Source organism: Sphingomonas sp. DMC8, from assembly GCF_056314185.1.
The window spans coordinates 55,007-110,036 of sequence record NZ_JBQUYV010000001.1; the positions used below are offsets into that span (position 1 = coordinate 55,007).

Consider the following 55,030-nt stretch of genomic DNA (forward strand, 5'->3'; position numbering starts at 1 on the left):
GACCCGATCTACGGACCAATCTCGCGGCGCTTCTACGAGAACCCCGATCAGTTCGCCCATGCCTTTGCCGAGGCCTGGTACAAGCTGACCCACCGCGACATGGGGCCGCATGCCCGGTTGAAGGGACCGGAAGTGCCGGCCGAGCCGCGGCTGTGGCAGGATCCGGTGCCGCTGGTCGATCACCCGCTGATCGACGCGGAGGATGCTGCTGTGCTGAAGGCGGAAGTCCTCGCCTCGGGTCTGTCGATCGCCCGGCTGGTGAAGACCGCCTGGGCCTCGGCGAGCACCTATCGCGGCACCGATCGGCGCGGCGGCGCCAATGGCGCGCGCATCCGGCTCGCGCCGCAAAAGGACTGGGCCGTGAACGAGCCCGCCGAGCTGGCCAAGGCGCTGTCCGTGCTGGACGGCATCCAGGCGAAGTTCAACGCGGCGCAGACCGGCGGCAAGAAAGTGTCGCTTGCCGACCTGATCGTGCTCGCTGGCGACGGGGCGGTGGAAGCGGCGGCGAAGCAGGCGGGCCATAGCCTGGCGCTGCCCTTCACGCCCGGCCGGACCGACGCCAGCGCCGAGCAGACCGATGCGCACAGCTTCGCACCGCTGGAACCGGTGATCGACGGGTTCCGCAATTATGCGGGCCGGACGAGCAGCTATTCGGCCGAGGAACTGCTGGTCGACCGCGCGGCGCTGCTGACGCTGACTGCGCCGGAAATGACCGTGCTGGTGGGCGGGCTGCGTGTGCTGGGCGCCAATCATGGCGACAGCAAGCACGGCGTGTTCACCGATCGTCCGGGCGTGTTGACCAACGACTTCTTCCGCAACCTGCTCGCCACCAGCTTCACGGCGAAATGGGAAGCGCAAGGGGACGGCAGCTTCGTCGCGAAGGACCGTGCGAGCGGCGAGGCCAAGTGGACCGGTACCCGCGTCGACCTGATCTTCGGCGCCAATTCGCAACTGCGCGCACTGGCCGAAGCCTATGCCACCGACGATGCCGAAGCGGCCTTCGTCGCGGCGTTCGGCAAGGCGTGGAGCAAGGTGATGCACGCCGATCTGGTGCGGTAAGTGCTCAGACCGTCACCCTCGCCCTCCTATCGCCCGAAGCGGTGGGACGGGCGAAGGTGATCGTCCTTGCAGCGAATCCGCATTGGCTTCGCTTCGCCCTCGCCCTATCGGTGGCACCATGCTCAAGCGTATTCTGATCGCCCTCGGCATTCTCGTCGTCGCCGGCGCTGCCACCCTCTATTATCTCAGCCGGCCCGATGTGGCGCAGCTCAGCGAAGGAGCCGTCACCGGCCGCGACCCGCAACTGAGCGATCCCCGCTATCAGAGCGTGCCGACCATCGGCGTCGCCAAGGCGGTGGGCTGGCAGAATGGTGCAAAACCGAAGCCCGCCGCCGGGCTCCAGGTCGCCGCCTTCGCCGACAAGCTCGATCATCCGCGCTGGCTCTATCAGTTGCCCAACGGCGACATTCTCGTGGCCGAAACAAACTCGCCGCCCCGCCAGGTGGGTGGGATCACCGGCTGGGTGATGGGGATGCTGATGGACAAGGCCGGCGCCGGCGTCCCTTCGGCAAACCGCATCACGCTGCTGCGGGACAGCGACGGCGACGGCGTGGCGGATGTGCGCAGCACCTTCCTCACCGGCCTCAACTCTCCCTATGGCATGGCGCTGGCGGGCGGCTGGCTCTATGTCGCCAATACCGACGCGCTGGTCCGCTATCCGTACAAGGAAGGCGAGACCAAGATCGCTGCCAAGCCCGAAAAGATTCTGTCGCTCCCCGGTGGCGGCAATCACTGGGCGCGCAATGTCGTGGTCGGGAATGACGGCAAGACGCTCTATGTCAGCATCGGTTCTTCGTCGAACATCGCCGAAGACGGGCTCGAGGCCGAAGGCCCGATCTACAGCGCGGAAACACCCGGGCAGATGGCCGCTGCCGCGCAGCAGACCGGCAATCGCGCGGTCATTCTGGAAGTGAACCCGGATACCAAGCGCAGCCGCGTCTTCGCCTGGGGTATTCGCAATGCCAATGGCATGGCGTTCGAACCCAGCACCGGCGCATTGTGGGCCGTCGTCAACGAACGCGACATGCTCGGCTCCGACATGCCGCCCGACTATCTCAGCCGCGTCGATCTGGGCGCCTTCTTCGGCTGGCCCTGGCAATATTGGGGCGGCTATGAAGACAAGCGCGTCGAACCCGGCCGGCCGGATCTGCGCGAATATGTCCGTCGGCCCGATTTCGCGCTGGGAGCGCATACGGCGCCGCTGGGCCTGACCTTTGCCGATGGTGCCCGTCTTGGCCCGGCCTATGCCAAGGGTGCCTTTATCGGCGAGCACGGCTCGTGGAACCGCCAGCCGCTTTCGGGCTACAAGGTCGTCTTCGTCCCGTTCGGCGACAATGGCTTTCCGAAGCGTGATGCCAAGCCGGTCGACGTGCTGACCGGCTTCCTCGACGCCAAGGGCAATGCGCAGGGGCGCCCGGTCGGCGTCATCACCGGCGCCGGCGGCGCGCTGCTGGTGGCGGACGATGTCGGCAATGTGATCTGGCGGGTCAGCGCCAGTCGCTAACTACCGGTCCTGGGCCTGGGCGAGCAGCCTGGGCCCGTCCTGTTCCAGCTTGCTGCGCAGCATGCCCGCGAACAGCCCCAGCATGCCGGGCAGCGCGACTTCGACATGGACATGCGCCTCGGCGACATCGATCCGCCCGGTAACGGTCTGCCCCATCGCGGTCACGACGAGGTGCAGGCTGTCGCCTTCCCAGCGATGCTCGACTGCGCCCCCGCCGGGGATCTTCTCCGCGAGCCGGCCGATCTTGCCCTCGATCCGCGCGCGCGCCCCGGCACGACCGAGCTGGTGAGGAATGTCGACGCTGACGGGCATGCCGCTCATTTCGCGAACAACATGGAGTCGTCGGCGAAGGCCTTGAACTCCAGCGCATTGCCGCTGGGGTCGCGGAAGAACATCGTCGCCTGTTCGCCCACCTGCCCCTGGAAGCGGATGTGCGGCGCGATGCCGAACGCGATTCCGGCAGCGGCCACCCGGTCGGCCAGCGCCTGCCAGTCGGCCATGGTCAGCACCACGCCGAAATGCGGCACCGGCACGTCGTGCCCGTCGACGGCATTCTCCACCACGACCGGCTTCGCCGCAGGATCGAGATGCGCGACGATCTGATGGCCGAACAGGTCGAAGTCGATCCACTGATCGGACGAACGCCCCTCGGGGCAGCCGAGCACGTCGCCATAAAAGGCGCGCGCCGCCGCAAGGTCATGGACCGGAAAGGCGAGGTGAAAGGGGCGAAGCATGGGCAAGGGCTTAGCCAAGCCGACGCGCCCCGGCAACGCGGCTCAGTCCTCGATCGACTTCCACCGCCGCACGCTGCGCGTGCGGGCAAGGATGCGCGCCGAACGCTGCAGCAGGCGGAGCAGACCATCCGCCAGCCACCGCCCCGGCGCCCGCAGCGGGCGGCGGAACTGGACCACCAGCACGACGCGATGATGGCTGCTGTCGTTCCACAATTCGTGCGGATAGCTGTCGTCGAACAGCAGCGTTTCACCCTCCGCCCAGCGCACCGTCCGGCGATCGATGCGCATCCGCACATCGCCGTCGCGCGGCACGATCAGCCCCAGATGGCAGGTAATCAGCCCTTTGGTGACGCCGCGATGCACCGGCACATGCGTGCCCGGCGCCAGCACCGCAAAACAGGCGCTGTTGAGGCCGGGAATCTGTTCCACCAGCCGGCTGGTTTCGGGGCAACGCGCGCAATGTGCGTCGATACGGTGGCCATAGCCCCACAGGAAGAAGCTGCGCCAGCGGCTGTCAGGTGCCAGGGCGCGCGGATCGGGCGACGTGCCCGGCCGGCTTTGCAGCGCGACGGCGATCGCCTCTTCGCGGACAGCACGCCATTGGTCGCGTAGCGTTGCGGTCCAGGCGAAATCGCGCACGTCCAGCACCGGTGCGGTGGAGACGCACGATGCCGCGGCAATCGGTCGGTCGAAGAAGCGCGCCAGCAGCCGTGCGAAGCGGATCGTCCGCGAGTCGCCACGGACAGGTTGTGCGCCCCCGTCCGGAGCAGCGGCGGCAGCAATCACGGCCAGCGCGGGCGCAGGCGCGGCGCGCGCGGCCAGTGCCGCTACGCCATCTTTGCCTGTCTCGCCCCGTCTCGACCTGGACTGCACGCCGAATCACCTCAGAAACTTCCTGTCACGACGCTTGCGGTGCTGCGACGCAACATCTCCCCGCGCCCGGTTTATTCCCCCACTTGGGTCCAAAACATGGCACTGCCGCGGTAAGTTATGGCGTACAGCCGGCAGAAAGGTTCGCGGTGGCAAGCAACGCAACTCCCCTCTAGAAAGGGCTTCATGCTGTCTTTCCTGCGCGCGCCGCGCTTCGCTCCGCTCTTCCTCGCGCTGCTCGTCCCGACGCTGCCCGCGCCGGCACAGGCCCAGACCCAGCCCGGGGTTGTCCAGACCGCCGACGACCCCTGGCTCTACAAGGGCAGCGACCTTGTCCATGACGACAAGTGGAAGTTCGGGCGGCTGTCGAACGGGCTGCGTTATGCAGTGCGCAAAAACGGCGTGCCCCCGGGGCAGGTGTCGATCCGCGTGCGGATCGATGCCGGCTCGCTGATGGAACAGGATTCGGAGCGCGGCTTCGCCCATCTGCTCGAACACCTGACCTTCCGCGGATCGGTGCACGTGCCCGACGGCGAATCGAAGCGGGTGTGGCAGCGGCTGGGCGTGACCTTCGGGTCGGACAGCAATGCCAGCACGACTTTCATCAGCACGACCTACAAGCTCGACTTGCCCAATGCGACGCCGGCCGGGCTGGACGAAAGCTTCAAGATCCTGGCGGGCATGATGTCCGGCCCGCTGATCAACGCACAGTCGCTGGGGGCGGAGCGTCCGGTGGTGCTGGCCGAAGGACGCGAACAGCCCGCCCCGCAGAAGCGGATGCAGGATGCGCTCTATGACCTGATCTTCGCCGGCCAGCCGCTTGCTGACCGCGAGCCGATTGGCACCGTGGCGACGCTCAATGCTGCCACGCCGGCAATGGTTCAGGCCTTTCATGACCGCTGGTATCGCCCCGAGCGCGCCACGGTCATCGCGATCGGCGATGTCGATCCTGCGATGCTGGAGGCGCTGATCCAGCGCTATTTCTCCGACTGGAAGGGCGTCGGCCCGGCGCCGCAGACGCCAGATTTCGGCAAGCCCATGCCCAACCACCCGGTTGCCGCCAGCATCGTCGAGCCGGCGGTGCAGCCGATGGCGCTGATGGCGATCGTGCGGCCCTGGACCGTCTATGCCGACACGGTGATCTTCAACCAGAAGCGCATGGTCGATCTGGTCGCGATTCGCGTGCTCAACCGGCGGCTGGAATCAAAGGCGCGGGCAGGCGCCTCGTTCATCGCCGCCGGCGCCGACCTCGACGACATCGCCCGCTCCGCCAATGTGACGACGCTGTCGGTGCTGCCGGCAACCGACGACTGGCAGGCGGCGCTGCGCGACGTGCGGGCGATGGTAGCGGCGGCGGCGGCCGCACCGCCGACCCAGGCCGAAATCGACCGCGAGCTGGCCGAGATCGATGCCGTGATGCGCAACCGCATCTCGACCGCGCCGGTGGAGGCCGCCGCTTCGATCGCCGACGATCTGGTCCAGGCCGTCGACATCAACGAAACGGTGACGACGCCCGAGGCGTCCTACGCCATCTTCAAGGGCGCGGTGGCGCAGAAGATGTTCACGCCCGCCGCCGTGCAGGCATCGGCCAAGAAAGTGTTCGAGGGCGTGGCGGTACGGGCGCTGGTCAACACCCATGTGCCCGATCCCGATGTCACGTCGAAGGTCGCGGCGGCGCTGCAGGCCGATGTGAAGGCGGCCGTCACCAAGCGCCGGGCGCTCAATGTCCGCTTCGACCAATTGCCGAAGCTGGGTGCATCCGGGAAGGTGGCCAGCCGCACCCGGATCGACCCCGATCTCGAACTGGACGAAGTCGTGTTCGCCAATGGCGTGCGCCTGCTGATGCGTGAGGATTCCTCCGAAGTCGGCAAGGTCTGGGTGAATGTCCGCTTCGGCGGCGGCCTGCGCGCGATGCCGACCGACCACCGTACCCCGGCCTGGGCCGGCGGCACGGCGCTGATGGCGAGCGGCATCGGCAAGTTCGGGCAGGAAGAACTCGATGCGCTGACCGGCAGCCGCCAGATCGGGCTTGGCTTCGACATTGGCGACGATGCCTTCACCTTCCAGGCGCAGACCAACAAGGAAGACCTGGCCGATCAGCTGCGCCTGTTCGCCACCAAGCTGGCGGCGCCGGGCTGGGATCCGCAGCCGGTGCTGCGCGCCAAGGCGGCGACGCTGGCGGCCTATGCCGGCCTGTCCGCGTCGCCCGATGCGGTGTTGGGGCGCGATCTCGACGCGCTGCTTCACAATGGCGATCCGCGCTGGGGCCTGCCCAGCCGCGAGGAAGTGGCGGCGCTGACGCCGGCCGCCTTCCGCGCCTTTTGGGAGCCGATACTCAAGACCGGGCCGATCGAAGTGGAAGTGTTCGGCGACATGAAGGCCGACGCGACCGTGAAGGCGGTTGCCGAAAGCTTCGGCGCGCTGACGGCGCGGGCGCCGGTGATCCTGAACGCTGCCCCCGCGCGTTTCCCGGCGCATGACGACAAGCCGGTGGTGCGCACCCATACCGGCGCCGCCGATCAGGCTGCGGCGGTGATTGCCTGGCCGACCGGCGGCGGCAGCGCGGGCATTGCCGAAGGGCGCAAGCTCGACGTGCTGGCAGCCGTGTTCCGCGACCGGCTGATCGACCAGCTGCGCAGCCAGGCGGGGGTCAGCTATTCGCCCAATGTGATGAGCGACTGGCCGGTGGGCATGCCCGGCGGCGGCAAGTTCATGGCACTGGGCATGGTGCCGCCGGACAAGACCGGCTTCTTCTTCCAGCTGGCACGCAGCATCGCGGCCGATCTGGTCGCCAAGCCGATCGACGCCGACGAGCTCAATCGCTCGCTCACGCCGCTGAAACAGATGCTGCTGCGCCAGTCGAGCGGCAACCGCTTCTGGATGGGGTTGGTGGAAGGCGGCAGCCAGGATCGTGCCCGCATTGCCGCGATGCGCGATCTGGGTCGCGACTATGGCAGCGTGACGCCCGAGGAACTGCAGGCGCTGGCGACCAAATATCTGCGGCCGGAAAAGGACTGGTCGATGGTGGTGCTGCCCGAAAAGGCGGACGGGGCGAAATAAGCCCCGTTACACCATGAAGCTTTCGCCGCAGCCGCAAGTGCCCTTGGCATTGGGATTGGTGAAGACGAAGCCGGCGGTGAAATCATCCTCCACCCAGTCCATCGTCGAGCCGATCAGGTAGAGCACCGAAGCACCATCGACGAAGAAGGTGCCGCCGGGCGTTTCGATCTTCTCGTCGAGCGGCTTGGCCTCGGTGACGTAATCGACCGAATAGGCGAGGCCAGAACAGCCCCGGCGCGGGGTGGAAAGCTTCACGCCCACCGTGCCTTCGGGCGCTTTCGCCATCAGCGCGGCAATGCGCGCCTCGGCGGCGGGAGTAAGGTGCAGCGCAGCGGGCCGCTGGCGGGGGGTGGTCGTGGTGGTCATCGCTTCTTCCTGCCTCGCCCTCCCGGTCTGGGCTCCCCTCCCGCTTGCGGGAGGGGTCGGGGGAGGGGCTGATCTTAAATGGGGTTGGTCGGTGCTATCGTCAGCCCCTCCCCAAACCCCTCCCGCAAGCGGGAGGGGCTTTAGAGCATCCCCAGTTCCAGTTTCGCCTCATCGCTCATCTTCTGCGGATCCCAGGGCGGATCCCATACCAGATTCACATCGACCGTGCTGATCCCCGGCACCGCGCTCACCCGCAGCTCGACTTCGCCGGGCATCGATTCCGCCACCGGGCAATGCGGCGTGGTCAGCGTCATGGTGATCGCGGCATGGCCGTTGGCGGTGATGTCGACGCCGTAGATCAGCCCCAGATCGTACAGGTTCACCGGGATTTCGGGATCGTAGATTTCCTTGAGCGCGTCGATCACCGCCTCGTACAGCGGGCCGCCCGGTTCGCCGGCCGGCTGAGCCTCGGGTTTCTGCGCGAGGAAACCGGAAAGATAGTCGCGCTTGCGTTCGGCGGCGGGCGCGGCTGCGTCCTCGACGCGCGCCTTGGGGGGTGCCTCGACGGCTTCCACCTCTTCCACCACGATCCTGCGTTCTTCGTTCATCCGAAGATCCTCGTCACCCGTTCGATACCCTTGACCAGCGCGGCGACATCGGCCGGCCCGTTATACACGCCAAAGCTCGCCCGCGCGGTGGCGGGAACCTCCAGCAGATCCATCAGCGGCTGGGCGCAGTGGTGCCCGGCGCGGATCGCGACATTGCCCTCGTCAAGGATCGTCGCGACATCGTGCGGGTGGACGCCTTCGACTGCAAAGCTGACAATGCCGGCACTGTCGGCCGGGCCGAACAGCCGCACGCTGTTGATGCCGCCAAGCGCCGCGCGCGTCTCGGTGACCAGCGCGGTTTCGTGCGCGTGGATGCGGTCCAGCCCGATGCTGTCCACATACTCAATGGCCGCATGCAGCCCGACCACGCCGACGATATGCGGGGTGCCTGCCTCGAAGCGGCCCGGCGGGGGCGCATAGGTCGTCTTGGCGAAGCTGACCCGATCGATCATCGAACCGCCGCCCTGATACGGGGGCATCGCGTCTAGCAGCTCGTAGCGGCCCCAAAGCACGCCGATGCCAGTCGGGCCGTAGAGCTTGTGGCCGGAGAAGACGTAGAAGTCGCAGCCCAGCTGGGCGACGTTCACCGGCAGCCGGGCAACCGCCTGGCAACCGTCGATCAGGATGCGGGCCCCGGCAGCATGCGCCAGTTCGGTCGCGCGGCGGACGTCGAGGACCGAGCCAAGCACGTTGGAGACATGGGCGAGCGCGACCAGCTTGTGCCGGTCGGTCAGCATTGCGGCCATGGCGTCCAGGTCGATGCGGTGGTCCGCCGTCAGCGGTACCACGTCGATCTCGGCGCCGATCTTCTCGGCCGCCATCTGCCACGGCACGATGTTGGAATGATGCTCGAGCGCGGAGAGCAGGATGCGGTCGCCGGCCTTGAGCCGGGTGGCGGCGTAACATTGCGCGACGAGGTTGATCCCCTCGGTCGCGCCGCGCACGAACACCACTTCTTCCGCCCGTCCGCCGATGAACCGTGCGACACGGGCGCGCGCCGCCTCGAACGCCAGCGTCATGTCGGCGGAGCGCTGGTACACGCCGCGATGCACGGTGGCATAGGTCTCGCCATAGCCGCGCGCGATCGCGTCGAGCACCGGGCGCGGCTTTTGCGAGGTGGCGGCGGTGTCGAGATAGGCCCAGCCCGCGGGGATGGCGGGGAAGTCTGCGAGCAGGTCGAGCGGGGCTGCATTCCCTCTCCTATTGGGAGAGGGAGGGAGCGGCGCAGCCGCGGAAGGGTGAGGGTGAGCAGCCATCATTCGCCCTCACCCTTCCCACTCGGCTGCGCCGAGCGGGCCCCCTCCCTCTCCCGCTGGGAGAGGGAGGTTTCGAGCCACTTCGCCGCATCGGCCGCAAACGCCTCACGCACCGGCTCCTCGCCGATCCGCGCGAGCGCATCCGCCACGAACGCATGGGTCAGCAGCGCCTTGGCCTGTGCTTCCTCGATACCCCGGCTCTGCAGATAGAAGAGCGCGTTGCGGTCGAGCTCGCCGACGGTCGCGCCATGCGCGCACTTCACATCGTCGGCGAAGATTTCGAGTTCGGGCTTCAGGTTCACCGTCGCGCTGCGCTGGAGCAGCAGGCCGCGCAGCGACTGCTCGCCATCGGTCTGCTGCGCGCCGCGTGCGACTTCCACCCGTGCGGCGAGGCTCGCCGCCGACTGATCGGCCGCGACCGCGCGCCAGAGCTGGCGCGATGTACCTTCGACCTGCTCGTGCCGCACCGCGACGGCAGCCTCCTGCCGCTGCATGCCGCTGGTAAGCAGCGCCCCGCCCATTTCGGCAAAGGCACCCTTACCGGTCAGCGTCAGCGCGCCGTCGATGCGGCTACCCATGCTGCCCGCGCCTAGGAAGATCGATACCAGGCTCGCCGCCTCGCCTATTTCCGCCTCGTCGCGGATCGAGACGAAGCCGCCGGTCTGCACCAGCCGCACCGAACGCATCAGCCGCGCGCCCTTGCCAAGCGCGATGGCGGTCAGCCGGTTGGCCCAGCCGGTTCCGGCAAAGGTCTCGACGATGGTTGCGACGGCGTCGTCGGCCAGCAGGATGCGGGCAGGCACATGGTTCTCGCCACCGGTACCGATATGGACGATCTGGATGCAGGTCGCGGCATGTTCAGGCCCGAGATGCAGCGTCCAGCCTTCGCCGATCGCGAGGCTGCCGAGCGGATGATCGGTCGCCGGGATGTGACGGGTGACTTCCACCGGGCCGGGCCGGCTGTGTGCGGGTTCGAACACGCCATCGACGAAGCACAGACGCGGGCCGTCCATGTCGAGGAACAGGTCGGCCGGATCGACACCCGGCGCCGCCTGCTGGCTCTGGGCAGCAGCACGCAGCGTGTCCATGTCGGACCAGCGCCACGCCTCCTGCCGGGTTGAAGGAAGGTCGAGCACGGTCACGCCGCCAGCGCTCCGTATCCCTCGCGCTCCAGCTCGAGCGCGAGTTCCGGGCCGCCGGAACGGACGATGCGACCGCCAGCCAGCACATGGACGAAGTCTGGCTGCACATAATCCAGCAGGCGCTGGTAATGGGTGATCAGCAGCACCGCCTTGTCCGGCGCGCGCATGATGCGGTTGATGCCTTCGCCCACCGCTTTCAGCGCGTCGATGTCGAGGCCGCTGTCGGTTTCGTCGAGAATGGCAAGCTTGGGGTTCAAAATCCCCATCTGCACCATCTCGTTGCGCTTCTTTTCGCCGCCCGAAAAGCCGACATTCACCGGCCGCTTGAGCATCTCCGCATCCATGCCGAGTGCTGCCGCCTGGGCGCGCGCCAGCTTCAGGAACTCGGCGCCGGAAAGTTGTGCCTCGCCCCGGTTGCGGCGCTGGGCATTGGCCGCCTCGCGCAGGAACTGCACGTTCGACACGCCGGGAATCTCGACCGGATACTGAAAGCCGAGGAACAGGCCCGCCGCCGCGCGCTCATGCGGTTCGAGTTCAAGCAGATCCTGCCCGTCGAAGGTCACGCTGCCAGCGGTGGCTTCATAACCGCCGCGGCCGCCGAGCACATAGCCCAAGGTCGACTTGCCGGCGCCGTTCGGCCCCATGATCGCGTGCACTTCGCCCGCGTTCACGGAAAGGCTCAGGCCTTTCAGGATTTCCTTGCCGTCCACTTCGGCGTGCAGGTTCTGGATGTTCAGCATGGATGTCAGATCGCCACGGTAAGGAGATGGAGGGTCTTGGGCTGCGCGCTCACTTCATAGGCATCGACGACCGAGCCGTCGGGCAGCTTCCACATGATCTTATATTGCTTGGGCGCAGTGACGCTGGCCTTGATGTCGGCCTGCACTGCGTCGAGCACCGGCACCAGCTTGCGCCATGCGCTCGGCTGATAGGGTTTGTCGTTGAGGAGGAGGCGGCCGGCCTGGAAGTCGGAATCGAGGAAGTCGCGGCACTGCTTGATCGCGGCATCGACCTTGGCCGAGCGCGCCCCCGCATCTGCCGGCGCGACGCCGATTGCGCGAACGATGCAGCGGGCATGGTTGGTCACCGCACCGAACTGCGCCGAATTGTCCACTGCGACGCCGCCGGACTGGAAGGCGAAGGCGGCAACGATAAGGGCGTTCAACATCATGAAACCTCCTGCGGGCCTGAAACGCGGCCCTGGGCCATCGTTAAACCTGCGCGGATGACCACAGGCTGAGCGATCCGGAATTCATTCCCCTCCCGCTTGCGGGAGGGGCTAGGGGAGGGGAAGGCGTGGAAGGAGGCTGCGGCGCTTGGAGAAAAAACCGACACCTCAGTCCCTCCCCCGACCCCTCCCGCAAGCGGAAGGGGAGCGCTGGTTGCAGCGGTTTCGCAACGGCTGGGAGGCATGGAGAGCTGCATCACCCGACGGACCCCTCAAGCGAAATGCCGAGCAGCTTCTGCGCCTCGACCGCAAATTCCATCGGCAGTTGCTGCAGCACTTCGCGGGCGAAGCCGTTGACGATCAGCGCGACGGCGGCTTCCTGGTCCAGTCCGCGCTGAAGCGCATAGAACAGCTGGTCGTCGCTGATCTTGCTGGTGGTCGCCTCATGCTCGATCTGTGCGCTTGGGTTCTTCACCTCGATATAGGGCACGGTATGCGCCCCGCACTGGTCGCCGAGCAGCAGCGAGTCGCACTGGGTGAAATTGCGGACATTCTCCGCGCTCGCCGCCACGCGGACCAGCCCGCGATAGGTGTTGTCGCTGTGCCCGGCCGAAATCCCCTTCGACACGATGGTCGAGCGGCTGCCCTTGCCGAGATGGATCATCTTGGTGCCGGTATCGGCCTGCTGGCGGTTGTTGGTGACCGCCACCGAATAGAATTCGCCGACGCTGTTCTCGCCCGCCAGCACGCAGCTCGGGTATTTCCAGGTGATCGCCGAACCGGTTTCGACCTGGGTCCAGCTCACCTTCGAGTTGCGGCCCTGGCACAGCGCGCGCTTGGTGACGAAATTGTAGATGCCGCCCTTGCCGTTCTCGTCGCCCGGATACCAGTTCTGGACGGTCGAGTATTTGATCTCGGCATCGTCGAGCGCGACCAGTTCCACCACTGCGGCGTGCAGCTGGTTCTCGTCGCGCATCGGTGCGGTGCAGCCTTCGAGATAGGACACATACGCGCCCTTGTCGGCGACGATCAGCGTGCGTTCGAACTGGCCGGTATTTTCCGCATTGATGCGGAAATAGGTCGAAAGCTCCATCGGGCAACGCACGCCCTCCGGCACATAGACGAAGGTGCCGTCGGAGAAGACCGCGCTGTTGAGCGTGGCGAAATAATTGTCGCGCTGCGGCACGACCTTGCCCAGCCACTTCTGGACGAGCTCGGGATATTCGCGGATCGCCTCGCTGATCGACAGGAAGATGACGCCAGCCGCCTTCAGCTCGGCGCGGAAGGTGGTTGCGACCGAGACGCTGTCGAACACCGCGTCGACCGCAATCTTGCGCGCACCCTCGACGCCGGCGAGCACCTTCTGCTCCTCGATCGGGATGCCCAGCTTCTCATAGGTCCGGCGGATTTCCGGATCGAGTTCGTCGAGGCTGGCGATCGTCTTCTTCTGCTTCGGCTCGGCGTAGTAATAGGCGTCCTGATAGTCGATCGGGGGCACGTTGAGTTTGGCCCAGTCCGGCGCCTCCAGCGTCTGCCACAGGCGGAACGCCTTCAGCCGCCAGTCGAGCATCCATTCGGGCTCGTTCTTCTTGGCCGAGATGTAGCGGACGGTTTCCTCGCTCAGCCCCTTGGGCGCGAACTCCTGTTCGACGTCCGAGGCGAAGCCCCATTCGTACTTCTTGTTCGCGGCGGCGAGCGCCTCTGCATTCTTGGTGGCCATCAGAAAGATACCTGGCTTTCCCCGGCGAGCACCGGAGAAGGAGAAGAAAGATCGGGAGCGGAAGGCTGGCGCCCATGCACCGCGCCGGGCATTGCGGCAAGCGCCGGGTTGCTGAGGCTGGCGAGGCTGACACCAGCTAGCGCCGAACGCACGGCGCTGTTCACCACGCCCCAATGTGGCTTCACCCGGCAATTGCCCTCTACCGCACAGTCGTGCCGGGCCGAATCGACGCAAATGGTGAGAGCGATCGGCCCTTCGATCGCCTCGATGATGTCCGCCAGGCTGATTGCCGCCGGCGGCCGGGCGAGGCGAAAGCCGCCGCCGGTGCCGCGTGCGCTTTCAATGAGGCCGGCGGCGGAAAGCTTGCTGACCAGCTTCTGCACGGTTGGCAGCGGCAAGCCCGTCTCGCTCGCCAGCAGTGTCGCGTTGAGCCGACACGACGCGCCGCAATGGCGCGCGGCAGCAGCCAGCATCACCACGGCATAATCGGCTAGGCTCGAAAGACGCATCGACTCTCAATCGGACAAAGTTGATCCGATTGGGCATGTGGGCTCAGCCGTGCGTCAGGTCAACTGTCTCCGGGATCACATCGGGCAGAATGTGAAAGGTTTCCGTCTCCAGTGTCGCCGCCAGTACCGGATCGATGCTGTCGCGCAGCGTGCCCGGTGTATGGCCGGTGAAGTGCTTGATTTCGTTTATCAGGTGCGACTGGTCGGCAAAGGGGACGACCACTTCGGCCAGCGAATCGCCGCGATGGATGCGCATCGCCGCCCAGATGGCGCGGAATTTGCGGCGCAGATGATTGGGCGGTCCGGCGAAATATTCCTTGCACAGCCGCTGCACCTGGCGCTGGCCCATGCCGGATCCGGCGGCCATCGCCGCGTATAGCGCATCCAGGGTCAGATCCGCAGAGGCCGCCCATTCGCGCAGGATGCGCAGGAAGGTAACGTGTGAACGCGGGACCGGCCTTGCCTGGTCCAGCCGATCCCGCAAATAGGGATAGATCGCGTCGACCATCGCATCGAGACGAGTCAGCCCCTGCAATTCCGCCACCAGCGCAGCGCATCCGTCCGCGCCGAACAGCATCTCGCCGTCGAGAATCCGGTCGGCAGCCTTGTCGGCAGGCAGGCCCACCAGGCTCTTCCAGCCGATACCGCGCAGAGACAGGCCGAAGCAGCGTGCCGGCCCGCGCAGACGATAACTCGAATAGGCCATGGTGGGCCCGACTATCGATATAGGCGGTGCCTTTTCGGTGCGCCCATGGGCAAAGGTAATGTCCGCGTCGCCTGACAGGAAAATGCGCACCTGGCCCAGGTCCACGCGCGCTGGGCCTTCGGCCAGTGCGGCAGGATTCTGATAGAGATAGAAGGTTTCAACATAGGGCAGCAACGCGCCGGCCGCCCTGTAAAATTCCAGGGACGGGCCTGCCGCGCCGGATGGCTGTATCTCTACGACCGGATCGAAATCCGCTAACCCGCGCATATTGAAAACATATTCTCCAGAATTGTCTCTGGACGGAGCACGACGGCAGCGCAAGTGCAAATTAAAAAATGGCCCGACCGGTCGCCCGGTCGGGCCAAAAGGAAAGGGTTCCCCCCGTTAAGCGGAACCCCTCGGGTCGCACGTTCCTTCTACCCGAATCGGGAGCCTTGGTATTGTACGGAATCGACATTTAACGCTTTGACGACGTTTGCATTGCCGGGCATTAGCTCCGGAATGGGGAATTTTTTGATGTCCGCGCTGCGCACGCTTGATGCCGAGCGCGCACATAAAGCAGCGATTCGAGCCGCATCGCTATGGGGCGCGGCAGGAACGCCGTTCGCACCCAGGGCGGTCGCGTCGGACGGGGTGACGATTGCCGGGCTCCATTTCCCCAACTGCGTCGGCCTGGCTGCCGGGCTGGACAAGGATGCCGAAGCGATTACCGGCCTGTTCGGGCTGGGTTTCGGTGCGGTCGAGGTCGGCACGCTGACGCCGCGCCCGCAGCCCGGCAACCCCAAGCCCCGGCTCTTCCGTCTGGTCGAAGACGAGGCGGTGATCAACCGCATGGGCTTCAACAATGGCGGCATTGACGCGGCCTTGGCGCGGATCGCAAGGCTGCGGCACCGGGCGGGCGTGCTTGGCATCAATGTCGGCGCCAACAAGGACTCTACCGATCGCGTGGCGGATTATGCGCTGGGCGTTTCCAGGGCGGCACCGCATGCCGACTACATCACCATCAATGTCAGTTCGCCGAATACACCGGGCTTGCGCGATCTCCAGTCGCGGCCTGCGCTCGACGAACTGCTGGCTGCCTGCCACGGCGCACGCGGCGCCACGCCGCTGTTCCTGAAGATCGCGCCCGATCTCGACCGCGCCGGTCTGGAAGGCGCCGTTCGGGCGGCAATCGACAACCATGTCGATGCCCTGATCGTCTCGAACACCACCATTTCCCGGCCGCCGCTGCGTTCCGCCCATGCGAATGAGGCAGGTGGCCTGTCCGGCGCGCCGCTGGCGGCGCTGGCCCGCGCCAAACTGGCGGAAGCCCGCGAGGCGACGGGTGGCGTGCTGCCGCTGATCTCGGTGGGCGGCATCGACAGTCCCGACGAAGCGCGGCGCCGGATCGATGCGGGCGCTGCCATGGTTCAGCTTTATTCGGCGCTGGTCTATCGCGGCCCCGGTCTTGCGCGTCGCATTGCCCGCGCGCTCGGTTGACCGCCGGGGCTTTGCCCCTTTCGATAAACACGGCTAGGCTCGCGGCATGAGAAAGCTTTTCGTGCTGTTCCTGCTGCTGTGCCTGCCTTGCTCCGCACTGGCGCAGGGGATGGTGAGTGCGGCCGATCCGCGTGCAGCCGCTGCCGGTGTCGAAATCTTGCGCAAGGGCGGCAGCGCCACCGATGCCGCGATTGCGACGATGCTGGCGCTGAACGTTGTCGAGCCGCAAAGCTCCGGCGTCGGAGGCGGCAGCTTTCTTGTCGCCTATGATGCGAAGACGCGTGCGCTGACCAGCATCGACGGGCGCGAAACGGCGCCGGCGGCGGCCGATCCGCACTGGTTCTACGGGCCGGACGGCAAGCCGCTCAGCCATTTTGCGGCAGTGCCGGGCGGGCGCAGTGTCGGGGTGCCCGGCGCGCTGCGGGCGATGGCGCTGGCCCACCGCAAATCGGGCAAGCTGCCCTGGGCTTCTCTGTTCCAGCCGGCGATCCGGCTGGCGCGTGACGGCTTTGTGGTGAGCCCGCGGCTCGCCAATTCGCTCGCCCAGTTCTCGGGGCATACCGATGCCGGCTTCCGCACCGTCTTCTATGGCAGCGACGGCAAGCCGCTCGCCCAGGGCGTCACGGTGCGCAATCCCGATCAGGCTGCGCTGCTCGAACGTATCGCGACGCGGGGGCCGGACAGCTTCTATGTCGGGCCGGAGGCGCAGAAGCTGGTCGTCACCGTCAACGGCGCGGCGCGCAATCCGTCGAAGATGACGCCGGGCGACCTTGCCGCCTATGACGCCAAGGAGCGGCCGGTGCTGTGCGGCCGCTATCGCGGCTACAAAATCTGTTCGATGGGCCCGCCCTCCTCGGGCGGCATTACCGTGCTGATGATCCTCGCGCAGCTCGAACGGTTCGACATGGCGAAGCTGGGCAAGGATTCGCCGGTCGCCTGGCATTTGTTCGCCGAAAGCTCGCGGCTCGCTTATGCCGATCGCGACCTGTATCTGGGCGATCCGGATTTCGTGAAGGTGCCGCTGAAGGGGTTGCTCGATCCCGCTTATATCGCCGGTCGATCGGCACTGATCGATGCCGGCAAGACCATGGCGAGCGTGACTGCGGGGACGCCGCCCGGCGCACCGCCACGGGTGCGCGGGCAGGTGCAGGAAGTCGCGGGCACCACCGATCTGGCGGTGGTCGACGCTGCCGGCAATGTCGTCGAAGTGACGACGACGGTGGAAGGGCCCTTCGGTTCCGGCCTGTCGATCGACGGCACGATCCTCAACAACCAGCTCACCGATTTCGACATCGTTCCCGAAAAGGACGGCTACCTCGTCGCCAACCGGGTCGAGGGCGGCAAGCGTCCGCGCAGTTCGATGGCGCCGACCATCGTGTTCGGCCCCGACGGCAAGGTGCGGCTGGCCGTGGGCGCGGCCGGTGGGTCGACGATCATTGCCCAGGTTGCGAAGGCGATCATCGGCGTGATCGACTGGAAGCTTTCGGCGCAGGACGCGATCGGCCTCGGCCTGCTCTATGCACCGGGGCCCACTGCGGTCGCGGAGCGCGGCACCCAGCTCGATGCCATGCTGCCGGCGCTGCAGGCGCTGGGCGAGCGGGTGCAGTCGGGGCCGATGGGCCTGAAGGCCAATGCCGTCGAGCGTGTCGGCGGGCGCTGGACGGGTGCGGCCGATCCACGCTCCGAAGGCGTGGCGATGGACATCACGGGCCGCACGACCAACATCGATCGGGTCGGCGCACAGCCGAACCGTCCGTCGGAATAACAGGCGAAGCGCCTAAGCAACCGGCGCGCGCGAGGGGATGCGGAATGCGCAAGCTTGAACGGTTCGAAAATCTGGTGGCGATGTTCTTCGCCCGTGCCCGCGAAAAGGGCGATGCGCCCTTTCTGTGGCACAAGACCGGGGGCGCCTGGCGTCCGCTGAGCTGGGCGGACGCCGCCCGGCAGGTGGCGAGCCTCGCCACTGCACTCACCGCCTTGGGGCTGAAGCGCGGCGACCGGGTGATGCTGGTGTCGGAAAACCGGCCGGAATTCTGCATCAGCGATCTGGCGATCATGGCGGCCGGCTGCGTGACCGTGCCGACCTACACCACCAACACCGAACGCGACCACCAGCATATCCTGGAAAATTCGGGCGCCTGCGCCGTGATCGTGTCCGACACCAAGCTGGCCCGCACGCTGATGCCGGCGGTGCTGCGCTCGTCGAGCGGGCGGATCGTGATCGGTATCGACGATGTGCGGCTGGGGCAGCAGGGCAGCATCGACTATCACGACTGGCGCGCGCTGATCGCGGCGCATGCCACCGACCCGGAAGCGGCGAATGTCCGCGCCAGCTTCCGGCGCGAGGATCTTGCCTGCATCATCTATACCAGCGGCACCGGCGGTGCCCCGCGCGGGGTGATGCAGCATCACGGCGCGATCCTGCACAATGTCGAGTCCTGCACCGCGCTGATCAGCGAGGATTTCGGCTGGGACGATGAAGTGTTCCTGTCGTTCCTGCCGCTGTCGCACGCCTACGAGCATACCGCCGGCCAGCATTTCCCGATCGGGCTGGGCGCGCAGATCTACTATGCCGAGGGGCTGGAAAAGCTCGCCTCGAACATGGAGGAAGTGCGCCCGACGATCATGGTCGTGGTGCCGCGCCTGTTCGAGGTGCTGCGTACCCGGATCGTCAAACAGGTCGAGAAGCAGGGCAATTTCGCCAACTACCTGCTCGAAAAGGCCGTCGCGATCGGCGGACGCAAGGCGGCGGGCAATGGCCGGATTGCCGACCTGCCGCTCAACCTGCTGCTCGATGCGACGCTGCGGCCCAAGCTGGCCAAGCGTTTCGGCGGCCGGATCAAGGCGATGGTGTCGGGCGGCGCGCCGCTCAATCCTGAAGTCGGCATCTTCTTCCAGTCGCTGGGGCTGACCTTCCTGCAAGGCTATGGCCAGACCGAGTCCGCGCCAGTGATTTCGTGCAACCGGCCCAAGGCGGGCCTCAAGATGGATACGGTTGGCCCGCCGCTCGACGGTGTCGAAGTGAAGATCGCCGAGGACGGCGAAATCCTCGTGCGCGGCGAGCTGGTGATGCACGGCTACTGGCGCAACGAGGAAGAGACGGCCCGCGTCCTGAAAAATGGCTGGCTGCACACCGGCGACATCGGCCTGATCGACGAAAAGGGCCGCATCAAGATCACCGATCGCAAGAAGGACATCATCGTCAACGACAAGGGCGACAATGTCGCGCCACAAAAGGTGGAGGGCATGCTGACGCTGCAGCCCGAAATCATGCAGGCGATGATCTATGGCGACAAGCGGCCCTATATGACTGCGGTGATCGTCCCCGATCCCGAATGGACTCAGGAATTCTGCGCGCGCACCGCCACGCCGTGCAAGTTCCGCGACCTTGCGCATGACCCCGACTTCAAGGCTGCCGTTGCGGCGGCGGTCGAGCGCGTGAACCGCGAGCTGTCGGTGATCGAACGCGTCCGCAAGTTCATCCTGGCGGACGAACCCTTTGCGATCGAGAATGAGCAGCTGACCCCCAGCCTGAAGATCCGCCGCCATGTGCTGAAGCGGGTCTATGCAGAACGGCTCGACGCGCTCTACTGATCGGCGGGGGCAGGGGCACCCCGGCGGTGTCCCGGTGTCTTACAGGAAATAGACGAGCACGCCCGCCACCAGCCCCAACGCGATCGCGACGAAGAATTCGAACAGGTTGCGCAGCACGCCGCCGCCCTGTTGCCGCCGTTGGAAGGTGGAGCGGGGGGCGGGCTTGGCAAAGGCGATTTCGAGATGGCCGACAATGCCGCCCACGGCAGCTGTGAACGCCAGCGTCACCAGCGCGCCCGGGACCGTCTGCAGCGCAATCGCGAACGGCAGCAGCACCGCCAGCGGCGCCGCCATCGCCATAGCGGCGAGCAGCTTCGCGAAATCCAGCTCCTCCTTGTCCACCGGCGCCACCTTTAGCAGGTCCGGCGTGTCCTCGGCCGAGGCGGCGAGCCAGGCGAGGCTGGAGACGAGCTGGCCGGCGATCACCACGCTGGTGAAGGCAAGCGTTGGCGCCAGCGGCAGCGAATCGCCCTTGCGCAGCGCTACCAGCAGGATCGGGGCGAGATAGACGAGCCGCAGCACGATCTGGAACGCGAGCGCCGGATCGCGCAACAGCAGCCGCCATTCCTTGGCGAAGACCGCGGCGAACAGGCTGCGGTGGAAGGCGCGGGCAATCCGGCTTTTCGCCGCCCGTCTCGAAGCCATGCGCATCCCGCCGGCGCGATAGCTCTGGAGAAAGGCATGGCGCATGCCCCAGGTCGCGGCGGCGAACAGCAGGATCGCCCCGCCCAGCAACAGCAGCACCGCCAGCGGATCGCCGAACGCGGCCCGGCCGGGCAGCGTGCCCAGCCCGTGGCTCGCGAATCCGCTACCCGCCATCCGGTCGAACAGCAGCTCCAGTGCCGATTTGCTGCCATGGTCGTGCTGGTTGAGGATCTGGGAGGCGAGGAACAGCGCACCGCCGCTGAGGGCCGCGACAATCTGGCCCACAGTGCGCGCCGCGCGCGGGCCGGCGATGCGCGCCAGCAACAGCGTAACGCCCAGTCCCAGACAGGCGGCGGTGAGCGACAAAGCGAGCAGCAGCGCAACACTGCCCAGCAGTTCGGGATGGCCCAGCAGCGCGATCGGCAGCACCAGCGGCAGCACGAACAGCGAGAAAGTGAGCATCACGCCGCCGGCGATGCCGAGCAGCTTGGCCGACATCACCGCACGCGGATCGAGCGGCGTGGAGAGCAGCAGGTCGAGATCGCCCGACCCATAAAGCGTGCGCTGGCTCGACAGGATCGACTGGGTGGTCATGAAGGTGAACATCAGGAGCGCCGCGAGCAGCACCACCAGCAGCGCGACCGGATCGGCCATCATCCGTTCGTCGCGCAGGCTCAGCCCGGCGAATATCCCCAGCGCCGTATAGCCGATCAGGATGACGCCGCCGATTGCGCGTCCTGCCAGGTTGCGCGTCGCGGCGCGCATCGACACGCGCATTTCGTGAAGCGTCAGCCAGGCGATGCTGCCCGGCGACAGCCGCTGCATGGCCCAGCCGATCATGGCTGGCTCGTCAGGCGGATGAAGGCGTCTTCCAGCGTCATGTCGTCCGATCCGGCCAAGGCGCGCAGCTCCTCCAGCGTCCCTTCGGCAAGCAGGCGCCCGCCGGCGATGATGCCGATCCGGTCGGCCAGCCGCTCGGCGACTTCGAGGATATGGGTCGTTACGATCACCGTCTTGCCGGCATCGACGGCGGCGCGCAGCGCGTCCTTCACGGCCCGCGCCATCGCGGCGTCGAGCCCGGTCAGCGGTTCGTCGAGGATCAGCAATTGCGGATCGTGGATCAGCGCGCCGGCCAGTGCGACCTTCTGCCGCATCCCGCGCGAAAAGCCTTCGCAGCGCGTGTCGCGCACGTCCCACAGTTCCAGCCAGCGCAGCAGCCGCTCGGCCTCGGGCGCGGCGACATCGGGCGGGATGCGCCACAGCCCGGCCACGAAGCCCAGATATTCTGCCGGCGTCAGCTTGTCATAGAGCATCGGCTCGTCGGGCAGCCAGGCGGTGATCGCCTTGGCCTCCTGCGGCCGGCGCCGCGCGTCGACGCCATAGATTTCGATTGCGCCCTTATCGGGTTCGGTCAAGCCCACTGTCATGCGCAGCGTCGTCGTCTTGCCGGCGCCATTGGGGCCGAGCAGCGCATAGAGCTGCCCGGCCTGCACCGTCAGGTCGAGGCCTGCGATTACCGGTTTGCCAAAGGATTTGTGGAGGTCGCTGATGCGAAGCGCGGGCGTGGTCATCAAGAGGGCAGCCTATCGCGCTTTTGTGTGATGGCAATATCGAACACCTTCGCTTTTACTATCGGCCGCGCGCCGGACTGCTCCACCCCATCGGGATGGCAATCGCATTTGGCCGATGGAAATCCTGACGTATTGATTCCCCTCCCTGAAAGGGAGGGGTTAGGGGTGGGTCTTGGTGTCGGGCGGGGCCGGATGCCAAGACCGGCGCCCTTTTTCCCCCGCGCTCCCGCTCGGGCTGGCGCCCTCGCACCCACCCCCAGCCCCTCCCTGCAACGCAGGGAGGGGAGCGCGAGAGTTGAGTGCGATCGTTGGGAGAAAGGTGGAAGGGTGAGGGTGGCGGTCTCTCGCTGCCATGCGCCCGTTCGGGGTTCCGCTACAGCGCTCCCTTCGCTAGGGAGGCGCCGATGTCCTGCGCCGATCCTGCCCCAGCCGGTCGCTTCGTCGGCCCCGAGCACCGATTCGCGCTGCGCGTCTATTTCGAAGACACCGATCTGACCGGCATCGTCTACCATGCAAATTATCTGCGCTTCATGGAGCGGGCCCGTTCCGACATGCTCGAATGCGCCGGCATCGACCAGCGCAGCGTGTTCGAGGCGGGGGAAGGTGCCTATGCGGTCAGTGGCTTGGATATCCGTTACCGCAGCCCGGCGAAACTGGGCGATCATCTGGTCGTTATCAGCCGGCTGGTCGGTCTGCGCGCCGCCGGTGTCGTTATTCAGCAAACAGTCATGCGTAACGAAGTCATAGCGGTGGAAGCCCGGGTGGAGGTCGCGTTCGTCGCTCCATCGGGTCGCCCCAAACGTCAGCCGGCCGCGTGGCTGGCGGCCTTCGAACCGCTGGTGTGCAAGGAGAAGTAAGCCCCCATGCCGTCCGTCAGTACCGACGCCGTCCTGTCGCCGATCCACCTGTTCCTGCAGGCCGACATCGTCGTGAAGCTGGTCATGCTGGGGCTGCTTGCCGCCAGCCTGTGGAGCTGGGCGATCATCATCAGCTTTGCGCTGAAGGCCGGCACGGTCCGCCGGGAAATCCAGAAGTTCGAAACCGAATATCGCGAGGCCGACGATATTGACGGCTTCCACCGCCGCATGGCCGGGCGCGACCAGCCGATCGCGCGGGTCTTTTCGGCGGGCGTGACCGAATGGCGTCGCTCGACCGCCGGCAAGGCGATCGACCGCGAGGGCACGCGCGAACGGCTCGCCACTGCGATGGGCGCGACGATCGCCATGGAGATCGACCGGCTGTCGGACCGGCTGAACTTCCTTGCCACGGTCGGCTCGGTCGCGCCGTTCGTCGGCCTGTTCGGTACCGTCTGGGGCATCATGCGCAGCTTCACCGGCATCGCCCAGGCGCAGAGCTCGTCGCTGGCGGTGGTCGCGCCGGGCATTGCCGAGGCGCTGTTCGCCACCGCGATCGGCCTGTTCGCCGCCATCCCGGCGGTGATCGCCTATAACCGCTTCAGCCATTCGGTGAACCGCATCGAGGCGCGCCTCAACCGCTTTGCCGACGGCTTCCACGCCACGCTCAGCCGGCGGCTGGAGATGGAGGGCTAAGCCCATGGGCATGCACCTTCCCTCCAACAAGGGGCGCGGCAAGCGCGCGCCGATGGCCGAAATCAACGTCACGCCCCTGGTCGACGTGATGCTGGTGCTGCTGATCATCTTCATGGTGACGGCGCCGCTGCTGACCGCCGGCGTGCCGGTGAACCTGCCCGAAAGCCGCGCCAAGGCGCTCGACCAGGAACAGAAGCCGGTCCAGATCTCGATCGACGAAAAGGGCCAGGTGTTCCTCGATACCGATCTGGTCAGCGATGCCGAGCTGCCGGCACGGCTTGAGGCGATCGCGGCGAAGAAGGGGCCGGACGGCAAGCCCGCTGCCATCTATCTGCGCGGCGATACCGCGCTCGGTTATGGCAAGGTGATGCGGGTGATGGGCGAGCTCAATCGCGCCGGGCTGAACCGCGTGTCGCTGCTCACCGATCCCAGCAACCAGCGCTGACCATGACGCAGGCGATCGACCGTAGCGAAGGCGTCGGACTGGGCATTTCGCTCGTCGTGCACGCCGTCGTGCTCGGCGCGCTGTCGCTGAGTTTCCTCGCCAAGCCCGAAGAGTCGCCCAAGGCGATCCCGATCGACATTTCGCTGGCCGAAGAGGTGGGTGCGGAAAGCACCGCGCCGGTCGTCAGTCATGAGGAACTCGCGGCGAAGAAGTCGCCGGTGGAAGCGCCGGTCGAGCCCGAGAGCGCACCTGCGCCCGAGCCACAGCCGCAGCCCAAGGCGCAGCCCGCGCCGCCCAAGCCCGCGCCCGAGGCGAAGCCGGAACCGAAGCCCGAGCCCAAGCCGGAACCCAAACCCGCCCCGGCCGAAAAGCCCCGGCCGGTAAAGCCCGCCCATGCCGCGCCTGCCGCCAAGCCCGCGCCGGAAAAGCCGAGCAATGCGCCGTCCGCCAACACGGGCCGCGGCCACGAACGCCGCCCGGTGCGGCCGACCGGCAATCTCAACGGGCTCGACCTGGGCGTGTCGAACAACAAGACGAACAGCACCACGACCAACAATCCTGCGGCCGTCGCGTCGTCGGCGGATGTTGCAAGTTTCCGGGGGCTCATCGCACGGCAAATCCAGCCCTGCGCCAACCGGCAGGTTACGCCGGGGCCGGGTGCCGAACGCATCCGCGTGCTGCTTCGGGTCAACTTCAATCCGGACGGTTCGCTGGCCGGTGATGTCGAATTTACCGGGGTGCAGGGAAAGGATGCCGAGAATGCGCGCTATGTCGAGCGCGTGAAGGATCTGGCGATCGCGACCTTCCGTGGTTGCACGCCGATCCATGGCCTCCCGCCAAAACTATATGGTGTGCCGAACGGCTGGAAGAGCCTGCCCTTCAGCTACAAGCTGCCGGGATGAGGATCGTATGTTCCTGAAGCGATCCCTTGCATTCGTGGCGTTGTGCCTCGTCGGACCCGCGCATGTCCTGGCGGCGGTGTCGCAGGAAAAGGCGCATGCGCAGCAGATGGACAGGGGCACCCCGGCGACTGCGCCGGCCGCGCAGGGGCCCGCGGCATGGCGAATGCAGATCGCGCGGCAGCTTCAGCTCTGCGCCAACAGCATTGTTTCGCCCGGCCCCGGTGCCGAGCGTATTCGCGTGCTCTTTCGGATCAACCTGAACCCGGACGGCGCGCTGGCCGGTGATCCGGTTGTGACCGGCGTGCAGGGTGTGGATGCGGACAACGCCATCTACGCCGAAAAGGTGAAAGACCGCGCCACTGCGATGTTTAAAGCCTGCGCGCCCTTTTCCGGACTGCCGGCACAATTTTACGATGTGCCGAACGGGTGGAAGAGTCTGGCGTTTGCGTTCAAGTTGCCTGGATGAGGAAGATGGTATGAAGATACGGATGTTGGCCCTGGGGGCCCTGTGCCTCGCCAGTGTCGCGCACGCCCAGACCAGTTCTCCCCCGCCGATCGCGAACAGCCCCGAGGCTGCCGCACAGGCGGCGCAGGGTGGGCAGGCGGCTCCCGACGGCCAGGCCATGCCGGGACAGGCGCAGAACCAGCAACCGGTGATCGACATCGTCGGCGGCATCTCTGCGCCGATGCCGATTGCCATCCCCGCCATGCCGACCGGCGCGGTGCAGGATACGCCCGCCGGCCCCACCGATGTGCTCGGCCAGAAGCTCGCCGATGTCATCACCAACGATCTGCGCGGATCGGGCCTGTTCACGCCGCTCCAGCCCGCGCTGCTGCGCGCGGTGAGCTTCGCCGAAGTGACGGCGCCCGCCTATGACTATTGGGGCGGCACCGGCGCGCAGGCGCTGGTGCAGGGCTATGTCCGCGCCAATTCGAACGGCAGCCTGACGGTCGGCTGCTATCTCTACGACGTGCTCGCCAAGACCGAACTGGCGCGCCAGGGCTTTGTCGTCGCGCCGGCCGACTGGCGCCGCGCCGCGCACAAATGCGCCGACGCCATTTACACGCGGTTGACCGGCGAAGGCCCCTATTTCGACAGCCAGATCGTCTATATCGCCGAAACCGGCCCCAAGAATCGCCGCCGCAAGCAGCTCGCGATCATGGATCAGGACGGCGCGAACCACCGCTTCCTGACGAACGGTCAGTCGATCGTGCTGACGCCGCGCATGTCGCCGAAGCAGAACGCGATCCTCTATATGAGCTTCGAGCGCGATCGCCCGTCGATCCATGTCTATGACCTGAGCTCGCGCCAGGACCGCGTGCTCGTCTCCAACATCGCGCTCAACTTCGCGCCGCACTGGTCGCCCGATGCGCAGTGGGTGGTCTTCTCGATGGCGCGTGCCGGCAATACCGACATCTACCGCGTGCGCGCGAGCGGCGGCGAGCCGCAGCGGCTCACCAACACCGCCGGCATCAACACCGGCGGCAGCTATTCGCCCGACGGGTCGAAGATCGTGTTCGAGAGCGACCGCAGCGGCACGCAGCAGCTTTATGTGATGAATGCCGATGGTTCGAACCAGCACCGCATCAGCTTCGGCGGCGGTCGCTATGCGGCGCCGGCATGGAGCCCGCGCGGCGACATGATCGCCTTTACCAAGATGGGCGGGGGCGCTTTCCGGATCGGTGTGATGAGCCCCTCGGGCGACGGCGAAAAGCTGCTCACCAACAGCTGGGGTGACGAAGGCCCGACCTGGTCGCCCAATGGCCGGGTGCTGATGTTCTTCCGTTCGGCCGAAGGGTCGGGCCGGCCGGACCTGTGGACGGTCGATCTGACCGGCCGCGCCACCCGCCGGATTCCCACGCCGCTTGACGGTTCGGACCCGAACTGGGGTCCGTTACGGCCATGAACCAAACTGCAATCCGCGCGTAATACCTGCAATATACTGTCCAGCCCCTCATTCATTAGGAGGTTTTGAATGTCCCGTTTCGCCACTGGCCTGATGCTTGGCGTCGCGCTCGTCGCCACTGCGGCTTGCTCGAAGAAGCCGCCGAAGGAACTGCCGCCGCCCCCGCAGCCGCAGCCGACCGCCGCCCCGCAGCCCTATGGCAATGGCGAGACCACGCAGGCCACTCCGCTGTCCGAGCAGTTCCGCCGCGAAGTGACGAGCGACACGATCCATTTCGCGCTCGACCAGTATGACATCGATCCGGAAGCGCGCACGATCCTCGACAGCCAGGCTGCCTGGCTGGTTGCGCACCCGAATGTGCGCATCACCATCGAAGGGCATTGCGACGAGCGCGGCACCCGCGAGTACAACCTCGCGCTGGGCGACCGTCGCGCCAATTCGGCGAAGAACTATCTCGCCGCCAAGGGCGTGTCGGCGGATCGCATGACCACGATCAGCTATGGCAAGGAACGCCCGATCGCGCTCGGTTCGGACGAAGCAAGCTGGGCGAAGAACCGCCGCGCGGTGACGATCGTCCTGAGCTGATCGCCTGACGTTCGTGTTTTCCAAAGGCCGCCGGGGAGCGATCCCCGGCGGTTTTTTGCTGGCCGCTTGCCTTCCCCTCCGAATCGATATAAATATGATATCATAATTCAGGAGGGAAAAATGAGTGACGTTCGTGGTTCGGCGCCTGCGCTTCAGCAGAGCCGCGAAATCGCCGCACAGACCTTGAGCGGCTATGGTATGCTGGCGATCGCGCTGGTCGCGCTCGCGGCCGGGGCGGCGGCGTTCACCCAGATCGAACAGCTCCCCGATGCTGCCGTGGTGACATGGATGCTGGCCGCGGCGCTGGTGTTCCTGTTCGCGATCTCGGGCTTTTACCTGCTCCAGCCGAACCAGGCCGCCGCCGTGCTGCTGTTCGGCGATTATCGCGGAACCGACCGCACCACCGGCCTGCGCTGGGCCTGGCCGTGGCTGATCAAGAAGAAGGTCTCGGTGCGCGCCAACAACATGATCTCGGACAAGATCAAGGTGAACGACCTGCGCGGCAACCCGATTGAGATGGCGGCGCAGGTGGTGTGGCGCGTGACCGACACCGCACAGGCACTGTTCGACGTCGATGATTACAAGGCGTTCGTAAATGTGCAGATCGAAGCCGCAGTCCGCACCATCGGCTCGCGCTACCCCTATGACGATTTCGAGCATCAGGAAGTCACGCTGCGGGGCAATCACGATCAGGTCGGCGCCGAACTGCGCACGGAGCTGATCGCGCGGCTGGCGGTGGCCGGCATCACCGTCGACGAATGCGGCTTCACGCACCTCGCCTATGCGCAGGAAATCGCCGGGGCGATGCTGCGTCGGCAACAGGCGCAGGCCGTGGTCGCCGCGCGCAAGACGCTGGTCGAAGGCGCGGTGGGGATGGTCGAAATGGCGCTCGAGCAGCTATCGGCGAAGAATGTCGTCGAACTGGATGACGAACGGCGCGCGGCGATGGTCAGCAACCTGATGGTGGTGCTGTGCGGCGAGCGCGATACCCAGCCGGTCGTCAATGCAGGCTCGCTCTATCAGTAAGGCAGTTTGGTGAGCGTTCCCCCGCAGAAAAAGGCATTTCCCCTCCGCCTCGATCCCGCGCTCTATGCCGCGATCGAGCGGAGTGCTGCGACCGACCTGCGCAGCGTCAACGCGCAGGTCGAATGCCTGCTGCGCGAGGCGCTGGCGCGGCGCGGGGTAAAGCTGGCGGACCCGGTGCGCGCAAAGCGCGGGCGGCCGCCCAAGGATCAGCCCAAGGATCAGCAAGGAGATGCGGAATGAACCGCGACACGGACTCCGGGATGCGCCCCGGTTATTGGTTCAAGCCCAAAAGCTTCGGCTATGGCGCCACGCCGGCGAACTGGCAGGGATGGCTGGCGACGCTGGTGTTTATCGCCGTCACCATCGCCCTCGTCCGGCTGGCGATGCCGGCGCATCCCGCCTTCATGGCGCTGCTGGTCCCGCTGACGGTCGGTTTCGTCTGGTTGTGCCGGGTCAAGACCGACGGCGAGTGGCGCTGGCGGAACGGCTGAGCCGCGCCGGCTCAGCCCAATGCCTGGTCGAGCAGCTTCGCAAGCCGGATGCCGCCGCGCAGCACTTCCTGCCGCGCCACCGGTACCAGCTGCGCGATCGTCGCTTCGTCGAGATGGCCGTCGTGCGGCGCCGCGGTGCAGACATTCGGCCCCAGCGCGCTGGGATAGACAGTATCGCGCGCCACCTGCCAGCTCTCGCGGCTCCAGTCGGTGACGGTGCCCGCGCCGATCCGCGCCCGTTCGGCGACGCTGTAGCGGCGGACCAGCCCGGGCGGCGAGGTGATCGCGCGCTCCGCCAGATAGCCGTCCCACACCGAATGCAGGTTCAGCCGCTTGCCGCTGTAGAGGCCGTAATTGGTCTTCACCTTGTTACCGCCCTCGTCGCCATGCTCGCCGGCATGGAGCGGCTGGTGCAGATCGCCGACGAAGTGGATCAGGAACACCAGCGCCTGCACCCGGTCCTTCAGCGCGGTCTTGCGGTCCTTGAGCAGCCGGACGTCGCGCTCAATCTGGGCGGAGACGCAATTGCCGTCCTTGCACGGCGGCACCAGATCGAACGGCTTGCAGATGTCGACGTCCTGATAATGCCAGCTATAGGCATAGCCGAAGCGGTCGCGCAGCGGCTTCACGCAATCGGCCCAGACGCTTGCCTGCTCGATCGTCCGCGCCGGGCAGGTCGGCGTATCGAGCAGCGTCGTGCGCGCCAGCAGCGCATCGATCCGCGCGCGCACCCTGGGCGTCACGTTGCGATAGGCAATCGCAGCGACCGTCTGGTGGCCATATTCCCAATAAGCGGAGGCGGGCGCAGCGGCGCCAAGGCCAAGCAGCGCGGCGAACAGGGCAAATACGCGACTCATGGGGCAAGCCCGTAGGACGCGGCGCTTTTCGGTTCAATCGGTTAGGGGGCCGGTTCCCTCGAATCGGGTCACCCGCACCTTTGTTCTTTCCGAGCCTCCCAGAGGCATTCCCCTCCCTGCAAGGGAGGGGCCAGGGGTGGGTCCGCCGCCGTGAGGCGGCGGGACTCGCTGTCGATTTGGGAATGGAGTTTCAGGAGCGCGCAGACGCGCGCACCCACCCGACCCCTCCCTTGTCAGGGAGGGGGTAAGGCCGCTCAACCTTCCCCGTAAATCGCCACCTGCTTTGCGCCCTCGCTGGTGATACGCCCGCGATACATGCCTGAGGTGGTGAAGCTCCACGCCAGCGCGCCGTCCGGCGCTGCGACAATCACGCCGCCGACGCCGCCCATTGCCTTCACATCGCCCAGCACATGGTCGGCTGCCGCCTGCACGTCTTCGCCCAGAAAGCGCATCCGCGCGGCGATCTCATGCCCCACGCCTTCGCGGATGAAGAACTCGCCGGCGCCGGTGGCGGAGACTGCGCAGGCGCGGTCGTCGGCATAGGTGCCTGCGCCGATTACCGGCGAATCGCCGATCCGGCCCCAGCGCTTGCCGGTCAGCCCGCCGGTCGAAGTGGCGGCGGCGACATGGCCGTTCGCATCCATCGCCACCGCGCCCACGGTGCCGTATTTCATGTCGATATCGAACCAGCCGTCGCCGGCCCGCGCCTTCATCACGTCCAGCTGTTGCCGCCGCTCGGGGGTGCCGAACCAGCTATTGTCGACCTGCTCCAGCCCCTGTTCGCGGGCGAACTGGTCGGCGCCGGCACCGGCGAGCAGCACATGCGGGCTCGCCGCCATCACGCTGCGCGCCAGCGCCACCGGGTGCCGGGTGGTCTGGGCCCCGGCGATCGCCCCGGCATCGCGGGTACGCCCGTCCATTATCGCGGCATCCAGAGTATGCTCGCCCTCCCAGGTATAGACTGATCCACGGCCGGCGTTGAAATGCGGATCGTCCTCCAGCGCCTCGACTGCGGCTTGCACGGCATCGAGCGCCGATCCGCCCGCCGCGAGCCGCGCCGCGCCCGCTTCCAGCGCGGCATCGAGCCCGGCCAGTGCGCCCGCTTCCTGCTCGGCGCTCAACATCCCCGGCGTCATCATGCCCGCGCCGCCATGGATCATCAGCGTCCAGCGAGGCTTGGGGGTGGCGGTGGGCATGGGGACGCGCTCCTAAGGACAGAAATCGCGGCGTCTCTAGCAGATCGGGCAACGGGTCCAAGCCATGGTCGCTTGGACTATGGTGGGCAGCGGTGTCGCCTAGGTCGCCCCCTCTCCCCTTGTGGGAGAGGGAGGGGCCCGCCGCCTTAGGCGGTGGGAGGGAGAGGGGGCGATTTGCCTTCCGCAAATCGCGCGGCTGCTCTTGCAGCCGCTCACCCTCTCCAAGCTCCGCTAGGCAGCAAGCTGCCAAGCTTCGCTATCCTCCCCCATCAAGGGGGAGGAGAAACCATGTCGCGGCGCGGCCCACTCCGTCCGCGATTGCCGCTGGCGGGCAAGGAAAAGCTCGGCCGCATCCGCCCTAGCCCCGTGGCATCGAAACGCCTATATGGCGGCCATGTCCGTACGACCCTGGCGCGATATCGTCCGGCGGCAGAGCCGTCAGATCATGGTGGGCAATGTTCCCGTGGGCGGCGACGCTCCGGTGACGGTGCAGACCATGACCAACACCGCGACGTCCGACGTGAAGGCGACGATCGACCAGATTCGCCGCTGTGAGGATGCCGGGGCCGACATCATCCGCGTCTCCTGCCCCGATGTGGAGAGCACCACGGCGCTCCGCCAAATCGTCCGCGCCGCGCGCGTGCCGATCGTCGCCGACATCCATTTCCACTACAAGCGCGCGCTCGAGGCCGCCGATGCCGGCGCCGCCTGCCTGCGCATCAACCCCGGCAATATCGGCTCGGCCGACCGGGTGAACGAAGTGGTGAATGCCGCCAAGGCGAACGGCGCCTCGATCCGCATCGGCGTCAATGCCGGCAGTCTCGAGAAAGACTTGCTCGAAAAATATGGCGAGCCCTGCCCGGAGGCGCTGGTCGAATCCGCGCTCGACCATATCAAGCTGCTGCAGGATCGCGATTTCCACGAATTCAAGGTGGCGGTGAAGGCGTCGGATGTGTTCCTGGCGGTTGCTGCCTATCAGCAGCTCGCCGACGCGGTCGATTGCCCGCTGCACCTGGGGATTACCGAGGCGGGCGGATTCGTCGGCGGCACGGTCAAGTCGGCGATCGGCATCGGTTCGCTGCTGTGGTTCGGCATTGGCGACACGATCCGCGTCAGCCTCTCGGCCGAGCCCGAAGAGGAAGTGCGCGTCGGCTTCGAGATTCTGAAATCGCTCGGCATCCGCAACCGGGGCGTGCGCGTCGTTTCCTGCCCGAGCTGCGCGCGCCAGGGCTTCGACGTGATCCGCACCGTGCAGGCGCTGGAGGAAAGACTCCAGCACATCCGCACGCCGCTGTCGCTCTCGGTGCTCGGCTGCGTCGTCAACGGTCCGGGCGAAGCGCGCGAAACCGACATCGGCCTGACCGGCGGCGGCAACGGCAAGCACATGGTCTATCTGTCCGGCCTGACCGACCACACGGTGGAGGACGCCGACATGCTCGATCACATCGTCAAGCTCGTCGAGGCCAAGGCGGCCGAGATCGACGCGGCCAACGCTGCACCGGCGCAGGCGGCAGAGTAGATCCCCAGATTGTCGTTGTCCGGCGAGGCTGTCGCTGCAACAATGAGCTATGCGCGAGTGGAAGTCTGGCATCGTTATGATGCTTGTATCGCTTTTGCCCTGCCTCCTGGCTCTTCCTGCCGAAGGGCAGGGGACGTCGGTTCCGTTCCCGCTCGCTACACATAGCGTCACCGACAAGTTGGGACGAAAGATAACCTATTATCTAAGCCGGCCGAGCCGTCCCGCGGCATTGTTGCTCATGATTCAAGGCTCAGGATGTACGCCTGTCATCAAGGGGCAGGGCGAGAATAGATACAGCACGCTGTTCGATCTCTTGCCCTTTGCGGCCGAGCGGAATTTTGCGGTGATGGCGGTTGAAAAGCCGGAAGCCGATTCCGGCGCTAGCGGCGGTACCGCGCAAGAGTGCAGCACCCGGTTCAATGTAGACTTTACCGCAGAGCGGTGGCTGACGGCATTGATGGCGGCGGTCGATGATGCGCGTCTCCAGAACGGGGTGGATTCCCGCCGGACAATTCTACTCGGAATTTCCGAAGGCGCCGTGATGGCGAGCTTGCTGGCCGGTCGCGACCCCAGTGTCTCTGACGTGATTGCTATCGGCGGCTCTGGTACCACCCAGTTGTTCGATTTTCTGGCGTCGGCCTATGCGCGATGCTTTGACCGCAGCCATTGTATTGAGGAGGTGGAGAAGCAGATTGCGGCCATCCGCGCCGACCCCGACAGCACGACCAAATTCGCGTGGGGGCATCCGTACCGCCGCTGGTCTTCGTTCTTCGCGGTGGAGCCTGGCGATGAACTGGTCCGTAGCCATGCCCGCGTATATCTGGCTTTCGGTACTGCCGACTTCAGCACGCCACCGCTTTCGCAAGAAGTTGCGGTCGCCAAGCTACTGGCTGCTGGCCGTGACCTCACAGTGCGTCGTGTGCCGGATGCCGACCATAGCCTGGTGGGACCGGGTGAAGACTACTCCGCTCTCGATCGTGAGTACCGGCGTGCGTTGGCATGGACGGGTCTCATTCCCAAAATCCAGCAATCGCCGTGACCGATGGTGTGTGATCCGAGCTGCGCACGCCAGGGCTTCGACGTGATCCGCACCGTGCAGGCGCTGGAGGAACGGCTCCAGCACATCCGTACGCCGCTGTCGCTATCGGTGCTCGGCTGCGTCGTCAACGGCCCCGGCGAGGCGCGCGAAACCGACATCGGCCTGACCGACCACATTGTCGAGGATGCCGACATGCTTGACCATATCGTCAAGCTGGTCGAGGCCAAGGCGGCCGAAATCGAAGCGGCGAACGGCGCACCGGCAGCGGCGGCGGAATAGGGGCGAGGCGCGGCCCCGCCCCGGGGCGTCACAGCCGGTAATAATAGAGCAGGCTGCCGGCCTCATTCCCCTTCGCGCCTTGCGAGAAGAGGAAGTAGGAAACCACCAGCACCTTGCCGCGTCCGTTCGGATCGTCGACCACGTTCACGCTGGGGTTGCCGAAGGACGTGCTTCCCGCCGGCGTTTCGGGCAGGATCTGGGTGATCGTGCCATAGCCATTGGGCGCAACCATGGCTTCGTTGAACTTGTACAGGAAAATCCGCCATTTGTCCCAGGAGGCGGCGGGGGTGCCGACATTACCTTCCTGCAGCACGTAGCGGCTGGTGGTGGTGCTCAGCAGGTCGCGCTGGCCCAGATTGCCGGTCACGCCGGCCGCCTGGAACTGGGCATTATAGCGATCGGCAGTCACCGAAATCGCCAGCGGCGCGGTGTGCTGCGCGAACAGGCGGAACATGCTGGTGGTGGCGTTGACGTCGCGCTTTCCGTTCCAGAAATGGAAGCCGATCTGCCCCGCCAGGCAAGGGCTGGTGCCGCAATAATCCTGGTGCAGTTCGAAAAAGCTCGGCGTGCCGTTCATGGCATTCTGATAGCCGGGCTGAATCCAGCTCGCGCGGATGGCGCGGTTGTACAGATCGGCGAAGCTGTAGAACAGCTGATAGCCGATGCGCGACGGGCCGGTGGAAATCTGGCCGCGTGCCGTCCACTGCTCGTGCGCCAGCACGATCCAGCCCGATCCGCGGACCAGCGACAGCCGCGGCATGCCGGCATGGTCGATGACCGTGCCGAGATAGTTCCAGTTCATCAGGTCGTTGGATACGGCCAGATTGACCTTGAAGTGCAACCCGCCCGCCGCCGGATAGGCCGTGTGATAGACGGCGGCATATTTATAGGGCTGGCCGGTCATCTGCACGACCGAGGGGCTGTCCATCGCGTTGCCGACATTGTCGCGCAGGCCATAGCGCGCTGCCGAGGCGAATTTGGGATATTGCAGGTAATAAGCGACCTGCCGGTCGCTCAGCGCGGGGCTGTAATCGCTGTTCGCGGCGCGGGCGACGGGCGTGATCCAGGTTGCGGCAAGCGCAGCCAGAGCGAGCAAAAGACGCAAGGGGAACATGGCGTACTCCGTCAGAGCCGATCCCCCTCGATCGATCAGATATGATCCGATGGGCGAACGGCCCTCCCGCGCCGGCCACGACCTGTCCCGTCGCGCCGCCTGGTTCCGCAGAAATGCCGTTTGCTTTCGGCCTAGTTATAGAGGGCGCCCGGTACGGGCGGCGGCTGGCGCGGGAAATTTTGGTGGCTGACAGTTCGAATCGGGCGGGAATCTCGAATCGGATGCGAGCGCCTATCGACAATGATGACTACATTTGTAATCAATGCTGTCCGATACCTGTTCGAGGAGGATTTGTGGTGGAATATCGGTCTTTGGCGGCGGCTCTTGCCATTCTCATCGGCTGCACGGCGCCGTTGGCGGCGTCTGCGCAAGCGGCTGCTGCCGTGGACAATGCCGAGATGCAGACATTGTTCGCCGCGGATCAAGTCGCGCGGACCGGCATCAAACCCGAACAATTTGCAGACCGCGCCTTTGTCACAAAGATGATCGCGGACGATCAGCAGCGGCGGGTGGCGGCGCGGCGCTTGCTCGATGCCGGCGCGCTCCACACCGGCGCGGATTATTACGCCGCCGCGTTCGTCTTCCAGCATGGGACGACCGCAGACGATTACCTGCTCGCGCACAGCCTCGCGCTTGCCGCCGTCGCCAGAGGAAAGGCGGATGCGAGCTGGATCGCCGCGGCCACGCTGGACCGCTATCTGATGAAGATCGGCCAGAAGCAGATTTACGGTACGCAATTCATCAGCGCGAAGGCGACCGGTCCGACCATGGAGCCCTATGATCCCGCGCTGGTGCCGGACTCGCTGCGCGAAGCCCTCGGCGTTCCCGACCGCAAGGCGCAGAATGCCCGGCTGGAGACGATGAAGGCGGCTGTTTCTCCGCCGAAATAAGGGGGAGGTGTCAGATGTGTAATTGTCGACATAAGATATTGTAAAATAAAGATAATAAGCCGAATTGGGTGTTGCTGCCTTCCCTCCGGAAAGCTGTCAAAGCCCTAAACTTCATAAACTTCACCCCCTCGCCAAGCGGGCGCCGGGGCGCTAACCGGCGGGCATGCGCCGTTCCCCCGCCCTTGCCTTTGCCGTCGCGGCGCTGGGTATCGCCAATTATTCGGTGATGGATGCGGTGATGAAGGGCATGTCGATTGCTCATGGCGCCTATAGCGCGGTGCTGTGGCGGTCGGTCGGGGCGATCGTGCTGCTCGGCCCGATCTTCGTCGCCCGGCGGACGCGCTGGCCAGGGCGGGCGGCGCTGATGCTCCATTTCTGTCGCGGGGTGACCGCCGGCCTTTCGGTGCTGCTCTTTTTCTGGGGGCTGGTGCGGGTGACGATGGCGCAGGGAGTAGCGCTGACCTTCCTCGCCCCGCTGATCGCCTTGTTCCTGGCCGCGATGTTCCTTGGCGAGCGCATTCGCCGCGCGGCGATCGGCGGATCGCTGGTCGCCAGCCTGGGCGTGTTCGTCATCGCCGCCGGCCAGGCGCAGGCGCATGCCTCGACCGAGGTGGTGCTGGGGTCGGTTGCAGTCTTCCTCGCCTCGATCCTCTACGCCGGCAGCCTGATCCTGCTGCGGCGCCAGGCGCAGATTGCCGACCCGATCGAGGTTGCGCTGTTCACCAGCATCGTACTGGCGCTGGTGCTGCTGCCGGGGGCGCCGTGGCTGTCGACCATGCCCGGCGTGGCGCTGTGGCCGTGGATTATCGGCGCGGCGGCGGTCGGCTCGGTGTCCGCCGTGCTGCTCGCCTGGGCCTATGCCCATGCCGAGGCGCAGGTGCTGGCACCGGTGGAATATACCGCGTTCGTCTGGGCGGCGATCCTCGGCTATGTCGTGTTCGACGAGCGGGTTTCGCCCTGGACGGTGGGCGGCGCGGTGCTGATTATCCTGGGCTGTCTGGTCGCGATCCGCGGCCGCGTGGCACCCGCTCCGCAGACCGAGGCCGGTGCATGACCCATATCCGCTTTGCTACTCCCGAAGACGTGCCGCAGATCCTCGCCTTCGTCCGCGAACTCGCCGAGTTTGAGCGCGAGCCCGAGGCGGTCGTCGCGACCGAGCCGATGCTGGCAGCGGCGCTGTTCGGCCCACGCTCGGCGGCCGAGGCGGTGATCGCGGAGCATGACGACGGAACGCCGCTGGGCTTTGCCTTGTTCTTCCAGAACTTCTCCACCTGGACGGGGTTGCCGGGCATGTATCTGGAAGATCTGTACGTCACCCCTGCCGCGCGCGGCGCCGGGGTGGGCAAGGCGCTGCTTCGTCATCTGGCGGGGATCGCGGTTGATCGCGGCTATGGCCGGTTCGAATGGTCGGTGCTCGACTGGAACCAGCCGGCGATCGATTTCTACCGGGCAATGGGTGCGGTGGGGATGGACGAATGGACCGTGCAGCGCGTGACCGGCGCGGCGCTGGCCCGGCTGGCGGGACGCTGATGGCCTGGGCCGCGCTGATCCTGGGCGGGCTGTGCGAAGTGGGGTTCACCACCTGCCTGCGCTTCGTCGACGGGTTTCGCAGTATTCCCTGGACGCTGTGCTTTCTCCTTTCGGTCACGGCGTCGATGCTGCTGCTCGAATGGGCAGCGCGGACGATCCCCATGGGCACTGCCTATATGGTGTGGGGCGGCATCGGCGCGTTCGGCACCGTGGCGGTGGGCATATTGTGGTTCGGCGAGCCCGCCACGTTGGTGCGACTGCTGCTGATGCTGGGACTGGTGGCGTGCATCGCCGGGTTGCGGATGGCCGGGGGGCACTGATCCCGCCGGGGCGCTGGCTTAAAGGGGCTTGCCGTCCTTCCCGATCAGCTCGATCCGGTACGCGCATCCGTAGAGCGTCTTGCCGGCATGGCTGGTGACGGTCGACACGTTGCGCGTAATCGTCGTGTGCGTGCCGAAGCTTTCGCCGGCGGTCGGCGGCTCGACCCGATCGACGACGATCTTCTCGCCAAGGAACTTTGCCGATTTCTTCGCCATCGCCTCTAGCTCGGGCGGCACCGCCTCGCCGGATTCGCGCATTGCTGCGATCAGCGGATTGGAATCGGCAGCGTTCTTGATCCCCTGCGCCTGTGCGAGCGGCGCCGGATCGGCCAGATCGAGGATGGCGAGCACGCCGGTCGAGGTGAAGGCGATGCGGCGTGTGCGGTACTGGCCTGCCACGGTGATCGGGGCGGGCAGTTCATATTCGGTCATGAATGCATTGCCGGTCTTCACCGCCACCCAGTGGCGTTTCTGCGCGATCTTCTCTTCGCCGTTCAGCGCCAGCGCGAAGCCGTTATAGGTCGGCGCATCGAGCTTGCATTCGATCGCGTCGACGACGTTCACTGCTGCGGGATCGAACTCGGAATCCGCCTGGGCGGTAAGCGTTGCGGGGGCGAGAAGGGCCAGTACGGCACTGAAATGAAATATGTGCATAGCTGATATCTAACCGAGGGTAACGGCGCTGTCGTTTCGCGGCGGGCGATTCGGCGCAAATGGGCCACGGTGTGGCGCGCCGGAAATACTGGTCATCGCCGCATTTGTCTGACAAGAAGCGCCGCAACCGATATGCGTGAGAGGAAAGGATCACCCTTGAAGGCTGCGTCTATGCTGCTGCTGAGCGCAGCCCTGCTTGCCCCGTTTACCCCAAGTTTCGCGGCGCCCGCAGAACGCCAGGACGCGCCGGCGCAAGCGGTGCAGTTGCGCTCGCAAAGCCCGACCGGCGCAGTGTTCCAGACCACGCAGGGCCTGCTGGTGCTCACCGTGTGGGGCGAACGGACGCTGCGCGTCACGATGCTGCGCGAAGGGGCCGAGCGGGCGCCGGACCTCGCGCTGGTCGGCCAGCCGGGTAAGGTGGCGTGGACGCTCGCGCAGGAGCCCGATCGCTTCCTGCTCATCACGCCCGAAATGCGGGTGACGGTCGATCGCAAGACCGGCGCGGTCGCGCTGCTTGGCGCTGACGGCAAGCCGCTGGTGGCGGAAACCGCGCCCGATCGCCGCAAGGCCGGCGGTGCGCCCGATGGCGATGCGGCGATCCTACAAGCCTTTGCGGTGCGTCCCGACGAGGCGATCTATGGCCTGGGCCAGCATCAGGCCGGCCTGCTCGACTATCGCGGGACCACGGTGCGGTTGCAGCAGGCGAATACCGATGTCGGCGTGCCGGTGCTCGTTTCGACTGCGGGCTATGGGCTGTTCTGGAACAATGCCGCCGTCACTGAAGTCGCGGTCGATACGCCGCAGGCATCGAACCAACTCGTCTTCCGTTCCCAGGCGGGCGAGGGGATCGATTATTTCCTGTTCGCCGGCCCCGATGTCGATGCCGTGATCGGCGCCTATCGCCAGCTCACCGGCGCCGCGCCGCTGCTGCCGCGCTGGGCCTGGGGGCTCTGGCAGTCGAAGGAGCGCTATGCCTCGCAGGCCGAACTGCTGGGTGTCGGCGCCGAATATCGCCGGCTGGGCATCCCGCTCGATGCCGTGGTGCAGGACTGGCAATATTGGCAGCCCGGCGGCTGGGGCGGCCACCGGATGGACCCGGCGCGCTATCCCGATCCCAAGGCGATGCTCGCCGAGTTGCATCGCCAGAATCTGCACAGCATCGTCTCGGTCTGGCCGCGCTTCGACATAGGCCTCGACACGACCCGCGCGTTGGATGCGGCGGGCGGGCTCTATCCCAAAACCTATCCCAATGTGTATCCGGCCGGGGAAGGGCGCTGGTACGACGCCTTCTCCGCCACCGCCCGGCAGCTCTACTGGCGGCAGATTTCGGAGCGGCTCGGCGCGCTCGGCTTCGACGGATACTGGCTCGACGGCAGCGAGGCGGAGCTGGGCGGCCACTGGGGCGAAATGGCCGAGGTGACGACCGCGGCGGGGCCGGGCGCAGCGGTCTATAACGCCTATCCACTGATGCACACCACCGCAGTGCATGACGGCATGGCTGCCGATTTCCGGGCGAAACGTCCCTTGCTGCTCACGCGCTCGGCCTGGGCGGGGCAACAGCGCAACGCAGCCTTCACCTGGTCGGGCGATGTCAGCGGGCGGTGGGACGTGTTCCGCCGCCAGATTCCTGCCGGCGTCAATTTCTCGATGAGCGGCAATCCCTTCTGGTCGGCGGATATCGGCGGCTTTTTCGGCGGCAGCCCCAAGGATCTCGCCTATCAGGAGCTGTTCACGCGCTGGCTGGAATTCGCCGTGTTCAACCCGATGTTCCGCATCCACGGCACCGGCGAGGGCAAGGAACTCTACAGCTTCCCCGAGGCGGCGCGCGGACCGCTGCTCGATGCGGTGGCGCTGCGCTATCGCCTGCTGCCCTATCTCTATGCCCAGTCCTGGGCAGTCGCCGACAAGGGCGCCTCGTTCCTCTACGCGGCGGGCATGGTGTTCCCCGGCGATCCCGCCGCGCGCGACCTGCGCGACGAATATCTGTTCGGTCGCGGCCTGCTGGTGAGCCCGGTGGTCGAGCCGGGCGCGACCAGCCGTCGGGTCTATCTGCCCGCCGGCACCGAGTGGATCGATTTCTGGACCGGCGCGCGGCATGCGGGCGGCGTGTCGATCACGGTAGCCGCGCCGATCGGACAGATTCCGGTGCAGGTCGCAGCGGGGACGATCCTGCCGCTGGGCTCGCCGGTGCAATATGCCGATCAGTCGCCGGCGCTACCAGTGGAGCTGCGTGTCTATCGCGGTGCCGATGGTCATTTCACGCTCTATGACGATGCCGGCGACGGCACCGGCTGGAAGCGCGGCGAACATGCGACGATCGACCTGCGGCTCGACGACAAGGCAGGGGTGCTGGAAATCGGCGCCCGCGCGGGCAGCTATCCGGGCATGGTCCGCACGCGCCGCTTCCGCATCGTCCCGGTGACGCCCGGCAATGGTGTCGGGCTGGCGCAGGGGGCAGGGCGCGACGTGGTCTATGACGGCGCACGCCTCACCGTGAAGCTCGACTGAGCTTCAGCGGAACCGGTCGAAGGCGCCCCGTTCGCGGCAGCGGGTGATCGCCACCTCGTCGGCGGGCGGCACCGGTGCGGTGAGCGGCGGGACGGCAAAACCCTGACCGATGCCGTGCCGTGCGAACCGTGCCGGATCGGTGCCGCCGCAGCGCAGCACCGCCGCCAGCATCGCCGGCGGGGTGTCATAGGCTTCCCAGGAAAGCCGGAAGGTGCCCCAGTGGATCGGCAGGGCATAGGGGCGGCCCAGCCCCTGCCACACCCGCTCGGCATCGCGCGGGCCGATATGTGCATCGGCGGCCATCTGTCCGGGCTTGAAGCGGAAGGCGCCGACGGGAATTGCGGCGAAGCGGATCGGCCCCAGCGCCGCGGCTTCCTTCGGCCATTTGCCGTCGCCCCAGCCGGTATCGCCGGCGAAGAAAACATTGCCGCCGGGCAGGGTGACGACGAAGCTCGACCATAGCGCGCGGTTGCGGTCGGCAAACCAGCGGCTGCTCCAGTGATGGTTGCGCGTCACCACCACGGCGACGCCCGGCCGCACCGCCAGCCTTTGCCCCCAGTCGAGCGCGCGCGCCGGCACCCCGGCCTGGCCGATGACGCTGTCGTTGCCGAACGACGTGACGATCAGGGGGCGGTCGCGGTCCCACAGGCGCTTCAGCGTCGCAAGGTCGAGATGGTCGTAATGGTTGTGGCTGACCAGCACGAGGTCGATGCGCGGCAGATCGGCAAAGCGCACCCCCGGTTCGGCAACGCGCGCCGGGCCGATGCCGAACGGACCGGCGGTGTTGCTCCACACCGGATCGGTGAGGATGTTGAGGCCCTGTGTCTGGATCAGCACGGTCGCATGACCGACCCAGGTGACGCGCATCGCCTCGCCCGCCACTCGCGCAGGCGGATGGTCGGTCGTGACCGCGACATGGTCCGGCCAGACCGGGCGTTCGTTCCGCGTCAGCAAATGGTGCAGGATGAACACGAAGCCAAGGCTGGCCGGAGGGGCGGTTTCGCCGTCGGGATTTTCGAAATGCTGGCCGTCGAAATGGCCGCTCGCCGGCCCGCGATAATAGATGCGGTCGAGGAAGGGCGGTACGATCGTGGCGATCAGGCACAGCCCCACCACCGTCCAGAGCACTCCCCCGATCAGCCAGCGGCCAAGCCTGTGTCGCATTGCCATGCGCTCCTGTCGCAACCGCATCCGCAGAGATCAAGCCTGTCCCACCGGGCATTGACCGCCAATTATGTTGTGTATACACAACGAATCGCATGAAAGAGCGGATGGTTCCGTGAATATCTACAACCGCATTGCGCTATTCCGCACCGAAGCGGGTATGACCCGCCGGGCGCTTGCCGAGGCGGTCGAGGTGAATCCGCAGACGATCGGCTATCTCGAACGGGGCGACTACAAGCCCAGCCTGGAACTGGCGATGCGGATCGCCGCCGTGTTCGACGTGCCGGTGGAGATGCTCTTTTCGTTCGAGCCCTTCGAATCCGTTGCAGCCGCGCTGCGCCGGGCGGGAGAGATGTGATGGCGAATGGCTACCGGTTCGGTGGATCGCTGTGGGGCGTGCGGCGGTATCACGACACGCGTTGGCTGTTGTTGAGCGGTATTGCGCTCATGTTGATCTATGCCGGTGCCTCGCCGTTCATCTCCGGCAAGGAAGCCTATGTCCGCTTTTTTCCGCCAGTTTCTATCCTGTTGTCGGCAATCCTGAGCCGCTTGCCCTTTGCGCGACGCAGGTTTGGCGTGCCGAGTCCGGACGAATTTGAACGTGATACGTTGCAGCGCGCCACCCTGTACGGGTTTCGGGTGTTGCTGCTGCTGGTGTCTGGCCTCTTCGTCTGGCTTTGTGCCGCATCCCATTTCCATTGGCCGATGCCCCGTTCGCCCTATGACTGGTTCCTTTGGGGCGTCGCCATCCTGTTCAGCGGCCTCGCGTTACCTACGCTGTTCGCTGAATTCCTGATCCCGTTTCCGCCCGAAGCGGATGCCGAGGAGGATGCCTTGCTATGACGAACCGCTTCATCGCCACCCTTGATGCGGTCGCCAACCGCACCGGCATTCCCGCGCTGGCCGAAGGGCGGCCGCGCCGACGCCTGCTCCGGTGGACGCCGGTGGTCGCGCTGGTGTTCGCGAGCGCCGGAATTGCCACCGAGTTCCTGTCGGAGGGGCGGCAAGTCCATCTTGGCCATGCCCTGGTGACGTTCGGCTTTGTGGCGAGCGTTTTCTGCCCGATATTCGGGCCGCTCAAGCCTTGGGGTACGCTCGAGACGGTGGACGAATGGGACCGCGACTTGCGCCGCCGCGCCTTCCTCGCCGGCTTTGCGACAATCGCAGTTGCGGCACTTGCGCTGTTCTGGACCATTGCTGGCCTTGCCGCGCTGCGGAACTGGTCGGGACCGGACATGGCGCTGCGGGCGATGGGCTGCGCCTTCTTCCTCATGGCGCTCTATGGCAGCGTCCCCACCCTCTATGCCAGTTGGGCCACGCGCCCGCTCGACCCTGCCGACGAGGAGGCTTGATCGCAGCCCCCGCATTCCCCTAGCGCTGGGGCATGACGCTGCCCCGCATGCCCGAAGATGCCGCTGCCGAGCTGGAACGGCTCGCGGCCGAGATTGCGTATCACAATCGCCGCTATCACAGCGAGGATGCGCCCGAGATCAGCGATGCCGAGTTCGATGCGCTGGTCCGCCGCAACGCCGAAATCGAGGCAGCATTTCCCGACCTGATCCGCGCCGATTCGCCGTCGCGTCAGGTGGGTGCCGCTCCGGCCGGGCATCTCGCCAAGGTTGCCCATGCGCGGCAGATGTTCAGCCTCGACAATGGCTTCAACGACGAGGATGTCGCCGATTTTCTCGGCCGCGTGCGCCGCTTCCTCCGCCTTGGCGAAGACGAGCCGCTGCAGCTCACCGCCGAGCCCAAGATCGACGGCCTCTCCTGTTCGCTCCGCTATGAAGACGGTGTGCTGGTGCAGGCGCTGACGCGCGGCGACGGGCGGATCGGCGAGGATGTGACCGCCAATGTCCGCACCATCGCCGACATTCCCGATCGGATCGCCGGTGCGCCCGCCATCTGCGAGGTGCGGGGCGAGGTCTATATGGCCAAGGCCGATTTCGCCGCGCTCAACGCCCGGCTGCTCGAAGAGGCCGAGGCGACGGGCAAGGAAGCGCGCCAGTTCGCCAATCCGCGCAACGCCGCCGCGGGATCGCTGCGGCAGAAGGATGCCGCCGTCACCGCCACCCGGCCGCTGCGCTTCTTCGCCTGGGGCTGGGGCGAAGTGAGCGAACCGCTTGCCGAGACGCAGTTCGACGCCATTGCCCGCATCCGGGGCTGGGGCTTTCCGGTATCCGACCTGTTCGTCCACGCGCCGACGCTGGCCGACGCGCTCGCCCAACATCGCGCGATCGAGGCGCGGCGGGCGGACCTGGGCTTCGACATCGACGGCGTCGTGTACAAGGTCGACCGGCTCGATTGGCAGGAGCGGCTCGGCTATGTCGGCCGCGCGCCGCGCTGGGGTCTGGCGCATAAATTCCCCGCCGAACGCGCTCAGACCAGCCTGCTCGCGATCGACATCCAGGTCGGCCGCACCGGCAAGCTGACGCCCGTCGCGCGGCTGGAGCCGGTGACGGTGGGCGGCGTCGTCGTCAGCAACGCGACGCTCCACAATGCCGACGAGATTGCGCGCCTCGGCGTGCGCCCCGGCGACCGGGTGGTGCTGCAACGCGCCGGCGACGTGATCCCGCAAATCGTCGAGAATCTGACCCGCGATGTCGAACGACCGGCGTGGCACTTCCCCGGCCATTGCCCGATTTGCCAGTCCGAAGCGGTGGCGGAGGAAGGCGAAGTCGATATCCGCTGCACCGGCGGGCTGATCTGTCCGGCCCAGCGGCTGGAGCGGCTCAAGCATTTCGTCAGCCGCGGCGCGCTCGACATCGACGGGCTCGGCGAGAAGACGCTGGTGGAGCTGCTCGACCTAGGCTGGATCGCCGAACCGGCCGACATCTTCCGCCTCGCCCGGCATCGCGAGGCACTATTGGGCCGCGAAGGCTGGCAGGAAAAATCGGTCGACGGCCTGCTCGCCGCGATCGAGGCGAAGCGCGAACCCGATGCCGCGCGCCTGCTGTTCGGGCTGGGCATTCGCCATATCGGCGCGATTACCGCGCGCGACCTGCTCAAGCGCTATACGACGCTGCCGGCGATCGAGGCGCTGGCCGACGATCTGATCGCGCTGCGCGACGCGACGCCTCCCGCACTGGGTGAGACTGATGCCAAGCACCGCGCCCGGCTCGACAAGGCGATTGCCGAGCGGATCGGCGTGGAAAATGTCGGCGCCGCCGTGGGGCAGGCGCTCGCCGATTTCTTCCACGAGCCGCATAATCGCGCGGTGTGGAGCGACCTGCTTGGCGAAGTCGCGCCGCCGCCTTTCGTGGTCGAAACCCGCGCTTCCGAGGTGAACGGCAAGACGCTGGTATTCACCGGCACGCTGGAGGCGCTGAGCCGCGACGAGGCCAAGGCGCAGGCCGAGCAGCTAGGCGCTCGAGTCGCGGGCTCGGTATCGGCCAAGACGGACCTGGTGATTGCAGGCCCGGGCGCGGGCTCGAAATTAAAAAAAGCAGCCGAACTGGGTGTGCAAGTCATTTCGGAAGAGCAATGGCTGGCCATTGTCGCCGCTTCCGGGTGATGTTTTTTTGCAACGCAGCACAGGTTAATGGCAGATGAACGGCTTCGCCTGTTGACTGTCATGGAAGCGACATAAAAGACGGTCATGGGGGCGGTCATGACGGTGAAACTCACCGCGTGAAGTGCCGAGTTTGCACACCGAAAAGGGAACCATTTTACATGCGTAGCATGCTTTTTGCGGGCACGGCTGTTGCCGCGCTGATGATTCCGGCCGCTGCCATGGCGCAGGAAACGACGTCTACCATTCAGGGCACGGTCACTTCCGGTGGCGCTCCCGTTGCCGGTGCCACGGTTACGGTTACGCACGTTCCCTCGGGCACGGTCTCCAAGGTTACGACTGCGACGGACGGCGCCTTCACGGCAGCCGGTCTCCGCGTTGGTGGCCCGTACACCGTGAAGGTTACGAGTGCTGCCGGTGAAGCGAGCGTCACCGACATCTTCACCATCGCCGGCCAGCCCTTCAGCCTGCCGGTCGAAGTTGCCTCGCAGGGTGAAGTCGTCGTTACCGCATCGCGCGTGAAGGGTGCCGGCGTAATCGGTTCCGGCCCGGCTACTGTACTCAGCGCCAACGAGATTTCGCGCGTCGCCTCGGTCAACCGCGACATTCGCGACCTCATGCGCCGCGATCCGTTCGCCACGCTAGACACCTCGCAGTCGACCGGCCGCCAGGTCACCTTTGCCGGCATCAATCCGCGCTTCAACCGTTTCACCGTGGACGGCGTGCCGATCACCGACAGCTTCGGTCTGAACCCAGATGCGCTGCCGTCGCGTCGCGGCCCTGTTCCGATCGATTCGATCGGTGAGTTCCAGACCCGCGTCGCGCCGTACGATATCCGCGACGGCTTCTTCCAGGGCGGCGTTGTCAACGCAGTCTTGAAGTCGGGTACCAACAGCTTCTCGGGAAGCGCCTTCTACACCATCAGCAGCGATGGCCTGACGGGCGAGCATCTGAAGCCGTATGTGACCAATCCGACCGGCTATGCGCCGCAGCCCAAGTTCACCAGCAAGGACTTCGGCGCCACGCTGTCCGGCCCGATCATCAAGGACCGGCTGTTCTTCATGGTGTCGGCCGAGCGCGTGCGTGCCGACAACCCGTTCAACATTGCCGCCAATACTCTGACGCAGGCGACCTATGATCAGATCGCCAGCATCGCCCAGAGCAAATATGGTGTGAATGCCGGCGGCCGCCTGACCAACCAGAACGACCGTGACGATCGCATTGTCGGCCGTGTCGATGCCAATATCGCAGATGGTCAGCGCCTGGCGATCACCGGCATGTACACGAAGGACCAGATCAACACTCTGGGCTTCAACACCGCCACCAATCAGTCGACGCTGTCGAACGACTATATCAAGCCCAACCGCATGTGGGCCGGTGTTGCGACCTGGAACGCCACCTGGTCGCCCTCCATCTCGACCGAAACGCAGGTTCTCTACAAGGACTATAAGAGCGGTCAGAACCCTATGCTCGCCAAGACTGCGCTAGCCGTGGTCTGCACCGATCCGGGTGCGGCGAATGCGATCACCGTCGGTAACCCCACCCAGTGCTCGTCGAACGTGACGTCGCTGTCGGTAGGCCCGCTCGGTTCGGCGCAGACCAACGTGCTGCACACCAAGACCTTCGATTTCAAGGAAGTGCTCCGCGTTTCGCTCGGCAATCACAGCATCCGCATGCTGTATGACTATCAGCACGTCCGGAACTACAACCTGTTCATCGGCCAGACGGCGAACCCGGGCGCAACCGGCATCTCGTCCGGTGCCTATGGCGCCTATTATTTCGACTCGATCGCTGCGTTCCAGGCGGGCACCGCGCAGGAATTCGGCTACGCCAACGCTACCACGGGCAATCCGAGCGATGCGGCAGCAGCATTCGGCTACACCACCCACACTTTCGGCATTCAGGATGACTGGACGGTTCTGCCGAGCCTGACGCTGACCTATGGCGCGCGCTACGATCTGTTCGGCGGCGAAAATCGCCCGCTGCTCAACCAGGCGTTCGTCGCGCGTGAAGGCTTTGCCAACACTGCCTTCATCGGTGGCCGCGGCTTGTTCCAGCCCCGTGTCGGCTTCAACTGGAAGGCGACGCCCCGCCTGGCCGTGCGTGGCGGTGTCGGTATCTTCGGCGGTGGCACGCCGGACGTGTATATCGGCAACAGCTTCTCTTCGAGCGGCGTGCAGCCGGTGCTGCTCAGCACTGCCACCAATCCTGCCTATCTGACCAATGTCAGCCTCACCCAGGTTCCTGCGGGGGCGACGGCGGCGCTCAACGGCACGAAGAACGCCCCGGTTGCGGCGCTCGACCCGAACTTCAAGATTCCGTCACAGTGGCGCGGGTCGTTGACGGCAACCTATAACCTAAACCTCGGTGGTCTGGGCGACGGCTGGATCATCTCGGCCAACGCACTGATTTCGAAGACTCGCGAAGGCATCCTCTATCGCGACGGCCGCGCCGTTCCGATCGCGGGCTCGCTGACTCCGGATGGCCGCCAGCGTTATCAGGATCTGACGCCCGCCAGCCAGGGTGGTCCGTCGGGCAATGCCGACACCATTCTCGGCAACACCACCCGCGGTCATGGCTATATCGGCGTCGTCAGCCTGAACAAGAAGTGGGACAACGGCTTTAGCATCTTCGGTAGCTTCACCTACCAGGATGTGCGCGACCAGGCTGCGGTGACGTCGTCGATCGCGTCGTCGAACTATGGCAACACGGCCTATATGGATGCGAACAGCGGTGCCTTCGGTCATTCGAACGATGAAGTCCGCTACTCGTTCAAATATGATGTCGCCTTCGAACATGCGTTCTTCGGCGACTACAAGACTCGCATCGACCTGTTCGGCGAAACCCGTATCGGCTCGCCTTACAGCTACACGATGCAGGAAGCGGGCACGACGAACGGCCGCGGGAACGTGTTCGGTACTTCGGGCAACACCAGCCGTTTCCTCTTCTATGTGCCGAATGGGGCGAACGATCCGCTCGTCACCTATGACAGCCCGGCCACCCAGGCGCGTATCCAGCAGATCATCAATTCGACCGGTCTGAAGAACTATCTGGGTCGCATCGCGCCGCGCAATGCGTTCAACTCGAAGTGGTTCACCAAGATCGACCTTCACCTCGAGCAGCAGATTCCGACCTTTATCGGCAAGTCGCGTATCGCGGTCTTCGCCGACATCGAGAACCTGCCCAACCTGATCAACCACAAGTGGGGCGAGCAGCTTCGCAACTTCTTCCCCTTCACCGACGTGGTGGCGAAGGTCGCGTGCAAGCAGGTCGGCACCAATCCGTGCGGTCAGTATGTCTATTCGGCCCCGAGCAGCGACTCGTTCCTGGCCGATCAGCTGATCACCGTGAACGGCTCGTCGCTCTACTCGATCCGTCTGGGTGCGAAGTTCAGCTTCTGATCCACACGCACGACAAGTCGTAACAAAGCCGCCGTCCCGGGAACCCGGGGCGGCGGTTTTGCTTTTTGGCGAGGGATGATAGAGGCACTGGGTGGCCAAGAAAGCTGACCCCGAAACGCGGCGCGTGCCGCAGAAACTGCAGCGGCCGGGATTCCTGTCCCGCCCCTTTTTCGAAGACAAGAGCCGTGCCTTCTGGATGCTCCAGGCTACCGGGTGGAGCGGCTATCTGTTGCTGCGCACCGTTTCTTCGGTGTCGAACGGCTTTTCCTTCGAAGGCATCATCAAGGCGATCATCGAGGCGATTGTCGGCTATTGCCTGACGCTACTGCTCTCGGCCGCCTATGGCCAGTATCGCCGGTTGCCGCGCATCCCGGCCGTGCTGCTGACGCTGGTGAGCCTGGCTGCGGCCGCTTTGGTCTATGCCGTGCTGGAGGCCTTTACCTATTCGTTCACCGCGCCCGATCCGGGCGTCACGCTCGCCCGCGTGCTCGGCTACAGCTTCCTCACCTTCACGGTGCTGGCCGGCTGGTCCGCGCTCTATTTCGGGATCAATTTCTATCTGATCGTCGAGCAGCAGATCGACCAGATGCAGATACTGGAGAACCAGGCGTCGAGCGCGCAGCTCGCGATGCTGCGCTACCAGCTCAACCCGCATTTCCTGTTCAACACGCTCAACTCGATCTCGACGCTGGTGCTGCTCAAGCAGACCGAGCGCGCCAATGTCATGCTCTCGCGCCTGTCCTCGTTCCTGCGCTATACGCTGGCGAACGAGCCGACCGCGCATGTCACGCTGGCGCAGGAGGTGGAGACGCTGAAGCTCTATCTCGAAATCGAGAAGATGCGCTTCGACGAGCGGCTGCGACCGCATTTCGACATCGACCCGCGCTGCGCCCGTGCGCGGCTGCCGTCGCTGCTGCTCCAGCCCCTGGTCGAAAACGCGATCAAATATGCCGTGACGCCGCAGGAAGAGGGGGCTGACATCACCGTCACGGCTCGGCTCACCGGCGATAGGGTGCAGATCGCCGTATCCGATACGGGTCCGGGATTGATCGAAGCGCGGCCGAGGCCGACGCTTTCCACCGGCGTGGGGCTCGCCAATATACGGGAGCGGTTGGCGCAGGCTTTCGGGCCTGACCATCGTTTCGAGACGCAAACGAAACCCGGGGAAGGTTTCAGCGTTGAGATCGAGATACCGTTCCAGCTTGAGGAACCGAACCGAGAGGCCGCATGACCATCCGTACCATCCTCGTCGACGACGAACCCCTGGCAATTCAGGGGCTGGAGCTCCGCCTTGAGAGCCATGAGGATGTCGAAATCATCGACAAATGCTCCAACGGCCGCGAGGCCATCCGATCAATCAAGACCCATAAACCCGACCTGGTATTCCTCGACATCCAGATGCCCGGCTTTGACGGTTTTTCCGTCGTCCAGGGCTTGATGGAAGTCGAACCGCCGCTGTTCGTGTTCGTCACGGCCTATTCGGATCACGCGATCCGCGCGTTCGAGGCGCAGGCGATCGACTATCTGATGAAGCCGGTGGAAGAGGCGCGGCTGGCCGCCACGCTCGACCGCGTCCGCCAGCGGCTTGCCGAGAAGCGCGGCGTGGAAGAAGTCGAAAAGCTGAAGGAAGTGCTGGCCGAAGTGGCGCCCGACGCCGCCGAGGAACTAGCGACCGGCGATGCGCCGGAACTGTCTGCCAACCGTTTCGAAAAGCTCATCAACATCAAGGATCGCGGCCAGATTTTCCGCGTCGATGTCGACACGATCGAGCGGATCGACGCCGCCGGCGATTACATGGTGATCTATACCGGCGAGAATAATCTCGTTCTGCGCGAGACGATGAAGGATCTCGAAAAGCGGCTCGACCCGCGCCGCTTCCAGCGCGTCCACCGCTCGACGATCGTCAATCTCGACCTGGTCCGCCAGGTGAAGCCGCATACCAATGGCGAGTGTTTCCTGGTGCTCAACTCGGGCGCGCAGGTGAAGGTATCGCGTTCCTACCGCGACGTGGTGGCGCGCTTCGTACACTGAGGGCGGAGGGGCCGCCCTCACCCTTCCGCCGCTTCGCGGCTCCCGCCCTCCCCCAAGGGGAGAGGGACTTTCACACCTCTCCCTTTGGGAGAGGGAGGGGCCCGCCGCCGAAGGCGGTGGGAGGGTGAGGGTGATTGCCCTCATGGCACCGGGCTCAGCCCTCGGCGCTGTCCTCTTCCGCTGTGGCTTCCGCACCGCCGTTCTGGAACCAGGCTTCGACCGGGCCGGTCAGCTTGATCGTCAGTGGCTGGCCCTTGCGGTCGGTCTTCTTGCCCAGCGCCACGCGCACCCAGCCTTCGGAGATGCAATATTCTTCGACATCGCGGCGCTCGACGCCCTTGAACTTGATGCCTACGCCGCGTTCCAGCAGCTCGCGCTGGAAATAGGGGCTGCTCGGATTGACGGAAAGCCGGTCGGGAGGAGTATCGCTCATGGCCCGCGCTATTGCCGCTAATCGGCGGCCGGTTCAAGATAGCGGTGTGGCAAGTGGGCTCCGGCCAGCCCAGGCGGCGACGCGCACCCGCCGATGAATGCGCATCGCCCCGTGGTGCGTGGCGGCATCAGTCGCAGTACCGCACCATCACATGGTGGCCGATATAGGGATCCCACACGCGCCGCACATAGCAGCTATCGTAATAGCGATAGTAGCGCGGGTAATAATCGTGGCGATACCAATAGCCATCGGTCGGATAATAGCCGCGCTCCGCATAGAAGCGGCGGTCGTAATCATAGCGATGGTCGTTCGCCAGCGCCGCGCCCAGCGCCAGCCCGGCCACGCCCGCCACCACGGCGACGCCGGCCGTATCATCATGGTGCCAGCGGCGGTGCCAGCGCCAGTCCTGCGCCTCGGCGGCCGGCGCCAGCGCGGTCAACAGCGTGGCACCCAGCGCCCCGCCCAGCACCAGTTTCTTGCCCAGAAGGGTCATTGCGCTTCTCCTCAACCTCGCGGCGCCGCAAACCCGCCGGCGCCGATGCAAGTGCGTTTCGCACAGCCTGGCTGAACCGGTGCGGAATCGGGTATTCAGCCGCGGTTTAGGCGGCTAACGAGCGGCATGGCCTATTGGATCCTTCGCTCTGAGCCCGATGCCTATTCGTGGGACGATCTGGTCCGCGACGGCGCCACCGAATGGAACGGCGTGCGCAACTATACCGCGCGCAATTTCCTGAAGGAGATGGTGCCCGGCGACCAGGCGATCTTCTACCATTCCAACATCCAGAAGGCGGCCGTGGGGATCATGGAGATTACCCGCGCCTGGCAGCCGGATGGTGACGACGGCAAATGGGCCAGCGTCGCGGTAAAGCCGGTGCGCCCGCTCGCCCGGCCGGTGCCGCTGCCCGACATCAAGGCCGAGCCTCGGCTTACGGCCCTCGAGATGCTGCGCCAGTCGCGTCTGTCGGTGACGCCGGTGCGGCCGGAGGAGTGGGCAGTGCTGCTGGAGATGGGCGGCTAGAGCCCGCTGCCGCTGCGATCGCGGTTTCCGGCGTCCAGGCCGGGTCATCCAGATTGATCGGTATCCGGTTCGACTTGTCGGGCTTCTTGCGGAACATCCGGCCGACGCCCTTGCCGGCATCGCCCACCAGCTTGAAGAAATTGGTCGATTCGCCCGGCTCTTCGCAGCAGCTAGCGGGGTTGATCGCCTTGCCGATCAGCCGCACCGCCGCCGTGCTCGCGCCGAACACATCGACGCCCACCAGACACCCCTCCATCCGGGTCGCGCAAGGCGCCTGGGTGAGCGCCAGTGCATCGCTGCCGCGCCCGTCTGGATTGCTCGGCATCGGCCGGTCGGGCGGCCCGCGATCGCGGGGCAGCGGCAGGCGCGGTATGTCCAGCCCCTTGCCGCACACCACCACTTCGTCGGGCTCGCCGAACCTGCCGGTCTTGGCCGAGGCGCAGGGATCGGCAAGGATCGACCAGCGCTGCCCGCCGCCGGCCACCTGCTCGGGTGCCTTGGCCGTGGCGCTGGTGGCGACGGTCTGCGCCTTGGGGGCGGGGGCGGCATGATCCTGGACCGTCTGGGCCAACCACAAGAGCGCAACCAGCAACATCCGCACCTCCCGGGAAGACGGGCGAATAGACCATGGCCGGGGCACGGGGGGAAGCGGGTTTTGGCGATGCAGCCGCGTCGTCGCTTCCCCCATGCTGGTCGGGCTGTAACATAACGCAGCGCAGCCGATGCCGGGAGCCAGCCCGCTCACCGATACCCGTCTACGCCGCCTCGGCAAACTGGTCGTACGCCCGCAGCGCATCGGCGGCGTACATCAGCGCCGGGCCGCCGCCCATATAGACGCACATCGCCATCACCTCGGCGACTTCCTGCCGGCTCGCCCCCATGCCGACCAGCGCCTTGGCGTGGAAGCCGATACAGCCGTCGCAGCGCTGGGTGACGCCGATCGCCAGTGCGATAAGCTCCTTGGTCTTGGCATCGATTGCCCCGTCACTGCCCGCCGCCTTCGCCATGGTGTGAAAGCCCGCCATGGTGTCTGGCACCAGCTTCCGGAGCTGTGCCGAATAGGCGCTGATGTCCTGGGTGAGTGCGGGATAATCCTTGGCCATCGGGGTAACTCCCTATTGATTCACATATTCATGAATTGATATAGTAGTGGAATGAATGCAAGTCCCCTCGTAAATCCCCTGATGGAAGCCATGGCGCCGAAGGCGGCGGGCGCCGCTGCGCTGCTATCCGGCCTCGCCAGTCCGCACCGGCTGATGATCCTGTGTGCGCTGGTCGGTGGCGAGCAGAGCGTCGGCGCGCTGATCGCGGCGACCGGCATCGCCCCGACCTCGATGTCGCAGCATCTGAACAAACTCAGGCAGGAAGGCATCGTCACGGCGCGGCGCGACCACCGGACCTTGTTCTACGCAATCACCCATCCTGCCGTGCGCGACCTGATGGCGGTGCTGCACGACCATTTCTGTGGAAAGGAACCCACATGACCGCAACGATTTCCGCGCCCGAGGCGCACCGCCTGCTCGCGCGCGGCGAGGCGCTGCTGATCGATGTGCGCGAGCCCGACGAGTTCGCGGCCAGCCACATTCCCTACGCCGCGTCGATGCCGCTGGGGGCGCTGCCGGTGCTGCTCGCCGATGCTGCGTTGCCGGGCGACCGGCTCTTGATTTTCCAGTGCCAGAAGGGCGGGCGCGGCGGCCAGGCCTGTGCGCTGGCCGAGGGCATGGGCGGCGGCCGGGTGCGCAATCTCGAAGGCGGGATCGAGGCATGGGCGGCGGCGGGACTGCCGCTCGCGGGTGGCGGCGCGCCGCGCGTGTCGATCTTTCGCCAGGTGCAGATGATCGTCGGGCTGCTGGTGCTGGGCTTCACCCTCGCAGGGCTGGCGGGCTTCGCGCCCGGCTTCTACGCGGCGGGCTTTTTCGGCTTAATGCTCGCCTTTGCCGGGTTCAGCGGCTGGTGCGGGCTGGGCCTGCTGCTCCAGCGGATGCCGTGGAACCAGGTGGTGTAGGGCGGGCTGCCACCGGCCGTTCATCCCCAACAAAAAGCCCCCGCCGTCGCCGGCAGGGGCTCTTTTCTTCACCGTGTCGGCGCGGCTTACGCGGCGTCCTTCGCCCGGCTGGCGCGCTTGCGCTCGTGCGGATCGAGGTGGCGTTTGCGCAGGCGGATGGTCTTCGGCGTTACTTCGACCATCTCGTCGTCGTCGATGTACGCGATGGCCTGTTCCAGCGTCATCTTCTTCGGCGGGGTCAGGCGGATCGCGTCGTCCTTGCCGCCCGAGGCGCGGAAGTTGGTCAGCTGCTTCGCCTTCATCGGGTTGACCTCAAGGTCTTCCGTCTTGGCGTTCTCGCCGATGATCATGCCTTCATACAGCGCTTCGCCATGGCCGACGAACAGGATGCCGCGCTCTTCGAGCGGGCCCAGCGCATAGCCCTGGGCTTCGCCCGCGCCGTTGGAGATCAGCACGCCGTTCTTGCGGCCTTCGATCTTGCCCTTGTACGGCCCGTACTTCTCGAACAGGCGGTTCATGATGCCGGTGCCGCGCGTGTCCGACAGGAACTCGCCATGATAGCCGATCAGACCGCGCGACGGAGCTGAGAAGGTGATGCGGGTCTTGCCGCCGCCCGACGGACGCATGTCGGTCATCTCGGCCTTGCGCTGGTTCATCTTGTCGACGA

The 55,030-nt window shown here is 66.0% G+C and carries 57 protein-coding genes and 1 pseudogene (2 of these 58 cut by a window edge); 34 read left to right on the plus strand and 24 right to left on the minus strand.

The window, feature by feature from the left end:
• Both katG and ACT53K_RS00300 read left to right on the plus strand, forming a co-directional pair.
• On the plus strand, positions 1-1,059 hold the end of the coding sequence (gene katG / locus ACT53K_RS00295; protein ID WP_476226527.1) for a catalase/peroxidase HPI. Its footprint begins 1,146 nt before the window's first position; the window shows 1,059 of its 2,205 coding nt (coding positions 1,147-2,205); its start codon lies beyond the left edge, outside the window; it ends in the stop codon at positions 1,057-1,059.
• Between the two features lie 118 nt (positions 1,060-1,177).
• Entirely contained in the window at positions 1,178-2,563 is a 1,386-nt protein-coding gene (locus ACT53K_RS00300) for a PQQ-dependent sugar dehydrogenase (RefSeq protein WP_476226528.1), read from the plus strand.
• On the opposite strand, the gene ACT53K_RS00305 is transcribed toward ACT53K_RS00300, so the two are convergent.
• From ACT53K_RS00305 to ACT53K_RS00315, 3 genes are read right to left on the minus strand one after another with little or no spacing between them, the layout of a single operon-like run.
• Positions 2,564-2,884, minus strand: a complete 321-nt coding sequence (locus ACT53K_RS00305; protein WP_476226529.1) for a polyhydroxyalkanoic acid system family protein — start codon at positions 2,882-2,884, stop codon at positions 2,564-2,566.
• A complete protein-coding gene (locus ACT53K_RS00310; protein ID WP_476226530.1) occupies positions 2,881-3,297 on the minus strand; it encodes a VOC family protein in 417 nt (138 codons plus the stop codon). The genes ACT53K_RS00305 and ACT53K_RS00310 overlap by 4 nt, the downstream gene beginning before the upstream one ends.
• A gap of 42 nt (positions 3,298-3,339) precedes the next feature.
• Positions 3,340-4,170, minus strand: a complete 831-nt coding sequence (locus tag ACT53K_RS00315; protein ID WP_476226531.1) for an aspartyl/asparaginyl beta-hydroxylase domain-containing protein — start codon at positions 4,168-4,170, stop codon at positions 3,340-3,342.
• A gap of 183 nt (positions 4,171-4,353) precedes the next feature.
• Between ACT53K_RS00315 and ACT53K_RS00320 the strand changes: the two genes are divergently transcribed.
• Complete coding sequence (locus ACT53K_RS00320; RefSeq protein ID WP_476226532.1) at positions 4,354-7,227, plus strand: M16 family metallopeptidase; 2,874 nt, start codon at positions 4,354-4,356, stop codon at positions 7,225-7,227.
• A 6-nt stretch (positions 7,228-7,233) separates the two neighbouring features.
• Here ACT53K_RS00320 and ACT53K_RS00325 read toward each other — a convergent pair whose 3' ends face one another.
• The 9 genes from ACT53K_RS00325 to ACT53K_RS00365 all read right to left on the minus strand — a co-directional run bounded on the left by ACT53K_RS00325 (position 7,234) and on the right by ACT53K_RS00365 (position 14,969).
• A complete protein-coding gene (locus ACT53K_RS00325; protein ID WP_476226533.1) occupies positions 7,234-7,593 on the minus strand; it encodes a HesB/IscA family protein in 360 nt (119 codons plus the stop codon).
• 140 nt (positions 7,594-7,733) lie between these two features.
• Positions 7,734-8,201, minus strand: coding sequence for an SUF system Fe-S cluster assembly protein (locus ACT53K_RS00330; RefSeq protein WP_476226534.1), 468 nt, complete (start codon positions 8,199-8,201; stop codon positions 7,734-7,736).
• Complete coding sequence (locus tag ACT53K_RS00335; RefSeq protein ID WP_476227261.1) at positions 8,198-9,457, minus strand: cysteine desulfurase; 1,260 nt, start codon at positions 9,455-9,457, stop codon at positions 8,198-8,200. Before ACT53K_RS00335 ends, ACT53K_RS00330 begins: the two co-directional genes overlap by 4 nt.
• On the minus strand, positions 9,457-10,599 hold the full coding sequence (locus ACT53K_RS00340) for a SufB/SufD family protein (RefSeq protein ID WP_476226535.1): 1,143 nt from the start codon (positions 10,597-10,599) through the stop codon (positions 9,457-9,459). The genes ACT53K_RS00335 and ACT53K_RS00340 overlap by 1 nt, the downstream gene beginning before the upstream one ends.
• Positions 10,596-11,339, minus strand: a complete 744-nt coding sequence (gene sufC / locus ACT53K_RS00345; protein ID WP_476226536.1) for a Fe-S cluster assembly ATPase SufC — start codon at positions 11,337-11,339, stop codon at positions 10,596-10,598. The genes ACT53K_RS00340 and sufC overlap by 4 nt, the downstream gene beginning before the upstream one ends.
• Positions 11,340-11,344: 5 nt before the next feature.
• Positions 11,345-11,770, minus strand: a complete 426-nt coding sequence (locus ACT53K_RS00350) for a hypothetical protein (protein ID WP_476226537.1) — start codon at positions 11,768-11,770, stop codon at positions 11,345-11,347.
• Positions 11,771-12,023: 253 nt separating this feature from the next.
• Positions 12,024-13,487: a Fe-S cluster assembly protein SufB gene (sufB, locus tag ACT53K_RS00355; protein WP_476226538.1), complete on the minus strand. Its 1,464-nt coding sequence runs from the start codon at positions 13,485-13,487 to the stop codon at positions 12,024-12,026.
• Complete coding sequence (locus tag ACT53K_RS00360; RefSeq protein ID WP_476226539.1) at positions 13,487-13,996, minus strand: SUF system Fe-S cluster assembly regulator; 510 nt, start codon at positions 13,994-13,996, stop codon at positions 13,487-13,489. Before ACT53K_RS00360 ends, sufB begins: the two co-directional genes overlap by 1 nt.
• A 43-nt stretch (positions 13,997-14,039) precedes the next feature.
• The gene (locus tag ACT53K_RS00365) at positions 14,040-14,969 is read right to left on the minus strand and encodes a DUF6597 domain-containing transcriptional factor (protein ID WP_476226540.1); all 930 of its coding nucleotides are present in this window, start codon (positions 14,967-14,969) and stop codon (positions 14,040-14,042) included.
• Positions 14,970-15,218: 249 nt separating this feature from the next.
• On the opposite strand from ACT53K_RS00365, the gene ACT53K_RS00370 reads away from it, so the two are divergent.
• The 3 genes from ACT53K_RS00370 to ACT53K_RS00380 are packed head-to-tail and all read left to right on the plus strand — an operon-like array spanning position 15,219 to position 19,775.
• Positions 15,219-16,181, plus strand: a complete 963-nt coding sequence (locus tag ACT53K_RS00370; protein ID WP_476226541.1) for a quinone-dependent dihydroorotate dehydrogenase — start codon at positions 15,219-15,221, stop codon at positions 16,179-16,181.
• 46 nt (positions 16,182-16,227) lie between these two features.
• Positions 16,228-17,946 carry a gamma-glutamyltransferase gene (ggt, locus tag ACT53K_RS00375; RefSeq protein WP_476226542.1) on the plus strand — a complete coding sequence of 573 codons (1,719 nt, stop codon included), beginning with the start codon at positions 16,228-16,230 and terminating at the stop codon, positions 17,944-17,946.
• A 44-nt stretch (positions 17,947-17,990) separates the two neighbouring features.
• Positions 17,991-19,775: an AMP-dependent synthetase/ligase gene (locus ACT53K_RS00380; protein ID WP_476226543.1), complete on the plus strand. Its 1,785-nt coding sequence runs from the start codon at positions 17,991-17,993 to the stop codon at positions 19,773-19,775.
• 39 nt (positions 19,776-19,814) lie between these two features.
• Here the strand turns inward: ACT53K_RS00380 and ACT53K_RS00385 are convergent, their stop codons facing one another.
• A complete protein-coding gene (locus ACT53K_RS00385; RefSeq protein ID WP_476226544.1) occupies positions 19,815-21,260 on the minus strand; it encodes a hypothetical protein in 1,446 nt (481 codons plus the stop codon).
• Positions 21,257-21,991 carry an ABC transporter ATP-binding protein gene (locus ACT53K_RS00390; protein ID WP_476226545.1) on the minus strand — a complete coding sequence of 245 codons (735 nt, stop codon included), beginning with the start codon at positions 21,989-21,991 and terminating at the stop codon, positions 21,257-21,259. Before ACT53K_RS00390 ends, ACT53K_RS00385 begins: the two co-directional genes overlap by 4 nt.
• Positions 21,992-22,395: 404 nt before the next feature.
• Between ACT53K_RS00390 and ACT53K_RS00395 the strand changes: the two genes are divergently transcribed.
• The 10 genes from ACT53K_RS00395 (at position 22,396) to ACT53K_RS00440 (ending at position 28,897) form a co-directional block, all read left to right on the plus strand.
• Complete coding sequence (locus tag ACT53K_RS00395; RefSeq protein WP_476226546.1) at positions 22,396-22,848, plus strand: YbgC/FadM family acyl-CoA thioesterase; 453 nt, start codon at positions 22,396-22,398, stop codon at positions 22,846-22,848.
• Between the two features lie 6 nt (positions 22,849-22,854).
• A complete protein-coding gene (tolQ, locus tag ACT53K_RS00400) occupies positions 22,855-23,541 on the plus strand; it encodes a protein TolQ (RefSeq protein WP_476226547.1) in 687 nt (228 codons plus the stop codon).
• A gap of 4 nt (positions 23,542-23,545) precedes the next feature.
• A complete protein-coding gene (gene tolR / locus ACT53K_RS00405; RefSeq protein WP_476226548.1) occupies positions 23,546-23,986 on the plus strand; it encodes a protein TolR in 441 nt (146 codons plus the stop codon).
• Positions 23,987-23,988: 2 nt separating this feature from the next.
• A complete protein-coding gene (locus tag ACT53K_RS00410) occupies positions 23,989-24,888 on the plus strand; it encodes a cell envelope biogenesis protein TolA (RefSeq protein WP_476226549.1) in 900 nt (299 codons plus the stop codon).
• Positions 24,889-24,895: 7 nt separating this feature from the next.
• Positions 24,896-25,354, plus strand: coding sequence for a hypothetical protein (locus ACT53K_RS00415; RefSeq protein WP_476226550.1), 459 nt, complete (start codon positions 24,896-24,898; stop codon positions 25,352-25,354).
• Positions 25,355-25,511: 157 nt separating this feature from the next.
• Positions 25,512-26,795: a Tol-Pal system beta propeller repeat protein TolB gene (gene tolB / locus ACT53K_RS00420; protein WP_476227262.1), complete on the plus strand. Its 1,284-nt coding sequence runs from the start codon at positions 25,512-25,514 to the stop codon at positions 26,793-26,795.
• A gap of 69 nt (positions 26,796-26,864) precedes the next feature.
• Complete coding sequence (gene pal / locus ACT53K_RS00425; RefSeq protein ID WP_476226551.1) at positions 26,865-27,380, plus strand: peptidoglycan-associated lipoprotein Pal; 516 nt, start codon at positions 26,865-26,867, stop codon at positions 27,378-27,380.
• Positions 27,381-27,500: 120 nt separating this feature from the next.
• On the plus strand, positions 27,501-28,406 hold the full coding sequence (locus tag ACT53K_RS00430; protein WP_476226552.1) for an SPFH domain-containing protein: 906 nt from the start codon (positions 27,501-27,503) through the stop codon (positions 28,404-28,406).
• 9 nt (positions 28,407-28,415) lie between these two features.
• The gene (locus ACT53K_RS00435; RefSeq protein ID WP_476226553.1) at positions 28,416-28,646 is read left to right on the plus strand and encodes a type II toxin-antitoxin system antitoxin; all 231 of its coding nucleotides are present in this window, start codon (positions 28,416-28,418) and stop codon (positions 28,644-28,646) included.
• Positions 28,643-28,897: a hypothetical protein gene (locus tag ACT53K_RS00440; protein ID WP_476226554.1), complete on the plus strand. Its 255-nt coding sequence runs from the start codon at positions 28,643-28,645 to the stop codon at positions 28,895-28,897. The genes ACT53K_RS00435 and ACT53K_RS00440 overlap by 4 nt, the downstream gene beginning before the upstream one ends.
• Positions 28,898-28,908: 11 nt before the next feature.
• Here the strand turns inward: ACT53K_RS00440 and ACT53K_RS00445 are convergent, their stop codons facing one another.
• Complete coding sequence (locus tag ACT53K_RS00445) at positions 28,909-29,754, minus strand: S1/P1 nuclease (protein ID WP_476226555.1); 846 nt, start codon at positions 29,752-29,754, stop codon at positions 28,909-28,911.
• Positions 29,755-30,008: 254 nt separating this feature from the next.
• Positions 30,009-30,950, minus strand: a complete 942-nt coding sequence (locus tag ACT53K_RS00450; RefSeq protein WP_476226556.1) for an isoaspartyl peptidase/L-asparaginase family protein — start codon at positions 30,948-30,950, stop codon at positions 30,009-30,011.
• Between the two features lie 394 nt (positions 30,951-31,344).
• Here ACT53K_RS00450 and ispG point away from each other — a divergent pair, with 394 nt between their 5' ends.
• The 3 genes and pseudogenes from ispG to ACT53K_RS00465 all read left to right on the plus strand — a co-directional run.
• A complete protein-coding gene (gene ispG / locus ACT53K_RS00455; protein ID WP_476226557.1) occupies positions 31,345-32,469 on the plus strand; it encodes a flavodoxin-dependent (E)-4-hydroxy-3-methylbut-2-enyl-diphosphate synthase in 1,125 nt (374 codons plus the stop codon).
• A 49-nt stretch (positions 32,470-32,518) separates the two neighbouring features.
• A complete protein-coding gene (locus ACT53K_RS00460; RefSeq protein WP_476226558.1) occupies positions 32,519-33,508 on the plus strand; it encodes an alpha/beta hydrolase family protein in 990 nt (329 codons plus the stop codon).
• A 3-nt stretch (positions 33,509-33,511) separates the two neighbouring features.
• Positions 33,512-33,787: pseudogene (locus ACT53K_RS00465) on the plus strand (flavodoxin-dependent (E)-4-hydroxy-3-methylbut-2-enyl-diphosphate synthase); the annotation flags it as partial.
• Positions 33,788-33,815: 28 nt separating this feature from the next.
• Here ACT53K_RS00465 and ACT53K_RS00470 read toward each other — a convergent pair.
• Entirely contained in the window at positions 33,816-34,901 is a 1,086-nt protein-coding gene (locus tag ACT53K_RS00470; RefSeq protein WP_476226559.1) for a hypothetical protein, read from the minus strand.
• A 113-nt stretch (positions 34,902-35,014) separates the two neighbouring features.
• Between ACT53K_RS00470 and ACT53K_RS00475 the strand changes: the two genes are divergently transcribed.
• The 4 genes from ACT53K_RS00475 to ACT53K_RS00490 all read left to right on the plus strand — a co-directional run bounded on the left by ACT53K_RS00475 (position 35,015) and on the right by ACT53K_RS00490 (position 37,641).
• Entirely contained in the window at positions 35,015-35,791 is a 777-nt protein-coding gene (locus tag ACT53K_RS00475) for a hypothetical protein (RefSeq protein WP_476226560.1), read from the plus strand.
• Positions 35,792-35,954: 163 nt separating this feature from the next.
• A complete protein-coding gene (locus ACT53K_RS00480; protein WP_476226561.1) occupies positions 35,955-36,845 on the plus strand; it encodes a DMT family transporter in 891 nt (296 codons plus the stop codon).
• Complete coding sequence (locus tag ACT53K_RS00485; protein WP_476226562.1) at positions 36,842-37,321, plus strand: N-acetyltransferase family protein; 480 nt, start codon at positions 36,842-36,844, stop codon at positions 37,319-37,321. Before ACT53K_RS00480 ends, ACT53K_RS00485 begins: the two co-directional genes overlap by 4 nt.
• Entirely contained in the window at positions 37,321-37,641 is a 321-nt protein-coding gene (locus tag ACT53K_RS00490; protein ID WP_476226563.1) for a DMT family transporter, read from the plus strand. The genes ACT53K_RS00485 and ACT53K_RS00490 overlap by 1 nt, the downstream gene beginning before the upstream one ends.
• 18 nt (positions 37,642-37,659) lie before the next feature.
• Here ACT53K_RS00490 and ACT53K_RS00495 read toward each other — a convergent pair whose 3' ends face one another.
• Positions 37,660-38,295 (minus strand): hypothetical protein, encoded by a 636-nt coding sequence (locus tag ACT53K_RS00495; protein WP_476226564.1) that lies wholly within the window; start codon positions 38,293-38,295, stop codon positions 37,660-37,662.
• A 156-nt stretch (positions 38,296-38,451) separates the two neighbouring features.
• On the opposite strand from ACT53K_RS00495, the gene ACT53K_RS00500 reads away from it, so the two are divergent.
• A complete protein-coding gene (locus ACT53K_RS00500; RefSeq protein ID WP_476226565.1) occupies positions 38,452-40,803 on the plus strand; it encodes a glycoside hydrolase family 31 protein in 2,352 nt (783 codons plus the stop codon).
• A 3-nt stretch (positions 40,804-40,806) separates the two neighbouring features.
• Here ACT53K_RS00500 and ACT53K_RS00505 read toward each other — a convergent pair whose 3' ends face one another.
• On the minus strand, positions 40,807-41,967 hold the full coding sequence (locus ACT53K_RS00505; protein ID WP_476226566.1) for an MBL fold metallo-hydrolase: 1,161 nt from the start codon (positions 41,965-41,967) through the stop codon (positions 40,807-40,809).
• A 115-nt stretch (positions 41,968-42,082) separates the two neighbouring features.
• On the opposite strand from ACT53K_RS00505, the gene ACT53K_RS00510 reads away from it, so the two are divergent.
• From ACT53K_RS00510 to ACT53K_RS00540, 7 genes are all read left to right on the plus strand, one after another.
• On the plus strand, positions 42,083-42,325 hold the full coding sequence (locus ACT53K_RS00510; protein ID WP_476226567.1) for a helix-turn-helix transcriptional regulator: 243 nt from the start codon (positions 42,083-42,085) through the stop codon (positions 42,323-42,325).
• Positions 42,325-42,810, plus strand: a complete 486-nt coding sequence (locus ACT53K_RS00515; RefSeq protein WP_476226568.1) for a hypothetical protein — start codon at positions 42,325-42,327, stop codon at positions 42,808-42,810. Before ACT53K_RS00510 ends, ACT53K_RS00515 begins: the two co-directional genes overlap by 1 nt.
• Positions 42,807-43,319: a hypothetical protein gene (locus ACT53K_RS00520; RefSeq protein WP_476226569.1), complete on the plus strand. Its 513-nt coding sequence runs from the start codon at positions 42,807-42,809 to the stop codon at positions 43,317-43,319. Before ACT53K_RS00515 ends, ACT53K_RS00520 begins: the two co-directional genes overlap by 4 nt.
• Before the next feature lie 32 nt (positions 43,320-43,351).
• Positions 43,352-45,478, plus strand: coding sequence for an NAD-dependent DNA ligase LigA (gene ligA / locus ACT53K_RS00525; RefSeq protein WP_476226570.1), 2,127 nt, complete (start codon positions 43,352-43,354; stop codon positions 45,476-45,478).
• 158 nt (positions 45,479-45,636) lie between these two features.
• Positions 45,637-48,876 (plus strand): TonB-dependent receptor, encoded by a 3,240-nt coding sequence (locus tag ACT53K_RS00530; RefSeq protein ID WP_476226571.1) that lies wholly within the window; start codon positions 45,637-45,639, stop codon positions 48,874-48,876.
• 196 nt (positions 48,877-49,072) lie between these two features.
• Positions 49,073-50,107: a sensor histidine kinase gene (locus ACT53K_RS00535; RefSeq protein ID WP_476227263.1), complete on the plus strand. Its 1,035-nt coding sequence runs from the start codon at positions 49,073-49,075 to the stop codon at positions 50,105-50,107.
• Positions 50,104-50,907 (plus strand): LytR/AlgR family response regulator transcription factor, encoded by an 804-nt coding sequence (locus tag ACT53K_RS00540; RefSeq protein ID WP_476226572.1) that lies wholly within the window; start codon positions 50,104-50,106, stop codon positions 50,905-50,907. Before ACT53K_RS00535 ends, ACT53K_RS00540 begins: the two co-directional genes overlap by 4 nt.
• 154 nt (positions 50,908-51,061) lie before the next feature.
• Here ACT53K_RS00540 and ACT53K_RS00545 read toward each other — a convergent pair whose 3' ends face one another.
• Positions 51,062-51,340: a DUF3297 family protein gene (locus ACT53K_RS00545; RefSeq protein ID WP_476226573.1), complete on the minus strand. Its 279-nt coding sequence runs from the start codon at positions 51,338-51,340 to the stop codon at positions 51,062-51,064.
• A 127-nt stretch (positions 51,341-51,467) separates the two neighbouring features.
• Positions 51,468-51,833 carry a hypothetical protein gene (locus tag ACT53K_RS00550; protein ID WP_476226574.1) on the minus strand — a complete coding sequence of 122 codons (366 nt, stop codon included), beginning with the start codon at positions 51,831-51,833 and terminating at the stop codon, positions 51,468-51,470.
• A gap of 126 nt (positions 51,834-51,959) precedes the next feature.
• On the opposite strand from ACT53K_RS00550, the gene ACT53K_RS00555 reads away from it, so the two are divergent.
• Positions 51,960-52,358 (plus strand): EVE domain-containing protein, encoded by a 399-nt coding sequence (locus tag ACT53K_RS00555; protein ID WP_476226575.1) that lies wholly within the window; start codon positions 51,960-51,962, stop codon positions 52,356-52,358.
• Here the strand turns inward: ACT53K_RS00555 and ACT53K_RS00560 are convergent.
• Positions 52,267-52,953 (minus strand): hypothetical protein, encoded by a 687-nt coding sequence (locus ACT53K_RS00560; protein WP_476226576.1) that lies wholly within the window; start codon positions 52,951-52,953, stop codon positions 52,267-52,269. The two genes, ACT53K_RS00555 and ACT53K_RS00560, sit on opposite strands and share 92 nt — an antisense overlap.
• A gap of 160 nt (positions 52,954-53,113) precedes the next feature.
• On the minus strand, positions 53,114-53,461 hold the full coding sequence (locus ACT53K_RS00565; RefSeq protein ID WP_476226577.1) for a carboxymuconolactone decarboxylase family protein: 348 nt from the start codon (positions 53,459-53,461) through the stop codon (positions 53,114-53,116).
• An 81-nt stretch (positions 53,462-53,542) separates the two neighbouring features.
• Here ACT53K_RS00565 and ACT53K_RS00570 point away from each other — a divergent pair, with 81 nt between their 5' ends.
• Together ACT53K_RS00570 and ACT53K_RS00575 are read left to right on the plus strand one after the other, a co-directional pair.
• A complete protein-coding gene (locus ACT53K_RS00570) occupies positions 53,543-53,842 on the plus strand; it encodes an ArsR/SmtB family transcription factor (RefSeq protein WP_476226578.1) in 300 nt (99 codons plus the stop codon).
• Complete coding sequence (locus ACT53K_RS00575) at positions 53,839-54,363, plus strand: rhodanese-like domain-containing protein (protein ID WP_476226579.1); 525 nt, start codon at positions 53,839-53,841, stop codon at positions 54,361-54,363. The genes ACT53K_RS00570 and ACT53K_RS00575 overlap by 4 nt, the downstream gene beginning before the upstream one ends.
• Before the next feature lie 86 nt (positions 54,364-54,449).
• Here ACT53K_RS00575 and typA read toward each other — a convergent pair whose 3' ends face one another.
• Positions 54,450-55,030, minus strand: partial view of a translational GTPase TypA gene (gene typA, locus ACT53K_RS00580; protein ID WP_476226580.1) — the final stretch only. It continues 1,261 nt past the right edge of the window; only the last 581 of its 1,842 coding nucleotides appear in the window; its start codon lies off the right edge, out of view; its stop codon occupies positions 54,450-54,452.

Bases quoted from the DNA above. Each gene is read 5' to 3' on its own strand.
- ACT53K_RS00300 (WP_476226528.1), top strand. From the start codon at position 1,178: ATGCTCAAGCGTATTCTGATCGCCCTCGGCATTCTCGTCGTCGCCGGC.
- ACT53K_RS00305 (WP_476226529.1), bottom strand. From the start codon at position 2,884: ATGAGCGGCATGCCCGTCAGCGTCGACATTCCTCACCAGCTCGGTCGT.
- ACT53K_RS00310 (WP_476226530.1), bottom strand. From the start codon at position 3,297: ATGCTTCGCCCCTTTCACCTCGCCTTTCCGGTCCATGACCTTGCGGCG.
- ACT53K_RS00320 (WP_476226532.1), top strand. From the start codon at position 4,354: ATGCTGTCTTTCCTGCGCGCGCCGCGCTTCGCTCCGCTCTTCCTCGCG.
- ACT53K_RS00325 (WP_476226533.1), bottom strand. From the start codon at position 7,593: ATGACCACCACGACCACCCCCCGCCAGCGGCCCGCTGCGCTGCACCTT.
- ACT53K_RS00330 (WP_476226534.1), bottom strand. From the start codon at position 8,201: ATGAACGAAGAACGCAGGATCGTGGTGGAAGAGGTGGAAGCCGTCGAG.
- ACT53K_RS00335 (WP_476227261.1), bottom strand. From the start codon at position 9,457: ATGGCTGCTCACCCTCACCCTTCCGCGGCTGCGCCGCTCCCTCCCTCT.
- sufC (WP_476226536.1), bottom strand. From the start codon at position 11,339: ATGCTGAACATCCAGAACCTGCACGCCGAAGTGGACGGCAAGGAAATC.
- ACT53K_RS00350 (WP_476226537.1), bottom strand. From the start codon at position 11,770: ATGATGTTGAACGCCCTTATCGTTGCCGCCTTCGCCTTCCAGTCCGGC.
- sufB (WP_476226538.1), bottom strand. From the start codon at position 13,487: ATGGCCACCAAGAATGCAGAGGCGCTCGCCGCCGCGAACAAGAAGTAC.
- ACT53K_RS00360 (WP_476226539.1), bottom strand. From the start codon at position 13,996: ATGCGTCTTTCGAGCCTAGCCGATTATGCCGTGGTGATGCTGGCTGCT.
- ACT53K_RS00365 (WP_476226540.1), bottom strand. From the start codon at position 14,969: ATGCGCGGGTTAGCGGATTTCGATCCGGTCGTAGAGATACAGCCATCC.
- ACT53K_RS00370 (WP_476226541.1), top strand. From the start codon at position 15,219: ATGTCCGCGCTGCGCACGCTTGATGCCGAGCGCGCACATAAAGCAGCG.
- ggt (WP_476226542.1), top strand. From the start codon at position 16,228: ATGAGAAAGCTTTTCGTGCTGTTCCTGCTGCTGTGCCTGCCTTGCTCC.
- ACT53K_RS00380 (WP_476226543.1), top strand. From the start codon at position 17,991: ATGCGCAAGCTTGAACGGTTCGAAAATCTGGTGGCGATGTTCTTCGCC.
- ACT53K_RS00385 (WP_476226544.1), bottom strand. From the start codon at position 21,260: ATGATCGGCTGGGCCATGCAGCGGCTGTCGCCGGGCAGCATCGCCTGG.
- ACT53K_RS00390 (WP_476226545.1), bottom strand. From the start codon at position 21,991: ATGACCACGCCCGCGCTTCGCATCAGCGACCTCCACAAATCCTTTGGC.
- ACT53K_RS00395 (WP_476226546.1), top strand. From the start codon at position 22,396: ATGTCCTGCGCCGATCCTGCCCCAGCCGGTCGCTTCGTCGGCCCCGAG.
- tolQ (WP_476226547.1), top strand. From the start codon at position 22,855: ATGCCGTCCGTCAGTACCGACGCCGTCCTGTCGCCGATCCACCTGTTC.
- tolR (WP_476226548.1), top strand. From the start codon at position 23,546: ATGGGCATGCACCTTCCCTCCAACAAGGGGCGCGGCAAGCGCGCGCCG.
- ACT53K_RS00410 (WP_476226549.1), top strand. From the start codon at position 23,989: ATGACGCAGGCGATCGACCGTAGCGAAGGCGTCGGACTGGGCATTTCG.
- ACT53K_RS00415 (WP_476226550.1), top strand. From the start codon at position 24,896: ATGTTCCTGAAGCGATCCCTTGCATTCGTGGCGTTGTGCCTCGTCGGA.
- tolB (WP_476227262.1), top strand. From the start codon at position 25,512: ATGCCGGGACAGGCGCAGAACCAGCAACCGGTGATCGACATCGTCGGC.
- pal (WP_476226551.1), top strand. From the start codon at position 26,865: ATGTCCCGTTTCGCCACTGGCCTGATGCTTGGCGTCGCGCTCGTCGCC.
- ACT53K_RS00430 (WP_476226552.1), top strand. From the start codon at position 27,501: ATGAGTGACGTTCGTGGTTCGGCGCCTGCGCTTCAGCAGAGCCGCGAA.
- ACT53K_RS00440 (WP_476226554.1), top strand. From the start codon at position 28,643: ATGAACCGCGACACGGACTCCGGGATGCGCCCCGGTTATTGGTTCAAG.
- ACT53K_RS00445 (WP_476226555.1), bottom strand. From the start codon at position 29,754: ATGAGTCGCGTATTTGCCCTGTTCGCCGCGCTGCTTGGCCTTGGCGCC.
- ACT53K_RS00450 (WP_476226556.1), bottom strand. From the start codon at position 30,950: ATGCCCACCGCCACCCCCAAGCCTCGCTGGACGCTGATGATCCATGGC.
- ispG (WP_476226557.1), top strand. From the start codon at position 31,345: ATGTCCGTACGACCCTGGCGCGATATCGTCCGGCGGCAGAGCCGTCAG.
- ACT53K_RS00460 (WP_476226558.1), top strand. From the start codon at position 32,519: ATGCGCGAGTGGAAGTCTGGCATCGTTATGATGCTTGTATCGCTTTTG.
- ACT53K_RS00470 (WP_476226559.1), bottom strand. From the start codon at position 34,901: ATGTTCCCCTTGCGTCTTTTGCTCGCTCTGGCTGCGCTTGCCGCAACC.
- ACT53K_RS00475 (WP_476226560.1), top strand. From the start codon at position 35,015: ATGCCGTTTGCTTTCGGCCTAGTTATAGAGGGCGCCCGGTACGGGCGG.
- ACT53K_RS00480 (WP_476226561.1), top strand. From the start codon at position 35,955: ATGCGCCGTTCCCCCGCCCTTGCCTTTGCCGTCGCGGCGCTGGGTATC.
- ACT53K_RS00485 (WP_476226562.1), top strand. From the start codon at position 36,842: ATGACCCATATCCGCTTTGCTACTCCCGAAGACGTGCCGCAGATCCTC.
- ACT53K_RS00490 (WP_476226563.1), top strand. From the start codon at position 37,321: ATGGCCTGGGCCGCGCTGATCCTGGGCGGGCTGTGCGAAGTGGGGTTC.
- ACT53K_RS00495 (WP_476226564.1), bottom strand. From the start codon at position 38,295: ATGCACATATTTCATTTCAGTGCCGTACTGGCCCTTCTCGCCCCCGCA.
- ACT53K_RS00505 (WP_476226566.1), bottom strand. From the start codon at position 41,967: ATGCGACACAGGCTTGGCCGCTGGCTGATCGGGGGAGTGCTCTGGACG.
- ACT53K_RS00515 (WP_476226568.1), top strand. From the start codon at position 42,325: ATGGCGAATGGCTACCGGTTCGGTGGATCGCTGTGGGGCGTGCGGCGG.
- ACT53K_RS00520 (WP_476226569.1), top strand. From the start codon at position 42,807: ATGACGAACCGCTTCATCGCCACCCTTGATGCGGTCGCCAACCGCACC.
- ligA (WP_476226570.1), top strand. From the start codon at position 43,352: ATGACGCTGCCCCGCATGCCCGAAGATGCCGCTGCCGAGCTGGAACGG.
- ACT53K_RS00530 (WP_476226571.1), top strand. From the start codon at position 45,637: ATGCGTAGCATGCTTTTTGCGGGCACGGCTGTTGCCGCGCTGATGATT.
- ACT53K_RS00535 (WP_476227263.1), top strand. From the start codon at position 49,073: ATGCTCCAGGCTACCGGGTGGAGCGGCTATCTGTTGCTGCGCACCGTT.
- ACT53K_RS00540 (WP_476226572.1), top strand. From the start codon at position 50,104: ATGACCATCCGTACCATCCTCGTCGACGACGAACCCCTGGCAATTCAG.
- ACT53K_RS00545 (WP_476226573.1), bottom strand. From the start codon at position 51,340: ATGAGCGATACTCCTCCCGACCGGCTTTCCGTCAATCCGAGCAGCCCC.
- ACT53K_RS00550 (WP_476226574.1), bottom strand. From the start codon at position 51,833: ATGACCCTTCTGGGCAAGAAACTGGTGCTGGGCGGGGCGCTGGGTGCC.
- ACT53K_RS00555 (WP_476226575.1), top strand. From the start codon at position 51,960: ATGGCCTATTGGATCCTTCGCTCTGAGCCCGATGCCTATTCGTGGGAC.
- ACT53K_RS00560 (WP_476226576.1), bottom strand. From the start codon at position 52,953: ATGTTGCTGGTTGCGCTCTTGTGGTTGGCCCAGACGGTCCAGGATCAT.
- ACT53K_RS00565 (WP_476226577.1), bottom strand. From the start codon at position 53,461: ATGGCCAAGGATTATCCCGCACTCACCCAGGACATCAGCGCCTATTCG.
- ACT53K_RS00570 (WP_476226578.1), top strand. From the start codon at position 53,543: ATGGAAGCCATGGCGCCGAAGGCGGCGGGCGCCGCTGCGCTGCTATCC.
- ACT53K_RS00575 (WP_476226579.1), top strand. From the start codon at position 53,839: ATGACCGCAACGATTTCCGCGCCCGAGGCGCACCGCCTGCTCGCGCGC.